Below are 56,191 nucleotides of genomic sequence, written 5' to 3'. Positions count from 1 at the left end.
GCCGCCCACGCGCGTGCATCGGTGTCCACGCGCCAGCCGTTGCCAAGGCGGCGAATGGTTCGTGCCGCACAGCCGAATTCCGGCCGCAACTCGAAATGCGCGGCGTAACTTTCCAGATAAGCGACTACTTGCGCGCGCGCGGGATAGCGTGGGTAGTCGCGCGGCATCGGTAAACCGGGCAGCCCCGAGTGGCTGCGGTCCGTATGCAGATGCAGGCGATCGTAGTGTCGCCGCCAGACCGCTCCCACGGTGTCGGCTTTCTCCAGGATGGTTGCGCGCAGGCCTTGTCGGCTCAGCATCGCCGCGCAAGCCAGGCCTGCGGGACCTGCGCCGATCACCACGGCGTCCGTGTCGCTCATGACGTGAACCTCATCCTGTGCGGTGTGGCGGATTATGGCCGTCTTTATCGCGAGAGGCGGCGAGGTGGCATGCGTTTGCACTTGCGCCCCCGGATTTCGCCGGCTATGCATGCGGCTCCGGCATAGGGGAAGCATCATGGTGCGCCAAGGCACTTCGGGGGTGGGGCTGTTTCTGCTGCTGACGTTTGCGCTGAGCAGCGTGTTCTACGCGCTGATCATCGCTACAGGGCATCTGGGCGGCGCGAAAGGCATGTACGTGACCGGCCTGATGTGGTGCCCCGGTGTCGCTGCGCTGCTCACCTGTCGCCTGCGCGGCGAAGGGCCGGCGCGATTGGGATGGCGCTGGGGTGAGTGGCGTTGGCCGTGGCTGGCTTACGTGGTACCGCTCGGTTACGCCGCGGTGGCCTACGTGATCATCTGGAGCACTGGGCTTGGCGGCTTCGGTAACACCGAGTTCGTGTCGTCGATGGGTAAGGCGCTGGGTTGGGCCAGTGTGCCGGTGTGGCTGAACACAGTGGGATATTTTGTGTTGCTGGGCACGGCCGGCATGGTGCGCAGCATGTCTACCGCGCTGGGAGAGGAGATTGGCTGGCGTGGCTTCCTGGCCCCCGCGCTGGTGGCGCGGCTCGGCTTCACCGGTGGCGCACTAGCGACCGGAGCCATCTGGGGTGTGTGGCATTTGCCGATCCTGTTGTTCGCCGACTACAACGCCGGCACGCCGTGGTGGTTCGCCATGTCGTGCTTCATGGTGTTGGTGCTGAGCAGCAGCATGATGATGACCTGGCTTCGCCTGCGCTCGGGCAGTCTGTGGCCAGCGGTAGTCATGCACGCGAGCCACAACCTCTTCATCCAGTCCTTCTTCACGCCGATCACCGAAAGTCGCGGTGCGATCACACCCTATGCCATCGACGAATTTGGTTTCGTGGTGCCGCTGGCGATGGCGGTCGTAGCGGTGATGTTCTGGCTGAAGCGGGATGCCGCAGACAAGGACGGAGCGATGGTGCTGGGCTGAGACATGCCCGCGCCGCAGCTTTTCCCCACATCCATGCTCACCCCACCGACCATCCGATGACTGCTTTATTACTGTTGTTCGTCTGCCTCTTGCTTGGAATGTTGGTGCGGCGCTTCGCATCTCCTCCGGCGGGGACGGTGCATGGCATCAACTGGTGGGTGATCAACATAGCGTTGCCTGCGCTGGTGCTAGAGCAGATTCCCAAGGTCAGGATGGATCCGCAGTTGTGGTTTCCCGTTGCTGCAATGTGGATAACCTTCTTCGGCGCATGGGCACTGTTTGCACTGCTTGGACGCCGTTTGAACTGGTCGCGCGGCCGGATCGGTGCGCTGACCGTAGTCTGCGGCCTGGGCAATACCTCGTTCATGGGGTATCCCATGATGCAGGCCTTGCACGGCAAGGATGGTTTGGCGCTGGCCGTGGTGGCCGATCAGCTCGGCTGTTTTCCGCTGCTGGCCTCAGCCGGCATCGTGGTGGCTTCGCTGTATGCCGGGCGGGAACCGCAACCGCGCGCCATCGTGAAGCGCATTCTGACCTTTCCCGCGTTTGTTGCCCTGGTACTCGGCGGCATCGCTGGACTGCTTGGAGGATGGCCGCGCTTGGCCGAGGACGTACTCGATCCGATCGGTGCCACGCTGACGCCGCTGGCCCTGTTCTCAGTGGGCCTGCAGTTCAAGTTCCATCTCGGCGAACGCCAGGCGATTGCGCTGGGGCTTGGCCTGGGCTGGAAACTCGTATTAGCGCCGCTGCTGTGTCTGGCTCTGGGCATTGCAACCGGTATCGGCGGGCTGGTGTTGACCGTGGGTGTCTTGCAAGCGGCGATGGCGCCGATGATTTCGGCGGCGATCCTGGCCGATGAATACGGCCTGGAACCGCCGCTGGCGAATACCGTGCTAGGTGCCGGGATCGTGCTGTCGTTGTTGACTGTGCCGCTGGGCAACATCCTGCTCGGATCTGGAAGCGGCTGACGAACGCAGATATTCCAGGAGTGCGCGGTGCCATTTGGTGGCGCCGCGCGAAGATGCTCATCAGCGCCGGTACCTGACATAAGCCCGCTTGGCCAGGTACAGCAAGTGGCCGGTAAGGCCGCGATCCTGCGCTTTGCGCAATGCGGTGTTCTCGCCGTACAGCATGCTGATATGGCCGTCCCGTGCCTCCAGCAGCTGCTTGATATTCGCCACATCGTTGCGCGAGAGCGTATGTCCTTCCTGGATATGTTCGGGTAGCTGCCGGTTAACGTAGAACGTGGTGTGGCGTGCTGCGGTTTCCTCCGCAGGGCGGTCCTTGGTGTAGAAGTAGAGTGCAATCGATCGACGCGACAGGTCCTGTTGCTCCGCAGGCAGGCGGATTTGGTCAAACGCGTGCCAGGACTTCTCGGAAGTCTCGAAGATGACGCACCGGTTATAGGAGGGGCCGATCGAACGTGACGGCCGCGGATCCACGTGCGGATCGCGGAACAGTTCAAGGCAGCCGCCCCACTGATCGGCCCACCCGGGATTGAGGTAGATGATCAGGTTCAACCGTCGATGCCAGCGCTCGCTGGGGTGGTAGTTGAAGTCGACGTGCGGGTCGAGCGCCATGCCGTTGCGGTTCTCGTGCGTTCCGCCGCCGAGATACCACGGGTCATAGATCAGTCCATCGATGCCGGTCAGTGCGCCTACGGCCTTCAGAAATTCCGGACTCTTGATGGCATCGTCCAGTTGTTCATAGGCCGGGCCGAGCTGGCGTACCTTGTCCACCGTCGATTTGCCACCCAGCTCGCCGCTATCACCGACGGTATTGCCGCGCTCGAAAGCCGGGAACGTGTCGAGCAGCGCCTGCGCAAATGCCGGCGTCAGGAAATTGTCGATGGCCAGGTGAGGGAAGGGCGTCGCCGAGACAAACTCATTCTGGTAGTCGGATGCCTGCTCCAGAACGGCGGGATTGATGATGGAGACTCCTGAAGAGCGCTGCATGAATCGAGGGCATCCTGCGTGGGTTGGCGGCGAATTGTAGCGGCAGATTTCAATGCCGGTATGGGCTATTCGTCGGTATGGCAGAGGTGGCTCTGCGTCCGCGCCCCGGAGGTAATCGCGGCCCCGGTGTCGGCCCTGCCGGGTCCGGTATGGCTAAGTATTAGGGGGTGATATCCAGCCGTGCCGCACGCGCCTGGATCGCGGTTTTCGCTTCTTTGAGGTCACAGCCTGTCCGCTGTCGATAGAGCTTGATCGCTTCGATCGTCTGCCTTGAGCGTAGGGCGGCGTCTATCTCGCTGTCGCTGATGTCCCGTCGTGGCGCGGCGTGAGTATCGGTGCGCCGGTAAATCATTCGCGCCAGTAGAAATCCGGCCGCAAAGGCGAGTACAGGCCATGCCCATGGATAAGTGGTGAGATCCATCATGAGTGTCTCCTCAACAAGACTTGGTGCTGGTGGATAATACGCGCATGCCATCCCCGCACACCCCCGATGTGAGCGAGGTCCGCGCCGATATCTGGCTGTGGGCCGCACGCTTCTTCAAGACCCGCAGCCTCGCCAAGCAGGCTATCGACGGCGGCAAGATCGACGTGAATGGAGCTGGCTGCAAGCCGGCCAAGGCACTGCGTGTCGGTGACATGCTGAAGATCACGCGTGGGGAGGAGCGTCTGGAAGTCGAGGTGCTCACGCTGTCCGAGCGGCGCGGGCCGGCGAGCGTGGCGCAAACGCTCTATCGCGAGACCGAGGTCAGCCGAGGGGCGCGCGAAGCGGCCCGTGAGCAGCGCCGCCTCATCGGTGCGAACGCACCCGCGCGGCGTCCGGACAAGCAGGATCGAAGGGAATTGCGGCGTTTGAAGGACTCCAGTTGAGCAACGCTTCGCAGTTTGCCGCGACAATCTAGGGGAGCATCAGCACATAAGAAGCGGTAACACGATGTACCGCCTGTGCAAGCGCACCTGGGGAGTACGCCATGACTGGAATGGGTTTCTTGAAACGCCTGCTCGGCGGCTCGAGTGTGCAAGAGCACGCTGCTGTGGCGCACAAGCTGCAAGCACCGGAAGGCACGCGAGTGCTGATGGTCGACGACTCACCCACCTTGCTGGCCGTGCTGGGAAAGATGCTGGACCAGGAAGGCTATGCGCCGATCAAGGCAGCCGACGGGGAAACTGCGCTGGAGTTGGCTCGCGAGGAGCAGCCATCGCTGATCTTCCTGGACATTGTGCTGCCGGGCATCAACGGCTTCGCGGTATTGCGTGCGCTGCGCCACGATCCGGCGACGCGGGATATCCCGATCGTGATGATCAGCGGCAATCAGCAGGCGACGGAACAGTTCTATGTTCAGCGCTTTGGCGCGGACGATTTCATCAAGAAGCCGTTCGGCCGCGCGGAAGTCACCGCCTGCGTCCACAAGCTGGTGCTATCGGGGAGGTTGGCCGCGCGGGATATCGTGCGGCCAGTCGCCATGCCGGTACCGGAGGAGATCGTCGTGCAGGAAGCGATTGCCAGTATCGCTGCCTGAAGGCTCCCGCGAGGTCATCGGGAGCGGTCTCCGCCACGACGCCGGCGGCCTGGTTGGCGGGCCGCCGGCGTTTTCTTGTCTAAAGCTAAAGATCAGCGCTTGATGCCAAGCGCTTTGGCCAGGTCCGCCGCATAGGCCTGGCCGAACTTGAGGGCCATGCCTGCTGGCGGCAAATCGTATGATTCCAGACGGAAGCGCCGCAGCGCGGGAAACGCTGCGGCGCTTTTTTTGTTCCCTTATCGGGAACGGGATCACGCCAGTTCGAAGCGATCCAGGTTCATCACTTTGTTCCAAACCGCCACAAAATCGCGGACGAATTTCGTCTGTGCGTCGGAGCTTCCATACACTTCCGCCAGGGCGCGAAGCTGGGAGTTCGAACCGAAGACGAGGTCGGCGCGTGTGCCGGTCCATTTCAATTCACCGGTTTTGCGGTCGCGTGCCTCGAACACGTCCTGGGCAGCCGAGGTGGCTTTCCATTCCGTGCCCATGTCGAGCAGGTTCACGAAGAAGTCGTTGGTCAGCGTCTCCGGCCGCTGGGTGAAGACGCCGTGCCGAGTGTGGCCGACGTTGGTGTTGAGTACACGCATACCGCCGACCAACACGGTCATCTCGGGTGCGCTCAGCGTGAGCAACTGCGCCTTGTCGACCAGCAATACTTCGGCCGGCACGCTGTACTTGCCCTTGTGGTAGTTGCGGAAGCCATCGGCCACCGGTTCGAGAACGGCAAAGGATTCCGCGTCGGTCTGCACTTGCGACGCATCCATCCGGCCCGGCGCGAAGGGCACCGTCACGTTGACGCCAGCCTTCTTGGCAGCCTGTTCGACGCCTGCGCAACCGCCAAGCACGATCAGGTCGGCGAGCGAGACCTTCTTGCCGTCGGACTGCGCACTGTTGAAGGCTTGCTGGATACCTTCGAGCGCTTTCAGCACCTTCGCCAATGGCTCCGGCTGGTTGGCTTCCCAGTTCTTTTGTGGGGCGAGGCGGATACGGGCTCCGTTCGCGCCGCCGCGCTTGTCGGAGCCGCGGAACGTAGATGCCGACGCCCAGGCGGTTGAAACCAGCTCCGATACGGACAGGCCAGAGGCCAGGATCTTGTCCTTGAGCGCGGCGGCGTCCTGTTCGTTGATCAGCTTGTGATCGACGGCGGGAATCGGGTCCTGCCAGATCAGCTCTTCGGCAGGAACCTCCGGGCCGAGATATCGCGCTCGCGGCCCCATGTCACGGTGAGTCAGCTTGAACCACGCGCGGGCGAAGGCGTTGGCGAGTTGGTCCGGGTGCTCGTGGAAACGCCTGGAGATCTTTTCGTAGGCAGGGTCGAGGCGCAGGGAGAGGTCGGTAGTCAGCATCGACGGAGCGCGATGCTTCGACGGGTCCTGCGGATCCGGAATCGTGCCGGCGCCGGCATCGCCTTTGGGCTTCCATTGATGCGCACCGGCCGGGCTCTTGGTCAGTTCCCACTCATAGCCGAACAGATTGTCGAAGAATCCGTTGCCCCACTTGGTCGGCGTGCTTGTCCAGGTGACTTCCAGGCCGCTGGTGATGGCGTCGCGGCCTTTGCCGGTGCCATAGCTGCTCTTCCAGCCCAGGCCCATTTCTTCGAGACCGGCTGCTTCCGGCTCAGCACCTACGTGGGACGCGGGGCCGGCGCCGTGGGTCTTGCCGAAGGTGTGGCCGCCGGCGATCAGGGCGACGGTTTCCTCGTCATCCATGGCCATGCGCGCGAATGTCTCGCGAATATCCTTGGCCGCCGCGAGTGGGTCAGGCTTGCCCTCCGGACCTTCCGGGTTCACGTAGATCAAGCCCATCTGCACGGCAGCGAGCGGATTGGCGAGATCGCGCTCGCCGGAGTAGCGCTTGTTGCCGCCCAGCCAAGTTGTTTCGGAACCCCAGTAGACGTCTTCTTCCGGCTCCCATACGTCTTCGCGTCCTCCGCCAAAGCCGAAGGTCTTGAATCCCATCGATTCCAGTGCGACGTTGCCAGCCAGAATCATCAGGTCGGCCCAGGAAATATTCCTGCCGTACTTCTGCTTGATCGGCCAGAGTAGCCGGCGCGCCTTATCCAGATTGCCGTTGTCCGGCCAGCTGTTGAGCGGAGCGAATCGCTGCTGCCCGGCACCGGCTCCGCCGCGGCCGTCGCCGGTGCGATAGGTGCCGGCGCTGTGCCAGGCCATACGGATGAACAAGGGGCCGTAGTGGCCGAAGTCCGCCGGCCACCAGTCCTGCGAGTCGGTCATCAATGCGCGCAGATCCTGCTTCACTGCCTCGAGATCGAGGCTCTTGAACGCCTTCGCGTAGTCGAAATCTCTGTCCATGGGATCGGACAGCGAAGAGTGTTGATGAAGAATCTTCAGATTCAGCTGGTTCGGCCACCAGTCACTGTTCGTCGTACCACTGCTGCCGGCGGAGTGATGAAAGGGGCACTTCGATTCGCTGGGAGTCGTTGCGTTGCGATCTTGATTCATGGAGAAATTCCTTTCTGGTCGGAGTGGCTGGCGTCTGCTGGCTGACGGCTCAAATCTACGCAGATGGACTTCTTAGGTGAATTCGATTGTTTTGATTCCAACCATAGCCTATGGCTATGAAGAAGGACGTTGGCTTGGCAATTTTTGAGGTTGCTACAACACCTGGCGTGGCATTTCTGTGATCCGAAAGATGGACGACTCTAATGCTCCCCGGCTCCGATCAGTTCCAGCGCCATCGCGCGAGCCGCGAGCCGCACTTCGTCGCCGAATGCCGGGTCGTCGACGGTGCGCGCCAGCACCATGCCGCCTACGCAGAGTGCGGCCATCGCGAGTCCGCGTTGCCGCCGGTCGGCACCATCCGGCAGCGACATGCCCTCCGCGAGAAGGCCGGCCATGCGCTCCAGCAGATCCCGGTACGCCTGCTTGACCCGCGGGCTCGCGCGGGCGGTGTCGGAGGGCAGGGCGATCATCGGGCAGTGGCCTTCGATGTCTTCCAGGTGCGCGTTAGACAGATAGGCGTTTACCAGTTGCCGCGCATGCGTGGCGCCGCAGTCGCCGTTGTCGAAATCGAATTCTTTCCAGCGTTGCGCGGGGTTGAAGTTCTGATAGGCCGCAATGGCCTCGGCGAACAGTTCTTCCTTGGCCTTGAAGTGGTTGTAGAAGCCACCGCGCGTCAGCCCCGCGCGCTGCATGATTTCGTCGATGGAAACCTCGGCGAAACCGCGGCGATTGAACAGCTCGCGAGCGCATTCGACGATGCGTTCGCGCGTCTTCTGTTTATGCTCGGTGGAGTAGGGCATGGCGGTGGACCCCGGGGCGGGCGGAGACGGCAAAAGCCTACTCCGGTGCCTGAATATGTTCTTGAACATATGTTGTTCTTTGCCAGACTGCCGGGCATTCCCCACCCTGGCTAGGAGGCAGTGAGATGAAGCTGTACTACGCAGAGACAATGAACCCGCGCAAAGCCTGTGCCGTCGCGAAATACCTGGGCTTGCCGATGGAATACATCCGGATCGATCTGAGCAAGGGCGAGCAACTCAAGCCCGAATTTCTGGCTGAAAACCCCAATGGGAAAGTGCCGCTGCTGGTAGATGGCGATCTGCGGCTGTGGGAGAGCACGGCGATCATGGCGCATCTGGCGGTGAAGGCCGGTTCGGACCTGTGGCCGGGCGAACCGGAGCGGCAGGTGGAAGTGCTGCGCTGGCTGTCCTGGGATATCTCCCACTTCTCGCGCCACGGCGGCACGTTGTATTTCGAGAATCGCATCAAGTCATTCCTCGGCCTGGGCGAGCCCAACCCCGCCGCGGTCGAAGAGGCGGCCAAGTTCTACAAGCGCTTCGCTGCTGTACTCGATGCGCATCTTGCCAACCGCACCTATCTAGTTGGCGATCGCCTGAGCATCGCGGACTTCGGCGCCGGCACGCTGTTGCCGTGGGCCAAGGAATCGCATCTGCCGCTTGAAGGATTCAGCAACATTGCGCGCTGGCATGAGCGCTTGATGGAGATTCCGGCGTGGCGTGATCCGTTCCCGGAGCCGATGCCGAAGGCGGCGTAATGTTTGGGTGATCCGGAAGGGAGTGGTTGTCGCGAGGAGGTATTCCTCGCGACAGGCATCGATTAGTCAGCTCAGAGCAGTGTCTTGAGCCGGTAGACCACTTCCAGCGCTTCGCGTGGCGTCAGAGCATCCGGGTCCACCGCCTCTAGCGCACGTTCCGCAGCAGAGGGCGCTGGTGGTGCGAACAAACCCAGTTGCGGCGAGTGGTCCATCTTCGGCGCCGCCGCCGAGGCTTGCTGATGCATGCCGCGTTCGAGCTCGGTCAGCGTGCGCCGTGCATCGGCGATCACCGACTTGGGCAAGCCAGCCAGCGCAGCCACTTGCAGACCGAAGCTGCGGTTGGCGGGGCCTTCTTTCACTGCATGCATGAACACCAACTGGTCGCCGTATTCGACGGCATCCAGATGCACGTTGGCAATGGTCGGGTATTCGTTGGCCAGCTCGGTCAGTTCGAAGTAGTGCGTGGCGAACAGCGTGTAGGCGCGGCTACTTGCGGCCAGATGGACCGCGGCGGCGCGCGCGAGCGCCAGGCCGTCGTAGGTGCTGGTGCCGCGGCCGACCTCATCCATCAGCACCAGGCTGAACTCGGTGGCGTTGTGCAGGATGTTGGCGGTCTCGCTCATCTCCACCATGAAAGTGGATTGGCCGCGCGACAGGTCGTCGCCCGCGCCGATGCGGGTGAAGATGCGATCGATCGGGCCGATCTCCGCACGGCTCGCCGGCACGTAGCTGCCGATATGCGCGAGTAGCACGATCAGCGCGTTCTGGCGCATGTAGGTGGATTTACCGCCCATGTTCGGGCCGGTGATCACCAGCATGCGGCGCGCATCGTCGAGCTTTACGTCGTTGGGCTCGAACGGCTCGGCACGGACTTTCTCCACCACCGGGTGGCGGCCGCGTTCGATGGTGATGCCGGTTTCGTCGCTCAGTACTGGTTCGCTCCAGTCGAGTGCGACGGCGCGTTCGGCCAGGGTGGTGAGCACATCCAGTTCGGCCATCGCGGTGGCTGCGGCTTTCAGCGCTTCGAGCTTTTCGGTGAGCGTGTCGAGCAAGGCTTCGTACAGAGCACGCTCGCGCATCAGCGAGCGCTCCTTGGCGGAGAGTACCTTGTCTTCGAAGGTTTTCAGTTCTTCGGTGATGTAGCGCTCGGCATTCTTGGTAGTCTGGCGGCGCGTGTAGTGCGTGGGCGCCTTATCCGCCTGGCCCTTACTGATTTCGATGTAATAGCCATGCACGCGGTTGTAGCCGACCTTGAGCGTGCTGATGCCGCTGGCGGCCTTCTCGCGCTCTTCCATTTCGACCAGGTACTGGTCGGCATGCGTAGCGAGGCGGCGCAGTTCATCCAGCTCGGCATCGTAACCATCGGCGACAACGCCCCCGTCGCGTTGTAGCACTGGCGGCTGTGGCACGATGGCGCGGACAAGCAGGGCCGCGTTGTCAGCGTGGTCACCGATGCGTTCGACCAGGGCATGCAGCAAGGGACTATCGAGTGTGGCGATCTCTTCGCGCAGAGCAGGTGCGGCGGCAAGGCCGTCGCGCAGGGTCGACAAGTCGCGTGGGCGCGCCGAGCGCAGAGCGACGCGCGCCAGGATGCGTTCCAGGTCGCCGATGCCGCGCAGTTGTTCGCGCAGGCCTTCGTAGCGGCGGCTGTCGATCAGCGCGCCGATGGCCTGGTGCCGATAACGCAGCAGTTCACGCGAACGCAGCGGGCGATTCAACCAACGGCGCAGCAGGCGCGCGCCCATAGGTGTCACGCTTTCGTCGAGCACGCCTAGCAGTGTGTGCTCGGTGCGGCCGCTGGGGTGCGTATCCAGTTCCAGGTTGCGGCGCGTGGCGGCATCCAATGCGATGGTTTCGCTGGCACTTTCCACTGCCATGCCCGACAGATGTGGCAGCGCGCTCTTCTGGGTTTCTTCGACATAGCCAAGCAGGCAGCCGGCCGCGGCGATTGCCAGCGGCAGACTTTCCACGCCGAAGCCGCCGAGATCGCGCGTGCCGAAGAAACGGTTCAATTCGCGGCGCGCGGCGTCGCTGTCGAAATGCCATGGTTGCCGCTTACGCAGGCCGGGCAGGGTGCTGACCAGGCGAGGCCAGGCGATACTTTCGTCGACGAGGGTTTCCGCCGGTTGCAGGCGAGCCAGTTCAGCAGCGAGCGCCTCGGCGCTGGGCACTTCGCTCAACAGGAAGCGACCGCTGGCAAGGTCTACCCATGCGAGGCCATAAGCGCCCTGCGGACCGGCCGCGATGGAGAGCAGCAGATTGTCACGGCGTTCTTCCAACAGGGCGGCATCGGTCACCGTGCCCGGGGTGACGATGCGCACCACCTTGCGTTCCACGATGCCCTTGGCCAGTGCCGGGTCGCCGATCTGCTCGCAGAGGGCGACCGATTCGCCTAGTCGCACTAGGCGGGCCAGATAATTTTCAACAGCGTGATAGGGCACCCCGGCCATCGGGATCGGCTGTCCGGCCGACTGACCACGCTGGGTCAGCGTAATGTCAAGCAATCGCGATGCCTTGCGGGCGTCATCGTAAAAGAGCTCGTAGAAGTCGCCCATGCGGAAGAACAACAGCACTTCCGGATGCTCGGCCTTAGCCGACAGGTATTGGCGCATCAACGGAGTGTGCAGAGAAAGATCGTCAGCAGTCATGCAGTCAAGTCTTGGCCTTGCGGCATTTAAGGGGTAGAACGGGCAGCTTCGCGCACTGGCGCGCCGCGATGTTCGAGGGCGGGAGTCTCGCATGGAGTTGTTGTCTGTTCCTACCGATGCCGAGCTGCTGACGCTCGCCGGCGAGGTCGCCGAGGCCGTGCAGGCGGCCAAGCTGATGCTGGTGACGGCCGAGTCGTGCACCGGTGGCTGGATCGCCAAGGCCTTGACCGATCTGGCCGGCAGCTCGGCATGGTTCGATGCTGGCGTGGTCACTTATAGCTACGAGGCGAAAGAAGCCTTGCTCGGCGTCAATCCGCGTACGCTGGAACAGACCGGCGCCGTCAGCGAGGAAACCGTGCTGGAAATGGTCTCCGGCGCGCTGGCGCGCTTTGGTGCCGGCGTCGCGGTGGCGGTGACCGGTATCGCCGGCCCCAGCGGCGGCACGCCGGACAAGCCGGTCGGCACCGTGTGGATCGGCTGGAAGCGGCGCGGCGGCTACGCGCATGCGCGGCAGTTCCATTTCGACGGCGACCGGGAAGCGATCCGACGCCAGACCGTGGCCGCGGCGCTCGTCGGCGTGCGGAAAGCGCTGACGGAGTAGCTGCCTTTCGCCACAAGACGGGCTTGACCGTTGTGGGATACTGACCCATCTATCTGATCGCAGTCCCTGAGACGGGGCCGGCGCATCATGCTCGCCACACGACAGCTAGCCATACCCAACCCTTACAGCAATCGGGATACAAGACGATGGATGACAACAAGCGCAAGGCGCTCGCCTCCGCCCTCGGCCAGATCGAAAAGCAATTCGGCAAGGGCGCGGTCATGCGCATGGGCGATCGCACTGACGACGTCATCGACACCGTGTCCACGGGTTCGTTGGGTCTGGATATCGCTCTGGGCGTCGGCGGCCTGCCGCGTGGCCGCGTGGTCGAGATCTACGGTCCGGAATCCTCGGGCAAAACCACGCTGACCCTGCAGGTGATCGCCAGCTGCCAGAAGAACGGCGGCACGGCGGCCTTCGTCGACGCCGAGCACGCGCTGGATCCGGGCTACGCCGCAAAATTGGGCGTCAACGTGGACGATCTGCTGGTCTCGCAGCCGGACACCGGTGAGCAGGCGCTGGAAATTGCCGACATGCTGGTGCGCTCCGGCGCGGTGGACGTGGTGGTGGTCGACTCGGTCGCCGCGCTTACGCCCAAGGCCGAAATCGAAGGCGAGATGGGCGACTCCCACGTCGGCCTGCACGCCCGCCTGATGAGCCAGGCGCTGCGCAAGCTCACCGCCAACATCAAGAAGTCGAACTGCCTGGTGATCTTCATCAACCAGATCCGTATGAAGATCGGCGTGATGTTCGGCAGCCCCGAGACCACCACCGGCGGCAACGCGCTGAAGTTCTACGCCTCGGTGCGCCTGGATATCCGCCGCATCGGCGCGGTGAAGAAGGGCGAGGAAGTGATCGGCTCCGAGACCCGCGTCAAGGTGGTCAAGAACAAAGTGGCGCCGCCGTTCCGCCAGGCCGAATTCGAGATTCTCTACGGCGAAGGTACCTCGCGCGAAGGCGAGATCATCGAGCTGGGCGTGGCGCAGAACCTGATCGACAAGTCCGGCGCCTGGTACAGCTACAAGGGCGACCGCATCGGCCAGGGCAAAGAGAACGTCCGTCAGTTCCTGCGCGACAATCCGGCCATCGGCAACGAGATCGACAAGGAGTTGCGTGCGCGACTGCTGGTGAGTGCAGGCGCCGGCAAGGCAACGCCGGCCTCCGAGGAAGCGCTCGAGGAAGCCTGAGTTTTTCGGGTTAAGCGCACTGCGTCCTCCCCTGGTGTACGGGGGAGGGCTGGGGAAAGTAGATCCCCGTACGTATTTCCAAGACGGCCTTGCACATGAGCCGTAATCGCGACAAGTCCGAAGACAAACCCAAGCGCAGCGCCTATGACAAGGCGCTGGGCTTGCTTGCGCGTCGCGAGCACTCGCGCAGAGAGCTCCAGCTGAAGCTGCGCCAGGGCGGTTACGTGGGCGACGAAGCCAGCAGCGCGCTCGACCGTCTGGGCGAGCAGAATTACCAGGACGACGACCGTTTCGGAGAAATGCTGGTGCGCAGTCGTGCCAGCCAGGGCTATGGCCCGTTGCGCCTGCGTGCTGAGCTGAAGAGTCACGGTCTGTCCGACGCGCGCATCCGTCAGTTGCTGGATGAAGCCGATGTGGACTGGGTCGCGTCCGCGGTTACCCAGTTGCGCCGCCGCTATGGCGCCAAGGCCGTGACGGATCCCGCCGAACGGGTCCGCCGGGCGCAATTTCTCTTGCGCCGAGGCTTTCCCGCCGCCACAGTAAGAGATCTTACCCACGCCGAAGTGGACGAGTTGGCCGACGAAAGCGACTGATCGTGCCAACACGGCCGTGGCGTGGCCTACGCATACGCAGCTTGCCGCCACGAACCGATGAAAACCGCCGAAATCCGCTCCGCTTTCCTCGAATACTTCCGCTCCAAGGATCACACCATCGTGCCCTCCAGCTCACTGGTGCCGGCCAGTGATCCCACCCTGCTGTTCACCAACTCGGGGATGGTGCCGTTCAAGAACGTGTTCCTGGGCAGCGAAAAGCTTCCCTACGTGCGTGCAGCCGACGTGCAACGCTGCCTGCGTGCGGGCGGTAAGCACAACGATCTGGATTCGGTGGGCTATACCGCGCGTCACCACACCTTCTTCGAGATGCTGGGCAACTGGTCGTTCGGCGACTACTTCAAGCGCGATGCCATTCGTTACGCGTGGGAGCTGCTGACCGGGGTCTTTAAGCTGTCCAAGGAGAAGCTGTGGGTCACCGTCTATCACACCGACGATGAGGCCTACGGCATCTGGCACGACGAAATGGGCGTGCCGGCCGAGCGCATCATCCGCATCGGCGACAACAAGGGCGCTCCATACGCTTCCGACAATTTCTGGCAGATGGCCGACACCGGTCCCTGCGGCCCCTGCACCGAAATTTTCTACGACCATGGCGAAGAGATCGCCGGCGGTCCACCCGGCTCGCCCGATGAAGATGGCGACCGCTATATCGAGATCTGGAACCTGGTGTTCATGCAGTTCGACCGCGCGCCTGACGGCACGCTGTCGCCGCTGCCGGCGCCGTGCGTGGATACCGGCATGGGCCTGGAGCGCCTGGCCGCCGTGCTGCAGCACGTGCACTCGAATTACGAGATCGATCTGTTCGCGCACCTGATCAAGGTGGCGGGACAGCTCACCAAGACGCCGGATCTCGGCAACAAGTCGTTGCGTGTGATCGCCGACCATATCCGCGCCTGTTCCTTCCTGATCGTCGATGGCGTGCTGCCGTCGAATGAAGGCCGCGGCTATGTGCTGCGCCGGATCATTCGCCGCGCCTTGCGCCACGGCTGGATGCTCGGCGTGCGCGGTGACTTTTTCTGGAAGATGGTGCAGCCGCTGGTCGAGGAGATGGGTACGGCTTATCCCGAGCTGGCGGCCAAACAGGCGTTTGTTGAGGACGCGCTGCGAATGGAAGAACAGCGTTTCGGCGAGACGCTGGAGCACGGCATGCGCTTGTTTGACGAAGTGGCGGCCAAGTCGGGCAAGATCGTCCCGGGCGAAGACGCATTCCGTCTGTACGACACCTACGGCTTCCCTGTCGACCTGACCGCCGACATCGCACGTGAGCGCGGACTCAGCGTGGACATGGCCGGCTTCGAACAGGCCATGGAGCAGCAGCGCGAACGCGCCCGTGCCGCCAGCCGCTTCGAGGCCAAGGGCCTGATGCCGGCTGAGCTGGCCAGCCAGCTCAAGCCCACCGAATTCCTCGGTTACGAAGCGATCTCGGCCAAGGGCAGCAAGGTGGTTGGCATCGTGCGCGCCGGCAAGCAGATCGATCAGCTTGCCGAAGGCGAAGAGGGTCTCGTCATTCTGGACCGCACGCCGTTCTATGCCGAATCCGGTGGCCAGGTTGGCGATACCGGCACCCTGGCAAATGGCGCTGGCCGCTTCGAGGTGGTCGACACGCTCAAGATGGGCGGGGTGTTCTTCGGGCACGCCGGCCGCTGGCACGGCCCGCGGCCGCTGCGTACCGGCGACACTCTGGATGCCCTGGTCGATGGCGCGCGCCGTCAGGCCATCGTGCTCAACCATTCGGCCACCCATCTGCTGCACGCTGCCTTGCGCAAAGTACTGGGCGAGCATGTGACGCAGAAGGGTTCGCTGGTGGCGCCGGAGCGCCTGCGCTTCGACTTCTCCCACTTCAAGCCGGTGAGCCGCGAGGAACTCGCGCGCATCGAGGATCTGGTGAATGCCGAGGTGCGCCGCAATGCGCAGGCCGAAGTGCATCAAATGGGTTACAACGAAGCGATCGACTTCGGCGCTATGGCGCTGTTCGGCGAAAAGTACGGCGACGAAGTGCGTGTGCTGAAGATGGGCGAGTTCTCCACCGAGCTATGCGGTGGTACACACGTCGGCCGCACCGGTGACATAGGTCTGTTCAAGATCGTCAGTGAGGCCGGTGTAGCTTCCGGTGTGCGCCGCATTGAAGCAGTGACCGGTTCCGGCGCGCTGAGCTACGTGGCGAACGAAGAGCAGCGCCTGGGAGAGCTTTCGCAGCTGCTCTCCACCAGTGGCGACGACGTGGTGGAAAAGCTGCGGCAATTACTGGACAAGCAGAAGAAGCTTGAACGCGAGCTGGAATCCCTGCGCGCCAAGGCCGCTGGTTCGGCCACGGCCGATCTGGCGTCCTCTGCACATGAGGTGGATGGCATCAAGGTGGTGGCTGCCCGTCTGGAAGGCCTCGACGCCAAGGCCTTGCGCGATAGCGTCGACCAGCTCAAACAGCAGCTAGCCGACTGTGTGGTGCTGCTGGCTGGCGCGGCCGACGGTCGCGTGTCTCTGGTAGCCGGTGTGCACGGCAAGGCGCTGGGCCGCGTCAAGGCCGGCGACGTTGTCGCCCACATCGCCAGCCAGATCGACGGCAAGGGCGGCGGACGCCCCGACATGGCCCAGGGCGGCGGTGCCGATGCGGCGCAGCTTCCGGCGCTGCTGGCCGCGTTGCCGGGTTGGATCGGCGGCCGTCTGGCCAGCTAAAACCAAGGTGAATGAGCCCCGCACGGCTGGCTGAGCGCATTGCGCAGTGCGCGGGCGCTCGGCTAGTATCGGACGAATGTCGGCTACGCTCGTTGCGGGCGTAGTCAGGCCAAGGAACCTTCCGGGACCTTGCAGTTGAGCCGGGGAAGGCGGTAGGGCCTTCGATGGACAGTTCGTCGAACTACAGATGGTGTAGCTCAGGGGTGAGGTTTCATCATCTGCTGGCCTGTGACCACATAGCTTTCATGGAGTGGCAAACATGTTGATTCTGACCCGCAGGGTCGGTGAAACCCTGATGATCGGCGACGAGGTGACCGTCACCGTCCTGGGCGTGAAGGGCAACCAGGTGCGTATCGGCATCAATGCACCGAAAAACGTAGCCGTGCATCGCGAAGAGATCTATCAGCGGATCAAGAACGAGCACGAACCGGATGGCGGTACTTCCGGCGGCTCGGGCGATCACTGACAGGCAAAAGACTTTACGAGAGTCGCGCCGGTCAGTATCCTTGCCGGCTCCGCAGCGATGCGGCATAAAAAACGGAGAGATGCCCGAGAGGCCGAAGGGGCTCCCCTGCTAAGGGAGTATAGGGTCAAAAGCCTTATCGAGGGTTCGAATCCCTCTCTCTCCGCCAGATACGCAAAACGCCCCTTCGGGGCGTTTTGCGTATCTGGCGGAGAGAGAGGTGTGGACGAAACCTCCGTTCGACAAATTTGCCGGGAGCAAATTTGGACGGCCGAAGGCCGGCCCCGAAGCGCGCCAGCGCGTAGGGGTTCGCCCCATGGATGGGGCGAACCCCTACGCGCTGGCGCGCTAACGCGCACTCCATCGAAATCATGAGTGTTTTGCGTATTTGTCGGAGAAGGAAGTGCGGACGAAACTTCCGGTAACCCGGAACTCCTGTGCGTCTGAAACCAGGAAGGTTTCGCGCACCAACTTAGGCGTTCTCGGTCTGCGCCGGAGCGATGCGCGCGCTTAGCGAGTCAGCGGCGAAGACACGCCTGAAATATCTCTCGCCGCGTGAACTCAGCCCACCGCCAACCCGCGCAACTCCACCCCATCCGGCGTCACCTTCAACACCGACCCGTGCTCATACCAATCCCCGAGCACGATGCGCTCCGCCGGTTGACCACCCAGTTCGAGGCGATGCACCGCAGGCCGATGCGTATGCCCATGGATCAAGCGGGTCACGCTCGCCTTGTCCATCGTCTCCGCCATAGCGCCGGCATTCACATCCATGATGGTTTCCATGGTGCTGCCGGTATGCGCGCGGCTGTCCTCTCGCGCCTTGGCGGCAAATGCGCGGCGGGCCTCGAGCGGCATGGCGAGGATCTGCGCTTTCCATTCCGGCGTGCGCACCTGCTTGCGCACTGCCTGGTAGGCAACGTCATCGGTGCACAGCACGTCGCCGTGCATGAGCAAGGTGGGGCGGTCGTACAGGGTGTGCACGGTTCCGTCATCCAGCAGAGTGAAACCGGCGCGGCGGGCAAAGTCCTCGCCGAGCAGGAAGTCGCGGTTGCCGACCATGAAGTACACCGGCACGCCCGCGTCGCGCAGCTCTTTGGTGGCGTGCGCGATGCGTTGTGGCAGTTCGGCATCGTCGTCGTCGCCGATCCAGGCTTCGACCAGATCGCCGAGAATGTAGAGCGCATCCGCTTGACGGGCTTCATCGCTGGCGAGGTAGTCCTCGAACAGCTGGGTGATTTGCGGGCGGCTGGCGTCGAGATGCAGGTCGGCGATGAACAGGGTGTGCATCGGAGCGGTCAACCCTTGGCCTTGCTGTGCTTCTTCTCTGGCTTGGCTGCCGGCGCGGGAGCGATCGATGCGGGAGCGGGTGCGGGTGCGGCGGCACTGGCGGCGGAAGCAGGTGCTTCTTCGCCAACGACGTTGGCGACATTGATGACTACCAGCGGATTTGGGACATCGTTGGCGAACGGGCCAAGGCCACGCGTAGGCAGCGCGGCGATCTTGTCGATCACGTCCATGCCCTTCACCACTTTGCCGAATACGGCGAAGCCCCAGGTCAGGCCGCTCTGATTGCCGACATAGTCGAGGCGGCGGTTGTCGACCAGGTTGAAGAAGAACTGCGAGGTGCCGGAGTTTGGATCGGCGCCACGCGCCACGGCGATGGTGCCGCGCAGGTTTGACAGGCCATTGTCCGCTTCACTGGGCACGGCCGAGCGCGTGCGTTTGGGCTGTAGGTCGCGGGTGTAGAGGCCACCCTGGATCATGTAGCCGGCGATTACCCGGTGCAGCGCCGTGCCGTTGTAGTAGCCGTCGCGCACGTACTGCAGGAAGTTGGCGACGCTTTTGGGTGCCTTGTCGGGATACAGCTCCAGGGTGATATCGCCCATCGAGGTATGCATGACCACCTGGGGATGGGTCTGCGCAGCAGTGGCTGCGGCGGCCGGTTTGGCGGCTTGCGCAGCGAGCGTGAACGGCAAGATCAGCAGCAGGGCGGTGAGCAGGAATCGTGGCATGGCGGTTTGGGCGGCATCGGGCATCCGGGCATCATACGCGGCGGGCGTGAGGCTTGGCTTAAAGCGCCACGTACTCACACGCCGGAGAGGTTAAGGCTCAAGCCCAATTCGGACATCGGGGCCTGCTCCTGTTCGAGATCGGCTTCGGTCAAGGGATGCTGCTCCAGCCAATTGCGTGGCAGGGCCAGGCGCAGGCGCTGCGCAGTGGCGGCCAGGCGCATCTGCGGCAACGATTCGGCGCGGCGGGCGCGGCGGAACAGCACGGCCAGGCGGAGCAGGGCGGTGATCTGGCGGGCCAGGGTGCGATAGCGCTGCGGCAGTGCCGAGAACTGCGCCTTGTCCGGCTTACGGCGGTGCGACTCCACGATGGCGGCCAGCAATTGCTGCTCCTGCCGCGAGAAGCCGGCGAGGTCCGCATGGCGCAGGATGTACGCGCCGTGATGGTGATGCTGGCTATGCGCAATGGCCAGGCCGATCTCGTGGACACGCGACACCCACGACAGCCACTCGCGTGCTTCGCCATCTAGCTTCCAGGACTTGGCGACCTGGTCGAACAGCATGAGAGCGGTGGACTCGACACGGCGCGCCTGCGCGCGATCGACGCCATAGCGGGAGGCCAGCGCATCGATGCTGGCGGTACGCGGGTCGGTGCCGCCGGCGCGGCCAAGCAGGTCCCACAGCAGGCCTTCGCGCATCGAGCTTTCGCACACGCGTAGCCGCTCGATCCCCAGCGCTTCGAAAGCTGCCTCGAAGATCACCACGCCGCCGGCGATCACAGGCGCGCGGTCGTCGGCGAGACCGGGGAGCTTGAGTGCGCCGATCTGGCCTTGTTCGATCAGCGCATCGCGCAGTGCACCTAGCGAGGCCAGGGTGACGCCATGGTCGGAAAGCTTCATCGCCTGCACCACCGAGCCAATCGCCTTGGCCGTGCCGGAGGAGCCGAACGCATCCACCCAACCCGCCTCGCGGTAATCCTCAGCAAACTGTTGCAGCAACACGCCAATCTCGCTGCGGGCGCGCTGCCAGCGCTTGCGGTTGAGCTTGCCGCCGGGGAAGAAGCGCAGCGTGGAGGCGATACAGCCGGCTTGCACGCTTTCGGTATGCATCGGAGCCAGGCCACGGCCGATGATGAACTCGGTGCTGCCGCCACCCACATCGATCACCAGGCGGTTCTCACGCGAGGCTGGCAGGTCGTGCGAGGCGCCAAGGAAGATCAGACGGCCTTCCTCACGACCCGAGACGATTTCCACTGGATGCCCCAGTGCGGTTTCGGCGGCGGTGAGGAACGATTGCGGTGAAGCGAGGCGGCGCACGGTATTGGTCGCTACCGCACGCACGCGTGCTGAGGGAACGCCGGCAATACGCTGACCGAAGCGGGCCAGACAGTTCAAGGCGCGGGCGCGATGTTCCGCATCCAGGGTACCGTCGGCGCGCAGACCCGCGGCCATGCGTACGGTCTCACGCAAACGATCGATCACCCGCGGCTCACCGTGCTCCACCCGCGCCACCACCATGTGGTAGCTGTTGGAACCCATGTCCACGGCGGCGATCAGTTCGCCGTCCTTGATCTGAATCGGATCGCCTTGGCTCATGCGGGGACTCGTTTCGTGCAATGAGACGGGATTCTCGCACGCACCGAACCGGATGCGTCAGTCCAGCGCTTCAGGCAACAGTAGGACTTAGCTTGTCCAGCAAGAATTGCTGTGCTTCGTGCGGCGCGGCTCCGTCCGGCTGGGCCCGGACGTAATGGCCGTCGCTTTGCAGCAGCCACGCCTGGGTATTGTCTTCCAGGTAGTTGACCAGGGCTTCGTCGTAGACGCGTTGCGCAAGAGTGGGGTCGAGGATGGGGAAGGCCACCTCGATGCGCCGCATCAGGTTGCGCTCCATCCAGTCGGCGCTGGCGCAATAGGTTTCCGGCGTGCCGTCGTTGGCAAACCAGTACACGCGGCTGTGTTCCAGAAAACGCCCGACGATGGAGCGCACGCGGATGCGTTCGGAAATGCCTGGCAAACCGGGGCGCAACGTGCAGGCGCCGCGCACGATCAGGTCGATTTCCACCCCGGCCTGCGAGGCGCGATAAAGCGCTTCGATCACATGCGCTTCGTTCAAAGCATTGAGTTTGGCGACAATACGCGCCGGCCGTCCGGCCAATGCATGCGATGTCTCGCGCTCGATCTTGGCGACCACGCTCTTGTACAGGGTGAACGGCGAATGCAGCAGGCGCTTGAGCTGGATCATCGGCCCCAGGCCGGATAACTGCTGGAAGACCTTGTGCAGGTCTTCGCCGATTTCCGTATTGGCAGTCATCAGGCCGATATCGGTATAGGCGCGGCTGTTGGCCTGATGGTAGTTGCCGGTGGACAGGTGCACGTAGCGGCGCAGCAGCTCGCCCTCGCGGCGCACGATCAGCAGCATCTTGGCGTGGGTCTTGTAGCCCACCACGCCGTACACCACTTGCACACCGGCTTCCTGCAGACGCGTGGCGAGGCGGATATTGGCTTCCTCGTCGAAACGCGCGCGCAGCTCGATCACTACGGTCACGTCCTTGCCGTTGCGCGCGGCTTCCACCAGCAGATCGACCAGCGGCGTATCCACGCCGGCACGGTACAGAGTCTGCTTGATCGCCAGCACGTTGGCGTCCTGCGCCGCCTGGCGCAGCAGATCCACCACGGTGGCGAAGGATTCGTAGGGGTGATGCAGCAGCACGTCGCGTTCGCGCAGCACTTCGAACTTGCATTTGCTAGTGTCGAAGGCCTTGGTCAGTTGCGGGGTGAAACGCGGGAACTTCAGCTCGGGCCGGTCCAGTCCATCGTAGATAGTGCCGGCGCGGATGATGTTTACCGGACCGTTGCAGCGATAGACGTCGCTCTCTTCCAGTTCGAAATTGGCGATCAGCATGGACGCGATAGCCTTCGGGCAATCGGCGCCGATCTCCAGCCGCACCGGGCGCGCATAACCGCGACCCAGCAATTCCTCGCTGAGTGCACGGGCGAGGTTGTCCACCTCGGCCTCTTCCACCATCAGCTCGCTGTTGCGGGTGACGCGGAACTGGTACGAACCGGCCACCTTGAAGCCGGGGAACATCTGGTCAACGAAACCCTGCAGCAGCTCGGCGAGAAAGACGTAGTGATCGCCGGGGCCGCAAACCTCATCAGGCAGACGGATGATGCGCGGCAGTGAGCGTGGTGCGCGTACCAGGGCCATGTGGCCTTCGCGTCCGAACGCATCGCGGCCCTTTAACACTACGGCGAGGTTGAGGGTCTTGTTGAGGATGCGCGGAAACGGATGCGCCGGGTCCAGCCCCAGCGGCGACAGCACCGGCAACACCTCGTTCTCGAAATAGCCCTGCAGCCAGCGGCGCTGGCGATCGTCCCAGCGGTCGCGTGTAAGGAAATGGATGTTCTCGAGGCCCAGCGCCGGCTTCAGTTCGTCTTGCCAGGTGGCGTATTGCTCCGAGACCAGATTCAGCACGCGCTTGCGGATACGCGACAACAGTTCGCCGGAAGCCAGGCCGTCCGGCCCGGGGGCAGCCGAGCCGAAGCTGTGGTGATGCTTGAGCATGGCCACGCGCACTTCGAAGAACTCGTCGAGGTTGTTGGCGACGATGCTCAGGTAGCGCAGCCGTTCCAGCAGGGGCACGCGCGTATCGCGCGCCTGGGCGAGTACGCGGAAGTTGAACTCGAGGGCGGCCAGTTCGCGGCTCAGGTACAGCTCGGGGGCGGCACGGTCGATCACGGGAGACGGTGTGGAAGGTTTACGGCGCATCGGACCATTCTGGCGGATGGCGCCCGCAAGCACATGCGGCACTGCCGCGTACTGTGATGAGCGGCTCGGCGGCTGTTCATCCGGGCCGCGGGTGCGCTCCTACATGTCGTCCTGGGTACCCGGCTTGAGCAGACGTTCGTGACCGAAACAGCAGGAGAAGGTGGAGCCCTGGCCGGGTTCGCTTTCGATCTCCAGCCGTGCCTGATGCAGGTTCAGCACGTGCTTGACGATGGACAGGCCCAGGCCGGTGCCGCCGCTGTCACGCGAGCGACTGGAGGAGACGCGATAGAAACGTTCGGTCAGTCGCGCCAGATGAGTAGCCGGGATACCGAAGCCGGTATCGGTCACCGAATACGTGGCGCCTTCCGGTGTGCGCCTCCAGCGAATCGTGATGTTGCCGCCGGTGGGCGTATAGCGCACGGCATTGCTGACCAGGTTGGACAGCGCGCTGTGCAGATCCTTGGGCGAGCCGAGTAGGTCGGCTTCGGCGGTGGACTCTACCGTGATGTGGTGGCGGCCTTGGCTAAGCGCTTCGGCTTCCTTGCGGATGGTGGCCAATAGCGGCGTCATGGATACGCGCTCGTCGGTCACGTGTTCCTGCGTTTCCAGGCGTGACAGCGTTAGCAGGTCTTCCACGATCTGCCCCATGCGCTTCGATTGCGCGCGCATCTCGCCCAGTACCGGCGCCAGCTCCGGCACATCTTCCGGATCGATCAATTCGAGATAGCCGTGAATCACCGTGAGCGGTGTGCGCAATTCGTGCGACACATTGGCGACGAAATCGCGGCGGATCTGTTCAAGCCGGGTCAGATGGCTGATGTCTCGGGCCAGCAGCAAGCGTTGGCGACGGCCGAAGGGCAGCAAAGTGACATTGATGTGGCGGGCCGGATGCCCCGGTGCCACCACGTCATTGAGCGGTTCGTGCGCACCATCCTGCAGCCAGCCGGCCAGTTCGGTGGTGCCCATACGCTCGTGCAGATGGATGCCACGATCCTGCGGGCGGCGCAGGCCAAGCAGGTCTTCGGCGGCGTGGTTGAACCAACGGACGTGCTGCTCGTTATCGAGCAACACGACGGCGTCGGGCAGACTGCCGGCGGCGCTGCGCAGATCGCGCAAACTGGATGCAATGCGACGGGAACGCGTCATGAAGCGGTCATGCTGAAGGGAGCTGATAGTGGGGTTTGACGGCATGATGTGCCGTGTTACATGACGGATTCGAGTCAGCAGCAAGACGATTTCCGCGATAGCGACAAGCGCCACGCCCATAGCGATGTGGCCATCCACGAACCAGCCCAGCAGTCCGCCCGCAAGCAGGCCGGCCGCGAGTGCGGCCGGCAGTTTCCAGGAGCGGTCGAAGAACTGGAGCATCGGGAGTCAGCCATGGCGCCGAAACGGCGAGCAAGCATATCGGCAAACGCTGCCGGCCCCGCAAACCGACGATCAGACGCTGGCCGAAAACCGGTAACCGGCACCACGTACGGTCTGCACCATCTCGTCCAGCTTCCACGGTTCCAGCGTCTTGCGCAGGCGGCGGATATGCACGTCGACGGTGCGTTCCTCCACGTACACGCTGCCGCCCCATACATGGTCGAGCAGTTGCGCGCGCGAATAAACGCGTTCCGGATGAGTCATGAAGAAATACAGCAGGCGGTATTCGGTGGGGCCGATCGGCACCGCGTCTTCGCCGGCGAACACACGATGGGCAGGGCCATCGATGCGCAGGCCGCCGAGTTCGACCATGCCCGAGCCGTCGTCACCCTGGCTGCGTCGCAGCACCGCCTTGATGCGGGCGACCAGCTCACGAGTGGAGAACGGCTTGACGACGTAATCGTCGACACCGGCTTCAAGGCCGTTGACGCGATCCATTTCCTCGCCACGCGCGGTGAGCATGATGATCGGGATTTCCCGGCTCAGCTCCTCTTTGCGCAGGCGGCGGGCCAGTTCGAGGCCGCTGGTGCCGGGCAGCATCCAGTCCAGCAGAATCAGGTCGGGGACCTGCTCGGCGATGGATATCTGGGCGGCTCGTGCATCGGCAGCGTGGGCCGCGTCCATGCCGGCTTTGCGCAAGGCAAAGGCGACCATGTCGCGGATCGATGCTTCATCTTCAACGATCAGAATGCGCTTATGCACGCGATGTGGTCCGCTTGGGGTGGCCTATGACGCAATTATTGCAGCGGTCCAATGTTACGTCGCGATGACATTTCACAGGGGCGATACGAAATATCGCCTCGAATGGCACAAATAATCGGGAAAGCTGCCTAATCTGAACCGCCCATGGCGTTGAAACAGAGCCGCCCGGCGCAGTTGCCGGCGGGTTTCTGCAGCTGTTGGGAGCGGCCTTCGGGGTTGTCTTCGGTCTGTACGCGGCGTTTGCGCAGCTCCATCACCAGTGGGGTGAGGTCGCTGATGCGGGCCTGGATACGGGCACGGGCGTAGTAATCCAGGTCAGGCCGCTTGAGCAGGCGCTTGAGCTGCTCCATGGCGTCGAACGGGCGGCCGGAGAGGTAACTGGCATCGGCATAGGCCTCCCCGGCGTGCACCGGGTCACCGGCCTTGTCGCTTGCGCGGGCATAGCTGCGGTAGAGCTCCGGCTCTTCGGCGTTGTCCAGCATCGGGCGCAACATATTGGCCGCCTGGCCGGCGTCAGCGGCGGTGCCGCCCTCGGTGAGCGCGCGCGCATAGCCCAAAGCGATGGCGCGATTGTGTGGCGACTGGTGGTTGAGCTCGGCATACATGGGAAGCGCCTCGCCACGGTGACCAGCCTGGAAGGTGGCATCGGCCTGGGCGATCTGTAGCACCTGGCTGTCGGGATAGCTCTTCAGCAATGGCCGCAGCTCGTCGACGGCCTTGGCGGCACGGCCGCTGCGGAGTAGCGCCAGCGCATAACCGTAGCGGGTCGCGGGCGTATCGAAACCGTGCTGCCTTTCGAGATTGGAGGCGTAGTACGTGCTCAGCTGCAGGGCGTCTCCGGACAGCACCCGTACCCGCTCGCGCATCAGCCCATAGGTGTCGAGGCCACCCTTGCCGCTACGGGTATTGACGAGCGCCGTGGGGTCTTTCACATAGGCGATCGGTGCGGTGCTCTTTTCCCACTGGTTCTTGACCAGCGTAGGCGCGGCGGGGCGCTGCTTCTGTTCCGCCAGCAGCGTTCCGGCGCGTGATTTGGCGTCACTGATGCGCGACAGCGTCACCGGGTGGGTCTGCAGCAGTTCGGGTACGTCGCGATCACCACCGGAACCGGCGCGCAAGGTGTCCTGCATGCGCTCGAAGAAGGTGGCCATGGCGGTTGGATCGAAGCCGGCATTGGCGAGGGTCTGAATGCCGGCACGGTCAGCTTCGACCTCGTCCTTGCGGGTGAAGTTGATCTGCCGCTGCAGCATCAGGCCCTGGCCGCCCATCAGCACCGCGCCGGCAGCATCGCCTGCATGCGCGCCGGCACCAGCGGCGATGGCACCGAGCAATACCAGGGCCATCAGCGGCGCATCTTTTTTCGAGGCCTCGAAGGCGCGCTGCAAATGGTTCTGCGTGATGTGGCCGATTTCATGCGCGATGACGCCGGCCAATTCGCTTTCGCTGTTGGTGATGTCGATAAGACCGGAGTTCACCGCGATATAGCCGCCGGGTGCGGCGAAAGCGTTGATCACCGAGTCCTTCACGATGAAGAACGAGAAATGATCCTTGGGTTTGTCGCTGCTGGCGACCAGGCGGTAGCCCAGGTCGTTGATGTAGTCGTCCAGCATGGCGTCGTCCACCACCATGTCCATGGAGCGCATCTGGCGCAGCATGGCGGCGCCGTAGTCCTGGGCCTCCTGGGGCGAGACCAGGGCGTTGGCGGAACTGCCCAGATCAGGCAGGCGCACGCTGCTGTCCTGCGCGCCGGCCGCAAAGGCCAGGCTGGCGCAGATCAGGGTGGTCAGGAGGCGGGGGGCGAGGGTGCGTGGTGCCATGCGCATAGGTGAGTGACAATATCACTTGTGACCGCTATTCAGCGGTGTCGGTTCATCGAGGTATCGGCTTGTTTTTGGGGCATTTGCCCTCAGTTTGCCGGCCATGGTCGTTTTTTATTTCGGAGTGTCGTCGTGCCCAAGATCGAGGTCTATTCCACCGCCGTATGTCCTTACTGCGTCTCCGCCAAAAACCTGCTGAAGTCGAAAGGGCTGGAGTGGAGCGAGGTGCGTATCGACACCGACCCCGCGCAGCGCGAACTGATGCTGGCGCGCAGCGGCGGCCGCCGTACGGTGCCGCAGATCTTCATCAACGACCAGCATGTGGGTGGCTTTGACGATCTCGTCGCCGCCGATCGCAGCGGCAAGCTGGCCGAGCTGCTGGGCAGCGCCGCATGAGCGCCGACAAGGGCAAAGACCGCATCGCCGAATTCACCGCATTCCGCCAGCGCATGAATGAGCGGATTCTGGCTGAAGACAATCAGGTCGTGCGCCGCTTCTTTGCGCTGGACACTCAGACCTACAAGCCCGGCGCGCTGGATGTGAAGACCAAGGAGCTGTTGGGTCTGGTCGCCTCCATGGTGCTGCGCTGCGACGATTGCATCAGCTACCACGTGGCCCAGTGCAAGGAAGCCGGCGTAACCCGCGAAGAGTTCTTCGAGACCTTCAGTGTGGGCCTGGTGGTGGGCGGTTCCATCGTGATCCCGCACCTGCGCCGCGCCGTGGATTTCCTGGACCAGCTGGAGTCGGGCGAACCGGCCGCGGCCGAAGGCTGCGACAGCCATAGCTAAGGCAGGCGCGGGCCGGTGACTGCCGGCCCGCCGTGCGAGGTTATGCAACGCTCCATGCGAGTATTTGCAACGCTTCGCGCGGGTTCCGTACTGGCCGCTTCACGCGCCATCGGGGATAATTGAAAGGATTTATGGTCCGGCACCCCCGCGTCGGGCTGTTCGATTCTTTCCTCCAAGGAGTTCCCCCATGAGCAAGACCATCGCCGTAATCCCTGGTGACGGTATCGGTCCGGAGATCATGAACGCCACGCTGCGCGTGCTTGATGCGCTGGACTGCGGCCTGTCCTACGAGTTCGTCGATGCCGGCATGGTGGCGCTCGAAAAGCATGGCGACCTGCTGCCGCAGGCGACGCTGGACACCATCGCCAAGCACAAGATCGCGCTCAAGGGCCCGCTGACCACGCCGATCGGCGGTGGCTTCACTTCGATCAACGTCACCCTGCGCCGCCACTTCGATCTGTACGCGAACGTGCGTCCGGCGATCAGCTTCCCCGGTACCAAGGCACGCTTCGAGAACATCGACATCATCACGGTGCGCGAGAACACCGAGGGTGCCTATCTGTCGGAAGGCCAGACGCTGTCCGAAGATGGTGAAGTCGCCACCTCGATCGTGCGCAACACGCGCAAGGGCAGCACCCGCATCGTGCGCTATGCCTTTGAGATGGCGGTGAAGAAGGGCCGCAAGAAGATCACGGCCGTGCACAAGGCCAACATCATGAAGACAAGCTCGGGCCTGTTCCTCAACATCGCCCGCGAAGTGGCCAAGGAATACCCGCAGATCGAGTTCAACGAGATGATCGTGGACAACACCTGCATGCAGCTGGTGATGAGGCCCGAGCAGTTCGATGTGATCGTTACCACCAACCTGTTCGGCGACATCCTCTCCGACCTGTGCGCTGGCCTGGTTGGCGGCCTGGGCCTGGCCCCGGGCGACAACATTGGCGAGAGCGCGGCGATCTTCGAGGCGGTGCACGGCTCGGCGCCGGATATCGCCGGCAAGGGCGTCGCCAATCCCTGCGCGCTGCTGCTGGCCGCTGCCGACATGCTCGACCACCTCGGCATGGTGGAGAAGGGCAACAAAGTGCGTCAGGCGATCCGCGACACCATGGCGAACGACCGCGACAGCGTGACGCCGGACCTTGGTGGCAAGGGCAGCACCGCCACGTTTGGTGACGCTATCGTCAAGCGCGTCAAAGCCTGATCGGCGTTCCATTGCCAAACGAAAAGCCGCGGCATGTCCGCGGCTTTTTTTGTTTTCTGGATCGGTGCCGGGTGGGTCGCTAGGATCAGCGGTCAAACCTTTCCTGTCTCCGGTCGATCGCGCGCATGACGTTCTGGGTTTTTCTCTACCTTGCTGCCGCTTTGCAGGCCGCCTTGCTGGCGCTGGCGTTGTGGCGTCGGCCGGTCAACCGCGATGCCAACCGGCTGCTCGCGGTGTGGGTGGCGTTGACCGGCGCCGATTTAGCCGTGAAGGCGATCTACTGGCATCTGCTGTCGCCGGAATGGTTTCGCGCTTATCGCTTCGTGGCGTTATTTCCATTCCTCTACGGCAGCCTGTTCTTTCTCTACGTGCGTGCACTGACGCAGGCACGCCGGTTCCGGTGGCGCGACACGGTGCACTTGCTTGGCTTTGGCGTGATGGTGGCGCTCAACGGCTATGTGTGGGTGATGGATCACGCGCAGTTGCAGGCGTTGTCCGCGCGGTGGATTGCGGGCGAGAAGTCGGTCGGGGCGTGGTTCGACATTCCCCTGTTTATCTACAGTCTTTCCTACGTGGTGGCGGCGCTGCTGTCGGTACACCGTTATCGGCGCCGCCTGCGCGAGCGACGCTCCGATGCCGACCGCATGTCACTGCGCTGGATCGATGCGATGGCGGGGTGCCAGATCGTGATCTGGTTCATCGCCATCGTGCAGGCGGTGGTGAGCCTGCCCATCGTCAACTACGGCTTGTTGTTTGGCGCGGTGGCGGCATGGGTGTGCGTGGTGGGCTGGTTCAGTCTTGGCCAGCCACCGGTCATCGCCGAGCCCGAACCTACGCCGGTGGTCGACGAAGTCGACGCAGTGGCCCTAAGTTCCGCTCAGGACGATGCCCGCTTCACGGCGGTGGAGGCGCGGCTCGCGCAATTGATGGATGGGACAGATGCGCTGTACTTCGAACCCGCTCTGACCATCGGGCAGGTCGCCAAGCGCAGCGGCTATCCCGAATACCTGGTGTCGGCCGTGATCAACCGCCGCCTCGGCGGCAGTTTCTGGGATTACATCAACCGCCTGCGGATCGAGGCGGCGCGCGTCCGTCTGGCCGATACCAACGACACACGCACCATCCTAGATATCGCCTACGCCTGCGGCTTCACGTCGAAGTCGACCTTCAACGCCGCTTTCAAAAAGCAGGTGGGCGAGACGCCAAGTGCCTATCGCAAGGTCACTACGACGGTTGGCGGTGCAGCGCCTTGATGATGTCCGCGATCACATCGCCGATGCCGGTACTGTTCGAAAGCGTGATGCCCATGCGCACCACCACCAGCCGTTCCGACGGCACGATCACCACGTACTGCCCGAACGCGCCGCGCGCGTAGAACATATCCTTCGGCAGCTGTGGCATGCCCCAGGGCGCATCCCATACCGGCACGCTGCCTTCGTTCACCAGGTTGGTCCAGAAGCCGGCGCCGTAGCCGGTCTTGAGTGTCTGTGAGTGGCTGTAGTCCACCCAGCCTTGCGGCAGGATGCGTCGTCCGTCGATCACGCCATCGTCAAGATAGAGCTCACCAAAGCGGGCAAAATCTCTCGCGGAGGCATAGACGTTGCTCGATCCCACTGGCGTGCCTGTCGCATCGGTTTCGATCACCACGCTGCGCATCCCCAGCGGTTCGAACAGTTCGTGGCGTGCGAAGCGCTCGGTATCGACCGCGCTGCCGCCGGCCGCATCGCGGATCATGCGCGACAGCAACACATAGCTCAGGTTGCTATAGCCCCAGACTGTGCCCGGAGGATGGGCGAGTGGCGTTCGCGCGGCGTAGCCAGCCATGTCGCGTTCCAGGAACAGCATGCGCGTCATCGGGCTGAGCGGGCCGTCGGTGTTCTCGGTTTCGTCGAATGGCAGCCCGCTGTCCATGCGCAGCAGATGATCGACTGTGATGGCGCGGCGCGGGTCAGCCGGTGCACGCCAGTCGGCGATGGGGGCGGTTTGATCCAGCGTTAGCTTGCCCTCCCGCACCAGTACACCGACCAGTGCGTTGACCACCGACTTGGTCAGCGAGTGAGCGTAGATCGGCGTGTCCGGCCCGTAGCCGGGCGCGTAACGCTCGGCGATCAGCTTGCCGTCGTGCAGCACTACCATCGCCTTTGTCAGCCTTGGGTGGGCCGGGTTGGGCTCGGCGAAGGCGCGATCGAGCGCCTGACGGATGGCCGGGTCGGCCGGTTCGACCGGCGTCTGTGGGTAGGGGCTGGCGATGGGGGACGGCTCAAAACCGGCAGCTTCGGGCACCGGGCCGTCGCCATGGACGAGCAGGCAGCCCAGGCCAGGGCGGAATACGGCGCGGGCGGCAAAGCCGCCGAGCAAGGATGTGCGTACCTCGCGCTGGGCGCGATCCACGGTGTAGTGGATCGCCCAGCCGACGCTGCTCATCAGGGGCCGCTGTTCTTCGTTGAACATCTGGTTCGGGTCGAGCCCGGCGACGAATGCTGTCGCGCACAGGGATCGGCTGACCGAGCCGGTGGCGGTGTAGAGCAGGTCTTTGCCCGCCGTGTTGATGTAGACGACCGCGATCAGGACGATCGCCAGCACGGTGGCGAGGGTGATTTTCAGGATGCGCAAAGCCATGGTATCCGCCGGGTTCCAGTGAGTCGGGGTGGCCAGCTTGGGGTGCGAAGGGCCCGTCCATCGTCCGATCCGGCGGAATCGTACGGTGCAAAAACGGCGTACTGGTGCGATTCGCCCGATTCGGACGTCGCTAGGGGCGGTAGATCGCGCGCCCTCCCAAGGTGAAACCCTCTCCCGTCGGGAGAGGGTTTGGTTGAAGCAGGCGTTCCGGGGCTGGTGAACCCCTCGAGGCTCAGGCCGCGGTCTTATACATCCCCGGCCGATAGCTGCCCGCCTCGGTGCGCGCGGCGGCATTGATCCGGTTCCAGCTGTTGATCATGGTCACTAGCAGGGTCAGGTTGACCAGTTCGTTTTCATCGAACTGGGCGCGGGCCTGTTCGTACAAGGCGTCCGGCACCGCGTCGTGCGGATCGAGGTGAGTCAGCGCTTCGCACCAAGCCAGCGCGGCGCGCTCGCGTTCGTTGTACAGCGACACTTCGCGCCAGGCCGGCAGCAGGTACAGGCGCTGCTCGGTCTCGCCGGCGGCACGCGCATCCTTGCTGTGCATGTCGAGGCAGTAGGCGCAGCCGTTGAGCTGGGATGCGCGCATCAGCACCAACTCGGTCAGGGAGTTCTCCAGGCCGCTGGCGCGGATGTTGTTGCCGAGCGCGAACAGCGGCTGGAGGGCGTTGTAGTGCTTCTGGATGGCAAAACGGGACATGGGAGGCTCCTAGTAGAAAGCGGCCGGTATTGGCCGTTCAATGCAAGGACGCAGCACCCATCGATTTCGTGACAGCCTCGATGCGGGCCAGTTTGTCCGGATGCCGGATGGCGCGGATTTCAGTGATGCGATCGTTCTCGCATTCCACCCACATCACCGAGGTCAACTTGCCTTCGCTCCACAGGAACAGTGCAGGCTCGCCGTTGAGCGTGCCCAATACGCGCTGCTGCGGAATGTCCGCACCGTTGAGGGCGATCTGCAGGTACAGGCGGGCGAGACGGTCGGCGCCATGCAGCGGACGGAGCGTGGCTCTCACCACGCCGCCACCGTCGGAAAGATGCACCGCGTCCTCGGCGAACAGCGCGCGCAGTGAATCCAGTGAGGGCTGCTCCAGTGCCGCGACAAAGCGTTGCAGCATGCGCTGCTGCATCGCCGGATTGACCTGAAAGCGCGGGCGTCCGTCGCGTAGGCGCGTCTTGGCGCGATGCACACGCTGGCGGCAGGCCTCCTCGTTGATGCCCAGGATGGCGGCGGTCTCCGCGTGGCTGTAATCGAATACCTCCTTGAGCAGGAAGGCGGCGCGCTCCTCCGCGCTCAGCCGCTCGAGCAGCAGCAGGAAGGACAGGCTCAAGGTCTCGGCACGCTCGACGTGGTCCGAAGGCGCCTCCTCTTCGGTGGGCTCCAGCGGTTCGGGCAGCCACGGACCGGTGTAGTGCTCGCGCTCGGTCTTGGCGCGGCGAAGGCGATCCAGGGCGAGGCGGGTGGTGACGGTGACCAGCCAGGCCTCTGGATTGTCCAGCTTGGCGGTGTCTTGCTCATGCCAGCGCAGCCAGGTGTCGTGCAGCACGTCTTCCGCGTCGGCCGGCCGGCCCAGCATACGGTAGGCGAGGCCGAACAGGCGCTGGCGATGCTGCTGGAAGAGAGCGGTTTGTGCGTCCATCGGAGGCTCCTGGGCGGGGATAACGCCAGGACGTATCAAGCACCCGAAATGTGACTGGGCCTAACGAAAGAACGGATACGGCGCCAGGAACACCAGCCAGATCATCAGCACGATGCCGATGTATTTCAGGACGCGGAACAGTTTGGGATGCTTCTTTTTGAACGCGCGGCTGCGATCGCGGCTGCGCTGGTTCAAGGCGAATATGCGGTTGACGAAGCCGGTCTTCTCCTCCGGCGACTCGGTGTTCGGCGAGGCGGTGATCTTGCCCATAAAAGCCCCCACTCGATGGTTGATCGCGTTCATCCAACGCGTGCGCAGCGGACGCTCAACGTCGGCGAACAGGATCACGCGGGTCTGGTCGGTGCGGTTCTCCGCCCAGTGCACATAGGTTTCGTCAAACACCACGTCCTTGCCATCGCCCCAGTAATGCATTTCGCCATCGACGAAGATGCGGCAGTCCTCGGAGTTCGGCGTGATCAGGCCCAGGTGATAGCGCAGCGAACCGGCGAACGGATCGCGATGCGGATTAAGTTTGCTGCCCGGCGGCAGCAGCGCAAACATCGCCGCCTTCACGCTGGGAATGGCGTTGAGCAGCTTCACGGTTTGCGGGCACAGCGTCTCGGCGGAAGCCAGCGGTTCGCCGTACCACTTGAGATAGAAGCGCTTCCAGCCCTGCTTGAAGAAGCTGTTGAAGCTCGCGTCGTTGTGCTTTTCCGCCGCGCGGATAAAGCCTTCGTCAAACAGATGCAGCGCTTCTTCGCGGATCGCCTGCCAGTTCGCCTGCAGCAGATCGAGTTGCGGGAAGCCGCGCCGGTCAAGAATCGGGCGCGCGGGTACGGCCGAGAAGGCGTACATCAGCAAATTGTACGGCGCGAAAATCGCCGAGTGATCCACCAGCTGCCGGTCGAAGCGCAACCGGGCGCGCCCGCGCAGATGCACCACCAGTACGCAAAGAGCGAACAGTGCGAAGAGGGTCAGCAGGATCAGGCGCGGGGCAAGAATCATGTGGGACTAGGCGCTCAATGAAATCGGCGGCCATTCTACCCCCTGGCCGGCGGGCTCAATGCCTCAGCACATGAACCTCGCCGCCGCCGGGACGGTAGCTTTGCGCCAGGGCGCGATGGACATAATCCGCCGCGCGGCGCACAGCCACGCGCAGCGAGACGCCTTTTGCCAATTCGGCGGCGATGGCCGAGGCCAGTGTGCAGCCGGTGCCGTGGCCTTCCACGCGCAGACGCGGATGACGCAGCTCCAATACGCCTCGCTCGTCGTAGAGGCGATCGATCACCTCGCTGCCCTTGGCGTGGCCGCCCTTCAGCAGGACGGCGCCTGCGCCCAGTTCGAGCAGGTCTTCGCCGGCCTGGGCAAAGTCATTGGCGCTGCGGATTGGTCGGCCCAGCAACGCCTCGGCCTCCGGCAGATTGGGGGTAATGAGATCGGCGAGCGGTATCAGTTGATCGACCATCGCGCCGATCGCGTCTTCAGTCAGCAGCCGCGAGCCACTAGTGGCGATCATCACCGGATCCACCACCAGCCAGGCCGGCTTGCGCAGGCGCATCTCGCGCGCGATCAGGCGCGTGATGGCGGCATTGCCGAGCATGCCGGTCTTTACCGCGGCGATGGGGAAATCATCGAACACCGCAGCCAGCTGGCTGCGGATATGAGCGAGCGGTACGGGATGCACTGCGGTGACGCCGCGGGTGTTTTGCGACGTGATCGCGGCAATCACCGAAAGACCATGCACGCCACGCGCATGGAAGGCCTTCAGGTCGGCCTGGATGCCGGCACCACCGCCGGAGTCGGAGCCGGCGATGGTGAGGGCAATAGGAGGAGTGTTGTTTTTCGACACGTAGTTCTGGTCCGGCATTCCGGCTGGCGCCGGAATGCCGATTCTCTCAGGTTAAAACGCTTACAGCGCTTCCGACGCGAAGTCCGCCAGCCGGGACCGTTCGCCGCGCCGCAGGGTGATGTGCGCCGAGTGCTCCCAGTTCTTGAACCGGTCCACCGCGTAAGTGAGGCCGGAGGTGGTTTCGGTGAGGTAGGGCGTGTCGATCTGTTCCACGTTGCCCAGGCAGACGATCTTGGTGCCGGGACCAGCGCGGGTTATCAGGGTTTTCATCTGTTTCGGCGTCAGGTTCTGCGCCTCGTCGATGATCAGGTAGCGCGACAGGAAGGTGCGCCCGCGCATGAAGTTGAGCGAGCGGATTTTGATGCGCGATGCGAGCAGGTCGTTGGTGGCCTGGCGGCCCCAGCTACCACCTTCCTCGGGGTTGGCGAGTACTTCGAGGTTGTCGGTGAGTGCGCCCATCCACGGCGTCATCTTTTCTTCCTCGGTGCCGGGGAGGAAACCGATGTCTTCGCCGACCGATACCGTGGCGCGGGTCATGATGATTTCGCGGTAGCGCTGCTGATCCATCACCTGCGCCAGGCCGGCGGCGAGCGCCAGCAAGGTTTTACCGGTGCCGGCGGTGCCGAGCAGGGTGACGAAATCCACGTCCGGATCCATCAGCACGTTGAGCGCGAAGTTCTGTTCGCGATTGCGCGCGGCGATGCCCCAGACGCTATGGTTGGAGTGGCTGTGGTCGTCGAGCAGCACCAGTGTGGCCTGCACTTCGTCCACATGCAGCACACGCAGCTCGACGCTGTTTTCACCGGGCAGGAACAGGCACTGGTTGGGATGCCAGTCTTCGTCGTCGTGGCGATTGAGTTTGTAGAAGGTGCGGCCGCGTTCATTCCACGACTGCACTTCCGGGTGGCGATCCCAGAAACTCTCCGACAGCTCGGTGGAGCCGGTGTAGAGCAGGGCGAAGTCATCAAGCGCGCGATCGTTCTCGTAGTCCTCCGCATCGATGCCGTAGATCTTGGCCTTGATGCGCAGGTTGATGTCCTTGGTAACCAGGATCACCGCACGATCCGGATTCTGGTCGCGCAGTTCGATCACCGACGACAGGATCAGGTTGTCCGCTTTGCCGTGGCCATTCGTTGTGCGCTGCTGGAAGTACAGCCGCCCCACGGCGCCGCCGCGTTTCAGCTTGATGCCCTGCGGACTGGTCAGTTCCAGGCCGTTGCTGATGCCGTGGCCGTTGCCTTGCTCGATCAGTTCATTGAGGAAGCGGCTGACCTGGCGGCCGTTGCGCGAGACTTCCGACGCGCCTTTCTTCTTTTCGTCCAGCTCCTCCAGCACCGTCATGGGAATGAAGACGTCGTGTTCCTCGAAGCGGAACAGCGAGGTCGGATCGTGCAACAGAACATTGGTATCGAGAGCGTAAATGCGCTTGCTTCCGGTCATACGGAAGGGGCCTCGCTGGCTGGCTGGTGGATGAAACGCGGCATGGGGTATGCCGTGGGCTTCCGGTCTCCAGGACCGGAGTGCAAACGTCCTGCGCGATGGCGAGCCATCGCGGAAGGACGAATGAAGCGGGCAGGGCTCACTTGGCGGGAATAGCGTCTAGCACGGCCTGGGCGTGGCCCGGGACTTTCACGTTGCGCCATTCCTGTACCAGCCGCCCGTCGGGATCAATGAGGAAGGTACTTCGTACGACACCCATGTGACGTTTTCCATACAGCACCTTCTCGTGAATCACGTCGAAGGCCTGGCACCAGGTTTCGTCGGGGTCGGAAACCAGCGGAAACGGCAGTTCCTGCTTGGTGGTGAAGTTGGCGTGCGATTTCACTGAGTCGCGCGAGACACCGACGATCTCGGCATGTCGCTTGCGGAACTTCGGGTACAGGTCGCGGAAGTCCTTTGCTTCGTTAGTGCAACCTGGCGTGCTGTCCTTGGGATAGAAGTACACCACCACCCACTGGCCCTTGAGGCTGTCGAGCTTCAGCTCGCTACCGTCTCCGGTAAGGCCTTTGAGCTTGGGGGCTTTCTTGCCGACTTCGGGCATGGTCTCTCCTGCGGAACCGTGGTCGGTTCCGACTTGATGTCATCGGGGAAGGGAAACAAGGCGCCGGCGGACGGCGCGGAAATGACGAGGGCGGCGCGTCGTGCGATGGTCGTCGCTCGAACGGCAAGCTGCATGCGCGCGGGTCCTCCGGTGTTGCCTCGGAGCCAAGACTAGCGCTTGCGGCGACGGATAACAGCCCTTGCAAGGGCTGTGCGGGCTGGGCATGCTGGGCGTCCGTCGCGGAATCGCCGAAAACGCGGTTTTTCGGTCCCGACGAAGCCGGTTTCAGAACTTCACTGGATCCATGATGGCATCCAGGTTGAGGCCATCGCAGAATTCGAGGAAGTCGTCGCGCAAGGCGGCGATATGCGTGTCTGCGGGAATGCCCACCGTGATCTGCGCCTGGAACATCGCCGCGCCGGTCTGCATGGCCTGGTAGCGCATTGAGCTGAGCTGTTCCACCGCGATCTCGTGGCGATCGAAGAAGTCGATGATCTTCACCAGGATGCCCGGGCGATCGGCGGAAATGACTTCCACCAGATAAGGCAGCAGGCGCGAAGCCTGTTCACGCGAATCGGTGCGGTAGTGAACCAGGTGCAGGTCTTCCTCGCGGGCCAGTTTGGCCAGCGAAGATTCCAGCTTGGCGACCGCGTCCCACGCGCCGGTGGCCAGCAACGTCAGGGACGTGTCCGGGCCGATGGTGGCGACGCGCGCATCGGCCAGATTGCAGCCAGCGTCCGCGATGCGCCGGGCCAGGCTCAGCAAGGGCGTGCGGGGAGATGGCGTCAGCGTCTGGATCAGCAGCTGGTTGTCGTTGCCGGTACGCACGGAAGAACGGTTCAAGAGAATGGGCCTGTGGCGAGCCTCGCGCCGCACAGGAAGGCGGCGGGCGTCCAGGCAGCTTACTTGTGGCCCCCGCGAACCCGCAAGTAATATGCAGGGCTGGGCTTTAGGCCGGAGCATGTACTTGAATATTCGTGGAAGCATCTGCGCGCTGGTAACACCGTTCAAGGCGGATGGCGCGCTCGATCTGGATGCCTTCGGGCGCCTGCTCGATTATCAGATCGCTGGCGGGACCCAGGCTGTCGTAGTCGCCGGCTCGACCGGCGAGGCGCATATGCTCGAGCATGACGAGTACGACCGCCTGCTCGCTTTCGCCGTAGAAAGAGTAGCCAAACGCATCCCGGTCATCGCCGGCACGGGCGAGGCCGCCACGGCCAAGACCGTGGCCCTGACCCGCCGTGCCCGCGCGCTCGGCGCCGATGCAGCGCTGGTCGTGGCCCCGTATTACGTGCGCCCGACCCAGGAAGGCCTGCGCCGCCATTATCTGGAAGTGGCCGAGCAGGGCGGCTTGCCGGTACTGCTCTACAACGTGCCGACCCGCACCGCATGCGACTTGCTGCCGGAGACGGTGGCCGCGCTACGCGAGCATTCGGCCATCGTGGGCATCAAGGAGGCGATCGGCAGCGACGAGCGCATTCATGCCCTCGCGGAACTTGTGCGCCCGGATTTCGTCTACCTGTCCGGTGACGACGGCACTGCCGGCAAGGCCATGTTGGCCGGTGCGGCCGGTACCATCTCGGTGGTGGCCAATCTTGCGCCCAAGGCTTTCCGCGCGCTGTGCGACGCGGCGACCAGTGGCGACAAGGCGGCCACGGCGCACAGCGACCAGGCGCTTGCTCCGCTGGTACAGGCGCTCAACTGCGCGCCGAACCCGATTGCGGTGAAAGCCGGCTTGCCGGCGCTGGGTTTGGGGACGGCTGCACTACGCTTACCCTTGGTTGAACTGCAGGAAGGCCCCGATCGCGCTCGCATCACTGATACGCTGGCGGGTCTGGCATCCTTGGCAAACGCGGCCTGAAGCGGCCGCCCGATATCTCTACGGAATCTCACTTCAATGAAGAAATCCCCGCTCGTCGTTGCCCTGCCGGTCCTGGCCCTTTCCGCCTTGTTGCTTTCCGGTTGCGGCATGTTCCGTTCGCAGAAGGCGTGGGAAGCCGCCAAGCAGGAGTCGCCGCTGGAGATCCCGCCGGGCCTTGATACACCGTCGACCAGTGCTGCGCTGGTGATTCCGGAGCCCGGTGCCAATAACCCGACCACCAACGGCGCCACCGCGCGCGTGGGCAAAGGCGGCAGCGTGATCGCTGATGGCTTCGTGCTGTCGGATAACGTGGACAACACTTACCGCCGCGTCGGCCAGGCGCTGGAGCAGGGCGATATCGGCCAGGTGATCGCGCATGACGATGCGGCGCATACCTACACGCTCAGCGTGGTCGCTTCGGCGGTGAAGGCCAGCAAACCGGGTCTGTTCAGCCGCGTGTTCGGCGGCGGCAAGAAGGATGCGCCGGCGGCGAGTTCGGCATCGGCGCCGGGTGCGTCGGCTCATCAGGTGCAGGTGACCATCGGCAACAGTGGCCAGAACGCGAGCGAAGTGCGCGCGCAGGGCGACTCCGCTGCGGTGGCCAAGGTGGTCGACACGTTGAAGTCGCGTCTCGGCGGCTAAGCATCGAGCTTCAAACCCAAATAAAACGCCGCCCGATGGGCGGCGTTTTTATAGATGATCTGGTGAAACTCAGCGCTTCAGGTGTTCGAGCTTGCCCGGCTTGTTTTCCCAGTCCTTCGCGTCGGGCAGGCCGTCCTTGCGCTCGGTGATCACCGGCCAGTCTTTGGCGAGTTCGGCGTTCAACGCCACGAAGCTTTCCTGCCCGGCGGGCACGTCGTCTTCGGGGTAGATCGCGTTGATCGGGCACTCCGGCTCGCACAAGGTGCAGTCGATGCACTCGTCCGGATTGATCACCAGGAAGTTCGGGCCTTCGTGAAAAGCATCGACCGGGCAGACTTCAACGCAGTCGGTGTACTTGCACTTGATGCAGTTGTCGGTGACGACAAAGGTCATGCTGTCGCGCGCCTTAAATGCCGGAAGGCCTGTTCAGGCCGGGGAAGTGGCGCTCCCTACGAGGTTCGAACTCGTGTTCCCGCCTTGAGAGGGCGGTGTCCTAGGCCACTAGACGAAGGGAGCGAAAAGCACCGGAGCGCGCTAGTATAGCGGAATTGTCTCGGGCGGCAATGCCTCCGAAACGACGGATTCATGCCTGCGGGCCGTACGCAGCCATCGACCATTTCAGGGTCGGGTGCCTGCGGGCCACGACCTCCCGGCGCCCTCTGGCTGCAAGGATTCAAACCGCTTGAACTTGAAAGCAAGGAACGACGCCACGCCATCGCTGCGCATCATTCCGCGCGAGCAGCACGTGATATCGCGCAAGAACATCAGCAAGGCCGCATTGCGCGTGCTGTACCGCCTCAACGAAGCCGGCTACACGGCCTATCTGGTCGGCGGCGCCGTGCGCGATCTGCTGCTGGGTGGGCATCCCAAGGATTTTGACGTCGCCACCAGCGCCACGCCGGAAGAGGTGAAGAAGCTTTTCCGCAACTGTCGCCTGATCGGCCGCCGTTTCCGCCTGGCCCATGTGGTGTACGGGCAGGAGATCATCGAGGTCGCTACGTTCCGCGGCACCGGTGAGGACGACGGCGACGGCGACCGGCACATCGTGGACGGACGCATCGTGCGCGACAACGTGTGGGGCACCATCGAAGAAGATGCCATCCGCCGCGACTTCCGCGTCAATGCGCTGTATTACGACATCAGTGATTTCTCGGTGCGCGACTATGTAGGCGGCATGCAGGACGTGGAAGACCGCGTGCTGCACCTGATCGGGGATCCGGCCACGCGTTACCGCGAAGATCCCGTACGCATGCTGCGCGCCGCGCGCCTTGCCGCAAAGCTCAACTTTCGTATCGACGCCGCCGCCGCGGCGCCGTTCGAAGAGTTGGGGCCGCTGCTGCTGGATGCGGCGCCGGCGCGCCTGTTCGACGAGTCGCTGAAGATGTTCCTTAGCGGGCATGGCTTGAAGAGCTTCCATATGCTCGAGCAGTGCGGTCTGCTCAAGTTTCTGTTCCCGGCCACGGCGCGTGCGCTCAAGCGCGGCGACCATGCGCTGCGCACGCTGATCGAACAGGGACTCGCCAATACCGATGCGCGCGTGGTTGAGGGCAAGTCGGTCACCCCGGCGTTTCTGTTCGCCGTGTTGCTATGGGGTGAGGTGCGCGATCTGGCCCACGCCTGGATGGTGAAGGGTGTGGAGGACAGCGTCGCCTGGACGCGTGCCGCTACGCATGTGGTGGCGGAGCAATGCCAGCGCGTGGCGATCCCGCGCCGCTTCACCATCACCATGGAAGAAATCTGGTCGCTGCAACCGCGTTTCGAACAGGTGCAGCGCAAGCGGGTCTTCCGTTTGATGACGCATCCACGCTTTCGTGCTGCGTTCGATTTCCTGCTGCTGCGTGCCGCCGAGTCGCCGGCGATCCACGAGCTGGGCGAATGGTGGGCGCATGCGCAGCAGTTGCCGCACGAAACGCTGGCCGCGGCGCTATCCGGTTCGGGCGCTGTGCCTGAGGCGCCGGTGGCGACTTCGGCGAGCGCGGCACCGCGCAAGCGTCGTCGACGCCGCAAACCGAACGGCAAATCGGGCGCCGCGTGACCACAGCCTACATTGCGCTGGGCAGCAACCTCGGTGATTCGCGTCAGTACCTGCGGGATGCCATCGAAGCACTCGCACGTCTGCCGGATACGCAGGTGATGGCTTGTTCCCGCTTCTATCGCACGCCGCCGTGGGGCGTGCTGGAGCAACCACCCTTCATCAACGCCGCAGTGCAGATCGATACTGCGATGAACGCGGATGCTTTGCTGCAGTCTTTGCTGGCGATCGAGCGCGCCGCCGGCCGCGTTCGTGATGGCGAGCGCTGGGGGCCACGTACGCTGGATCTCGATCTACTGCACATGGAAGGCGTGCAATGGCGCGATGCGCAGCTGACGCTACCGCATCCGCGCATCGCCGAGCGTGCTTTTGTCCTGTTGCCACTGCATGATCTTGCGCCCGATCTGACGATTCCAGGCCAGGGTCGTGTGACTGAGCTGCTGGCCGCGCTGGATCACAGCGAATGCGAAACGCTGCCTTGAGCCTCTCGTGTCGCGCAACGGATAATCACCGTCTGCTCTTTCCGTAAGGAATCCCCGTGTACGTGCAGAACGCCAATGCTCCCGCCCGTAAGCCCGTCACCGTGCCGGGTCTGCGCGCCATGAAGGCGGAAGGCCGTCGCATCGTGATGCTCACGGCGTATGACTACAGTTTTGCCTGGCAGTTGGACGCTGCGGGTGTCGATATCGCTCTCGTGGGCGATTCGCTGGGCATGGTGGTGCAGGGACATAGCAGCACGCTGCCGGTGACGCTGGATCACATGGTCTATCACACGGCTGCGGTGGCGCGCGGTTTGTCGGCGTCGCTGCTGGTGACCGATCTGCCGTTCATGAGTGATCGCGACGTGCCGCACGCCCTTGAGGCTGGCGCGCGCCTGGTGGGCGAAGGCGGGGCGGCCATGGTCAAGATCGAGGGCGCGTCGCCGCATATCCTCGATGTGATTCATGCGTTGACCGAACGGGTCATTCCGGTTTGCGCCCACCTCGGCCTGACGCCGCAGTCGGTGCACAAGTTCGGCGGCTTCCGTATCCAGGGCCGTGAGCAGGAAGCGGCCGAGCGCCTGCTGGTGGAGGCGAAGGCCGTCGAGGCCGCGGGAGCTGATCTGCTCGTACTGGAGGGTATTCCCACTTCGCTCGGCGAGCGCATCACCAAGGCTGTCGGCATTCCGACCATTGGTATCGGCGCCGGCCCGCATTGCGACGGCCAGGTGCTGGTATTGCAGGACATGCTAGGCATTACCCCGGGCAAGCGCCCCAAGTTCAGCAAGGATTTTCTCGCAGGACGCGACTCTGTCGCGGCGGCCATTGCCGCCTACGCCGAGGACGTGCGCAGTGGTGCATTCCCGGCTCCCGAACACTGCTTCAGCTGAGACGAGATTCCATGCAGACCGTGCAAGATGCAGCGGCGTTACGCGCCGTGATTCGCGGCTGGCGTTCCCAGGGCCAGACGGTGGGCTTCGTGCCGACCATGGGCAACCTGCACGCCGGTCACCATTCGCTGATCAAGCTGGCGCGCGCCCGCGCCGACCGCGTGGTGGCGAGCGTGTTCGTCAATCCGACGCAATTCGGGCCAAACGAGGATTTCGAACGCTACCCGCGCACGATGAGCCAGGATCAGGCCGGGCTGGCCGAGCAGGATTGCGACCTGCTATTTGCACCCGAAGTTGCCACCATGTACCCCTTCGGCGCGGTCAATAGCGTGTCGCTGCACGTACCGCAGCTGACCGAAATGCTGGAGGGCGCGCACCGTCCCGGCCATTTCGACGGTGTCGCCACGGTGGTATGCAAGCTGTTCAATCTGGTGCAACCGGATGTGGCGGTGTTTGGACAGAAGGACTTCCAGCAGCTCAAGGTGATCGAGCGCATGGTGCGCGACCTGTCGCTGCCGGTGAAGGTGATCGGTGCGGCGACCTTGCGTGCCGATGACGGTCTCGCCCTGAGCTCGCGCAATCAATATCTGTCGGTGGCCGAACGGGCGCTGGCGCCCCAGATCTACGCCACCCTGCAGCAAATGCGCGAGCTGGTGGCCAAAGGCCATGCCTGGCGCGTGGTGGAGCAGGCGGCCGCCTCCAAGCTGGCCCGCGCCGGGTTCGAACCCGACTACACCGCCATCCGCCGTGCCGAAGACCTGTCCGAGCCGGCCGATGGCGATCAGGATGGCCTGGTGGCGCTGATCGCCTCCCGCCTGGGCAGTACCAGGCTGATCGACAACTTGCCCTTCGACTGATCCGGCCCCATGTCCGCCGCACCGGCGGGCCCGATTGCGGGCACCCCGTCGGCGGCTCGATAATTACCTACTACGCAGAATCCCCTCTGCCGCTATTTCTGTTGGAAGTAACGCCATGAATCTGAACATGCTCAAGGCCAAGATCCACCGTGCCACGGTGACCCACGCCGAGCTGCACTATGAAGGCTCGATCGCGATAGATGGCCTGTTGCTCGATGCTTCCGGCATCCGTGAGTACGAGCAGATCCATGCCTGGAACATCAACAACGGCAAGCGCTTTGTCACGTACGCGCTGCGTGCCGAGGAAGGCTCCGGCATCATCTCGGTGAACGGCAGCGCCGCCCACCGTGCGCAGCCGGGCGACCTGATCATCATCGCCGCCTTCGCCCAGCTCTCCGAGGCTGAGGTGGAGCAGTTCCAGCCCACGCTCGTATATGTCGATGCCGACAACCGCATCTCGCATACCAATCGCTCGATTCCGAAGCAGATGGCGGCGGCCTGAGGCAGCCTTGGGCGCGGGATGAGTAGCGGGGCGCATTCCTTTTGGATCGTGCTACTCATCCACGGAATCTCGCTCTAAGATCGGGGTTCCGTTCCGCTACGCACGAGTGCCCATGTCGCCCCAGCGCAGTCCGTCCTTCCTGGCCGAACACGTCGAACGTCTTTCGCGCATACATCTGCGCGATTTGCTGAGGGATACGGGTCGGGGCGAACAGCTTCGCCATCGGGTAGGGCCGATCCTGCTCGATCTCAGCCGGCAGAAACTGGACGCGCGCGCGCTTGAAGCGCTGGGCGCGCATGTCGAAGCCAGCGACTGGCAGGCGGCACGCGATGCGATGTTCGCCGGCGAACCGATCAACACCTCCGAGCATCGCGCCGTACTGCATACAGCACTGCGCGCGGGTGGTTCGCATCTGCCGTCCATGGCTCCGCGCGAAGCACGTCAGGAAATCGAGCAGACCCTGCAGCGCATCGAGCGCCTGATTCAGGCGATTGAGCGCGGCGAGGCGGCCAGCATGGGCCTGCCCACCACCATTACCGACGTGGTCAATATTGGCATCGGCGGATCGGACCTCGGTCCGCGACTCGCCGTGCGTGCATTGGCGCCGTTTCATGTGCCACACATGCGCAGCCACTTCCTCACCAATGTGGATGGCCAGGCTGCGCATGAGCTGATGCGTCAGTTGGATCCCAAGCGCACGCTGGTAATCGTGGTCTCCAAGACCTTCACCACGCAGGAGACACTGCTGAACGGCAACGTCCTGCGCGACTGGATCGTGCGTGCGTACGAGGGCGATACGGGAGCGGCGACCCGTCACTTCATCGCGGTCAGCGCCAATACCGCTGAAGCGGAACGCTGGGGTGTGCCGGTGTCGAACGTGTATCCCATGTGGGACTTCGTTGGCGGCCGTTTCTCGCTGTGGTCCGCGGTGGGGTTGTCGCTGGCGCTGGCGATCGGCATGGAGCATTTCCGTGCCTTGCTGGCGGGTGCGGCACGCATCGACGATCACTTCCGCACGGCACCCTGGCAAGAGAATCTGCCAGTGCTGCTAAGCCTGGTCGAATACTGGAACCGCAACGGACTCGGCGCTACCAGCCGCGCCGTCGTGCCCTATGCGGACCTGCTCGGCGATCTCACCTCCTACCTACAGCAGCTGGAGATGGAGAGCCTCGGCAAGCAAGTGACATCGCAGGGACAGCCGGTGACGCAATCCACCTCGGCCGTGGTGTGGGGCAGCGTGGGTACGAATGCGCAGCACGCGTATTTTCAGGCGCTGCATCAGGGCACGGATGTGGTGCCGCTGGAATTCATTGGCGTGGTGCGGCCGGCGCATACGCTGCGCAGCAACCACGACGCCTTGCTGTCGAACCTGTTGGCTCAGGCGGCCGCGCTGGCGCTGGGTAAAACTTTCGACGAGGCACTAGCCGAAGTGAAAAGCGGTGACGAGGCCGCCCGCCGCGTGCTGGCCGCACAGCGCTCGTTCCCGGGCGATCGTCCGAGCACGATGATCCTGCTGGATTCGCTAACGCCTGAAAGCCTCGGCGCGTTGATCGCCTTGTACGAGCACAAGGTATTCATGCTCGGCCATCTGTGGGATATCAACGCGTTCGACCAGTGGGGCGTGGAGCTTGGCAAGGTCATCGCGCGGCAGATCCTGCCGGCATTGGACGGACAGATCGACGACCTGACCGATTTCGATTCGGCCACCCGTGCATCGATCGAGGCTATCCAGGAACGCCGCGAAGGCTAGGGTGCTTGCCGTATGTGCGCGATGGGTCTTGTGACACCCCCGTTCGCGTACAGGGTGCGCTCCTACAAAAATATGTCGTGCTGCTTGAGTGCCCAGATCACGTGTTCACGCACGATTTCCGATGAATCGGTTGCACGAGCCTGCAAAGCGGCTATCACTTCCTCTGACCTGGGCGCATTGCCAAGCCCCACGGCGATATTGCGCAGCCAACCTTCATAGCCGGTACGGCGGATCGCCATGCCTTCGGTGCGCTTGAGGAATTCCTCTTCGCTCCAGCCGAACAGCTCCACTAGCTTGGCGCCGTCGAGGCTATGGCGTGGGGCGAAGTCCGGTTCGGCGGCATCCTGCGCGAATTTATTCCACGGGCAGATCAGTTGGCAGTCGTCGCAACCGAAGATGCGGTTGCCCATCGGCGCGCGCAGTTCTTCCGGAATGCTGCCTTTCAGCTCGATGGTCAGATAGGAAATGCAGCGCCGCGCATCCAGCCGGTACGGTGCAACGATGGCCTGCGTGGGGCAGATATCGATGCAGCGCCGACAGCTGCCGCAATGCGCGCTGGCGGGTAAATCCACGGGTAGAGGCAGATCGGTGTAAAGCTCGCCGAGGAAGAAGTAGGAACCCGCGCGACGGTTGATCAGGACCGTGTGCTTGCCGATCCAGCCGAGGCCGGCGTTGCGCCCCAGCGCCTTCTCCAACACTGGCGCGGAATCGACATAGGCGCGGTAACCGAAGTCGCCGATGGCATCGTGGATGTGCTCCGCCAGTTTCTGCAGGCGATTACGCATCAGCTTGTGATAGTCACGGCCTAACGCGTAGCGCGCCACATAGGCTGCGCTAGGGTCGTTGATGACGTCCCACGCGTTGCGCGTGCCGGGTGGGATGTAATCCATGCGCACCGAGATCACACGCAGCGTGCCGGGCTCCAGTTCGGCGGGACGGCTGCGCTTGGTGCCGTGGCGCGCCATGTATTCCATCTCGCCGTGATGGCCATCATCGAGCCAGCGCTGGAGATGAAGCTCGTCCTCGCTCAGCTCGGTGTTGGCGATACCCGCATCGGCGAAGCCCAGCTCACGCGCCCAGCGCTTGATGTCGCTGGCGAGCGCGGAGTAGTCGCGGGACGGTGGGGCAAGAGAAGACATGCGCCTATTGTAGGCGCTCGTATCCGCGATACCGCAGGCAGCTCCCCCTATAATCCCGCTTCATGACTTCGCGCCCACACAGCCACGATCTGTACACCGTCGACCAAGTGCGAGCGCTGGACCGTCGCGCCGTCGAGGTGCTCGGTATCCTCGGTATCGAACTGATGCAGCGCGCTGCTGCTGCGGGTTTCGCCTGCCTGCGGCGTCGGTGGCCCTCTGCACGGCGCATCGGGGTGTATTGCGGCCCGGGCAACAACGGCGGCGATGGTTTCCTGTTGGCGGCTATGGCGCTCGATGCAGGCTGGCAGGTGGACTTGTATGCACTAAGCAACGAGATGCGCGGCGATGCGGCCAGCGCGCGCCAGCGCTTTGAGCAAGCCGGTGGTGAGCTGCGTCGATGGAACGGGGCGATGGCTATACCCGACGTCGACGTGCATGTGGATGCGCTGTACGGCACCGGTTTGACGCGCCCCCCCGAGGAGCCGGTAGCCCAACTGATCGCGCAACTCAACGCCAGCGGAAAACCATTGCTAGCGTTGGACGTGCCCTCTGGTCTGAATGCGGATACGGGGCAATGTCCCGGCCTTGCCATCGAAGCGGACGCCACCGTCACTTTCATTGCTGCCAAGCGCGGGCTGTATACCGGTCGTGCATCGGGACAGGTGGGCGAGGTGGAGCTGGACCTGTTGGATCTGCCCGAGATGCTGTGGGAAGGGATGCCACCCGATGCCACGCTGTTGCAAGTCCAGGCGTTGCCGCCGCGTTCCCGTCATGCGCACAAAGGCGACAACGGCCATGTGCTGGCGATCGGTGGAGACAGCGGTACGGCGGGTGCCATTCGGCTATGCGGAGAGGCTGCGCTGCGGGCTGGCGCCGGCTTAGTCAGCGTCGCTACCCGCGAATCGAATCTGGTGGCACTGAACAGTGCTCGCCCCGAGCTCATGGCGCACGCGGTGGACGGGCCACAGGCCCTTGAGCCCTTGCTGGATCGCGCCGATGTACTCGCCGTAGGACCTGGGCTGGGGCAGGCTGCCTGGGGTCATGCGCTATGGCTGACCGCACTGGAGGCGGGCAAGCCACTGGTACTGGATGCCGATGGCCTGAACCTGCTGGCGCGCGAGCCACGCCGTTTTTCCCAAGTTGCCGTATTGACGCCGCATCCGGGTGAAGCGGCGCGTCTGCTTCAGTGCACGATTCCCGACATCGAGGCGGATCGCTTTGCTGCCGTGCGGGCGTTGGCGATTCAGTATCACGCCGTCGTGGTATTGAAGGGCGCGGGCAGTCTGATGGCTGATCCGGATGGACGTCTAGCCGTCTGTCCATGGGGTAACCCTGGTATGGCCACGGGAGGCATGGGCGATCTGCTCACCGGTGTGATCGCGGCATTGCTTGGGCAGGGCTGTACGCCTTGGCAGGCGGCATGTCTTGGTGTGGGTCTGCATGCACGCGCCGGTGATGCTGCGGCGGCGTTTGGCGAACGTGGTCTGATGGCCAGTGATCTCTTGTTGCCATTGCGCCGCCTGCTCAATGGACTGGATGCATGAGCCATCACTGGGAACTCCCCGAAGAAGCCGCCACCAGTGCGCTCGCGGCACAGTTGGCCGCAGTGCTGGACGGAGGGCAGGTGATCTATCTGCACGGAGACCTTGGCGCGGGCAAGACCAGCTTTGCCCGTGCGCTGCTGCGCGCCCTTGGCGTCGGCGAGCGGATCAAAAGTCCCACCTACAGTCTGGTGGAGTCCTATCTCGCCGGTGACCGTGCGGCATGGCATCTCGACCTCTACCGCATTGCTGACCCTGGTGAGCTGGAATGGCTGGGGCTGGATGCACTGTCCGATCCGCAGGCAGTGGTGCTGGTGGAATGGCCGGAGCGCGGGGCGGGCGCGTTGCCGGCTGCCGATCTCATCGTGGACCTGGCTTATGCCGGGCTGGGCCGCCAAGCCACGATCACGGCGCGCTCGTCACGTGGCTCAAGCACCTTGTCGCGCTTGACGGGCAAGGCTGCTCAAACGGCCTTCCAAGCCTAAGTATCGATCCCTCCTGAGATTTTTTCTCTTGCCGGTGTGGCTGTAGAAGCCTTCCGATTGCGTGGCTTGCGGCCGATAGCTGGACCCAGCCTGACGAAACGGCTGCAGGTTATGGATATTCAAGGGAAAAGCACTTGCATTCAGGAAAGTGCTGCGCTTCAATGCCGCCCCATGAGGGGACATCCGATTCGATTCCGTTCGTTTTCCTGCCTGGCCGTACTGGTCATGGCACCTTTGTGCGCCGTAAACGCCGCTGACGTGAAGTCGGCCCGCGTCTGGGCCGGGCTGGAATACACCCGTCTGGTGCTCGATGTTTCCGGTCCGCTGGAATACAAGGTCCGCCAGGACGGCACCCAGGTCGTGATTGATCTGGATCGCAGTGCGCTGGCTGGCGACTTTGCCGCACCGGGCAAGCAAGGGCTCTACAAGGGTCTGGAAAGCAGCCAGCAAGGCGGCCGCCTGCAACTGGTTGCCAAGGTCGACGCGGCGACTCATTACAAGAGCTTCCTGCTCAAGCCGGCAGCCGATTACGGCTATCGCCTGGTGGTCGATGTCTATCCCGGTGGTGGCAGTTCTCCCGCCGCCAGCGTCGCCAGCCGCGATGCGGACGACGATGACGCGGCACCGGCAGCCCCCGCTCCCGCCCCCGCAATGGCCGCTGCGCCGGTGCCGGTGACGATCAAGACCCCGGCGGCGCCGACCAAGAACAGCATCAAGAGCACGCAGAGCGGCATGGCATCCACGCGCCAGGCTGCGGCGCTGCTCAACGGTGAGCGCAAAGTAGTGGTGGCGGTCGACGCCGGCCACGGCGGCGACGATCCCGGTGCGCACGGTCCGGGCGGCACGCTGGAAAAGAACGTGACGCTGGCAGTAGCCCGCGAGCTGGCCGAACAGATCAACAAGCAGCCCGGCATGAAGGCCGTGCTGACCCGCAGCGCGGATTTCTTCATTCCGCTGAAGCAGCGCTACCAGATTGCGCGTCAGAACAACGCTGATCTGTTCGTGTCGATCCACGCCGATGCGTTCGTGAATGGCGATGCCAAGGGCTCGTCGGTATGGGTGTTGTCGCCGCGCGGCAAGACCAGCGAGGCGGCGCGCTGGCTGGCCGATCGCGAAAACCGCGCCGACCTGATCGGCGGCGTATCGCTGGACGACAAGGACGACAGCCTGGCTGCCGTGTTGCTCGATCTGCAGCAGGGCTATGCAATGCAGGCCAGCGAATCCGTGGCCGGCAATGTGCTCAAGGCGCTGGGTAACCTGGGTCCCACCCATCGCGGCTATGTCGAGCGCGCCAACTTCGTGGTGCTGCGTTCGCCTGACGTGCCATCGATCCTGGTCGAAACCGCCTTCATCAGCAATCCGACGGAAGAGCGCAAGTTGCGTGACCCGTCGCATCAGTCGCGTCTCGCCGAGGCCGTGATGGGTGGCGTGCGCAACTATTTCGAATCCACGCCGCCGCCGGGCACCTGGTATGCCGCGCAGGCCGCGCGCCGCAATGGCACTGCCGTCGCTTCGTCCAAGAGCGACGATGACAACGGCGATACGTCGGCTGCTGCGACCAAGGCCGTGGCGCAGGCCATGACCTCCTCATCCAAGGCATCGCCGTCCACTGCAACGGTACGGGCGGACGCTGATGTGCGCGATCTGCATCGCGTGACGCGCGGCGAAAGCCTGCGCAGCATTGCCCGCCAGTACGGCGTGAGCGTGAATGCACTTAAGTCCGCCAACCGGATCAATGCCGACGCCGTGCATGCCGGTATGGTGTTGACCATTCCGGCTGGCTGATCGCGTTCATCCACCGCGTTACGCAAGCGCCACCCTGGGGTGGCGCTTTTGCTTTCGCCCCTCGGGCACAAGTCTTAAGCTTGGCGGATGTCGACCATTCGCCCGCTTCCCCCTGAACTTATCAATCAGATTGCCGCCGGTGAGGTGATTGAACGGCCTTCCTCCGTGGTCAAGGAGCTGGTCGAGAACAGTCTGGACGCCGGAGCCACTCGCGTTGAAGTGGATATCGAGCAGGGCGGGTCACGCCTGATTCGTGTGCGCGACGACGGCGGCGGCATCGCACCGGACGAATTGCAGCTCGCGGTAGCCTCACATGCCACCAGCAAGATCGGCAGCTTTGACGATCTTGAGCATGTCGCCAGCATGGGTTTCCGTGGCGAGGCGCTGGCCTCGGTGTCGTCGGTGGCGCGCTTCGCGCTGACCTCGCGCGCCCGCGGGCACGACACGGCCTTCCGCATCGAAGTGGATGGCGGCAAGGTGCAGGCGGCACGCCCCGCGCAGCATCCGCAAGGCTCCAGCGTGGAAGTGCGCGACTTGTTCTACAACGTGCCGGCGCGCCGCAAATTTCTCCGTGCCGAACGCACGGAATTTGCGCATATCGATGACCTGTTGAAGTCGCTTGCGTTGGCTCGCGGCTCGGTGGAGTTCCGTCTCACTCACAATGGCAAGCCGGTGCGCATTCTCAAGGCGGCGCGCGACGAGGTCGCCGCGCTGCAGCGTGTTGCAGAGGTGCTGGGCGAAGATTTCCCGGCACAAAGCCTGCGTATCGATCACGCCGTGGCAGGCCTGCATTTATCGGGCTGGGTCGGTTTGCCGACTGCTTCGCGCTCGCAGGCGGACTCACAATATTTCTACGTCAACGGCCGACTGGTGCGCGATCGCATCGTGGCACATGCCGTGCGGCAGGCGTATGCCGACGTGCTGTTCCATGGCCGACATCCGGCCTTTGTGCTGTACCTCGAACTGGATCCGGCGGGCGTGGATGTGAATGTGCATCCCGCCAAGCATGAAGTGCGCTTCCGTGAGCAGCGTCTGGTGCACGATTTCCTGTTCCGCACGCTACACGAGGCATTGGCGCAAACGCGAGCAGGGCAGGTGGGCTTGCCCGCGGCGCACGAAACTGGCGTGCCAATGCCGTCACCCGCGATGTATACCGCTGCTTCGCCCACATCCACGCCGGCGTGGTCGGGGCAATTCAGCCAGAGCCGGTTGAGCTTGGGCGTGCGCGACGAGCCACTGTCTGACTATGCGGCCTTGCTGGGCGAGTCGCGCCAGACCGCATCGGAATCGACTGCATCGGCGCTGGTCTACGCCGCCAACTCACCGATGCCGCCGGCGCAGGACGACGAGGCGCCACCGTTGGGTTTCGCCATCGCGCAGCTCAAGAGCATCTACATCCTGGCGGAGAATGTGCACGGTCTGGTGCTGGTCGACATGCATGCGGCACACGAGCGCATCACCTACGAAAAGCTCAAGGCGGGCCGCGCCTGCAGCAATCTTCGTTCGCAGATGATGCTGGTGCCCCTCAATGTGGCAGTGAGCGCGAAAGAGGCTGCTGCTGCGGAAGAGCACGCGGATGCGTTGGCGGAATGGGGATTGGAGCTGTCGCGCAGCGGCCCGTCCGGCGTGGTCGTGCGGCGTATCCCCGCTTTGCTGGAAGGTGCCGACGTCGCGCAGCTGTGTCGCGACGTGCTGGCCGAGCTCGCGCTGCACGGTAGTTCGCGCCGCCTGCAGGAGCTTGAAAATGAGCTGCTGTCGACCATGGCCTGTCACGGCTCGGTGCGCGCCGGCCGTCGCCTGACGGTGCCGGAGATGAACGCCTTGCTGCGCGAGATGGAGGCCACCGAGCGCTCCGGCCAGTGCAACCATGGCCGCCCCACCTGGACTCAGCTCAGTCTTGGAGAACTGGATAAATTGTTTCTGCGCGGGAGTTGAGCTATGTCCCGCGCTTGCAGCCCCGGCAAATAGACGTCCATACTCGAACCCAGTCTCCTGACGGGTCCATGCCATGTTGCGTCGCGCCGCCCTTGTTGTTGCCTTGAGCCTTGGAGTTGTCGCCGTGCAAGCCGAAACCAGCCACGCCTCCGCGCCTGGCCACTATTCGCAGGAAATCCAGCAGTGGCGCGACAAGCGCACCGCCAATCTCACCGCACCCTCCGGCTGGCTGAGCCTGATCGGGCTGGAGTGGCTGAACGAGGGTGATAACCGAGTTGGCAGTGCTGCCGACAACGACATCGTGCTCAAGGCTGGCCCCGCACATTTGGGTGTGGTGCAGTTGGGCAAGGATGGCGCGGTACATATCAAGCTCGCTGCTGACAGCGGCGCGACGGTCGACGGCAAGCCGCTGCCTGAGGCAACCCTGATCGACGATCAGCATGCCGGCCAAGCCACGCCGACCACGGTTGCGTTCGGCACGGCCAATTTTTATGTGATTGATCGTGACGGCCGTAAGGGGCTGCGCGTCAAAGATAGCGCGGCGGAGACGCGCGCGAACTTTCTCGGTATCGACTACTTCCCGATCGACCCTTCATGGCGCGTCGTTGCCGATTGGGTGCCGTTCGATCCGCCTCAGAAGCTGGAGATCGGCTCGGTGATCGGCACCATCGACAAGGTCGACGTGCCGGGCAAGGCTGTATTCAAACGCGACGGCCATACCTTCGAGTTGCTGCCGTACCAGGAAGAGCCGGGTGGCGAGCTGTTCTTCGTGCTGGCCGACCGTACCTCGGGTAAAGAAACCTACGGTGCTGCGCGCTTCCTCTATGCCGCCCTGCCGAAGGATGGCAAGGTCGTGCTCGACTTCAACAAGGCCTACAACCCGCCTTGCGCGTTCACGGCCTTTGCGACGTGTCCGCTGGCGCCGCCGGAAAACCGGCTGGATGTGGCGATCACCGCCGGCGAAAAGAAGTATCGCGGCGAGCATCACTGAGCGTGGCTGCTGCAGCGATTTCTTTCGCAGCCTTGTCCTCATCGGTACGGATAGACATGCGACGTTCGATGCTGCGCTTCACCTGCTGTACCGTCTTCGCTGCTTTGTCGTTTGCTGCGTTGCCATTCATTCCGGTACATGCCGCGGAAGTGGGTGGTGATTACGCGAAACAGGTCGCATCGGCGCGCGCTGCACGAGTTGAGGCGCTGCAGCGTCCAGACGGCTACCTCAGCCTGGTCGGCTCCTGCTGGCTGGAGCCCGGTGACAATACGGTCGGTGCTGCGGCGGACAATCATTTCCCTGTGCCTGGCGCGCCGGCGCACCTGGGGGTGCTGCATCTCGCCGCCGATGGCACGGTGAGCTTGCGAACCGTAGATGGCGTGACCGTCACGGTCGACGGCAAGTCGGCGACGGCGAGTCCGATGTCGACGCAGGGGGCGCAGGAGAAGCACACGCCGACCCGCGCCTATTTCGGTCCCGAGCGCTACCTCTACGTGGTCGAGACTGGCGCGCGGCGCGGCTTGCGGGTGAAGGACAACGCGGCGCCGTTACGCACGCATTTCCCCGGCTTCAACTACTTCCCGGTCGATCCGTCATGGAAGATCGAGGCGCAGTGGCAGCCGTTCGAGACGCCGCACACGCTCAAGCTGGTCAACGTCGCCGGCGCGGAAAGCGACGAGCCGGTGGCAGGGCAGGCGGTATTCGAGCGCGATGGCAAGCGTTACACGCTGATTCCGATGGAAGAGGACGGCCGCCTGTTCTTCGTCCTCAGCGATCGCACTGCCGGCAAGCTCACCTACGGCGGCGCGCGCTTCCTTTACGCTGCCATGCCGAAGGACGGCAAGGTCGTGCTCGACTTCAACCTGGCGGAGAACCCACCCTGCGCGATCACACCGCACGTGGTCTGTCCGCTGGCGCCGCCGGAGAACCGACTGGGCGTGGCCATCACGGCGGGTGAGAAGAAATTCGAGGGTGCGGGACACTAGCCACGGCTAGTGTCACACCCTCGTTTGTCGCGCATTACCTGCCTTTGAATTCGGCTTTGCGCTTTTCCAGGAACGCCGTGGTGCCTTCGTGCATATCCTCGGTGGAGAAGGCGAGGGCGAAGGCCTGGGTCTCGAACTCCAGGCCCTGGTCGATGCTGGTTTCGCCACCTTGCAGGACGGCGTCCAGAATGCCCGCGGCAGCCAGCGGCGCAGCAGCGGCCAACTGGTCGGCCAGCGCGTTCACCGCCTCGTCGAGCGCCTCGGGCGCGGTAACCCGCGTTACCACACCGAGTTCGTAGGCACGCTGGGCGTTGATCGGCGTGCCGGTCAGGCACAGCTCCAGCGCGGCGCCGCGACCGGCCAGACGCAACAAGCGCTGGGTGCCGCCGAAGCCGGGGATCAGGCCGAGATTGATTTCCGGTTGGCCAAATTTGGCCTTTTCGCTGGCTACGCGTAGATGACAGGCCATGGCCAGTTCCATGCCGCCGCCAAGAGCGAAGCCCTGGATGCGCGCGATCACCGGCTTGCCCAGCCGCTCGATCGAGCTCATCAGGCGCTGGCCGGCGCGGGAGAAGCCCTGGGCCTGCACCGGGGTGTAGCCGTTCATCTCGCTGATGTCGGCGCCGGCTACGAAGGCCTTTTCGCCGGCACCGGCCAGCACCACCACGCGCACGGCGTCGTCTTGCGCAGCCTGGGCGAAGGCCAGGGTCAGTTCGTTGAGGGTGTCGCGATTCAGTGCATTGAGTTTGTCCGGGCGATTCACCGTGATGGTGCGCACCGCCCCGCGGTTGCCGATTTCCAGATTGCGATAGGCCATGACAAGTTCCAGCGGATCGAAACCGCGGATAGTAGCAGCGGGAACCTTTGAGGCCTGGCACGTTCTTAGCCAGGATAAGCCGGTGCGACCGGTACCGCTGCACGCCGCCGTCAAACCACTTAGGATGTGCCGGCTCGCGCACTGCGATGGAGGAATGGCATGACACGACTGCGTTGGTTGGCCCTGGGCATGATGGTGCTCGGTACGGCGGCCACGCATGCGCAGAGTCGCGACACGACGTCCGATGCGCAGGCGACCAAGCTGGACAAGAACAAGCTGTCCTACGCGATCGGCTACCAGATCGGTAGCCAGTTCGCCAACGGTGATCCCGATGTGGACATCGTCACCATGCAGCGCGCGATCCAGGACGCCTACGGCAAGCGTCGCCCGGCTGTACCCATGCAGGACATGCACGAACAGTTGCGCCGGCTCGACAAACGCATGCACGACAAGGCGGTGTCCGAATTCCAGCGCGTGGCTGCGGCCAACGCGACCAAGAGCACGGACTACCTGGCCCGCAATCGCCAGAAGCCCGGCGTGGTGCAACTGCCGTCCGGCATCCAGTACCAGGTGCTCAAGCAGGGCGAC

General features: G+C 63.7%; 53 protein-coding genes and 2 tRNA genes (2 of these 55 cut by a window edge). 30 read left to right on the top strand and 25 right to left on the bottom strand.

All coding sequences use genetic code 11. From position 1 onward, the window contains the following. A protein-coding gene (locus BM338_RS07680; protein WP_255367231.1) for a flavin-containing monooxygenase crosses the window boundary here: on the bottom strand, positions 1 to 470 show its 5' end (the start). The gene continues 787 nt to the left of window position 1, outside the view; the window shows 470 of its 1,257 coding nt (coding positions 1-470); it begins with the start codon at positions 468 to 470; its stop codon lies beyond the left edge, outside the window. A 25-nt stretch (positions 471 to 495) separates the two neighbouring features. On the opposite strand from BM338_RS07680, the gene BM338_RS07675 reads away from it, so the two are divergent. Both BM338_RS07675 and BM338_RS07670 read left to right on the top strand, forming a co-directional pair. Further along, positions 496 to 1,371: a CPBP family intramembrane glutamic endopeptidase gene (locus BM338_RS07675; protein WP_177229269.1), complete on the top strand. Its 876-nt coding sequence runs from the start codon at positions 496 to 498 to the stop codon at positions 1,369 to 1,371. A 56-nt stretch (positions 1,372 to 1,427) separates the two neighbouring features. Beyond that, complete coding sequence (locus BM338_RS07670) at positions 1,428 to 2,339, top strand: AEC family transporter (RefSeq protein ID WP_090450304.1); 912 nt, start codon at positions 1,428 to 1,430, stop codon at positions 2,337 to 2,339. 60 nt (positions 2,340 to 2,399) lie between these two features. Here the strand turns inward: BM338_RS07670 and BM338_RS07665 are convergent, their stop codons facing one another. Together BM338_RS07665 and BM338_RS07660 are read right to left on the bottom strand one after the other, a co-directional pair. Continuing rightward, the gene (locus BM338_RS07665) at positions 2,400 to 3,326 is read right to left on the bottom strand and encodes a 2OG-Fe(II) oxygenase (protein WP_090450303.1); all 927 of its coding nucleotides are present in this window, start codon (positions 3,324 to 3,326) and stop codon (positions 2,400 to 2,402) included. Positions 3,327 to 3,486: 160 nt separating this feature from the next. Then, positions 3,487 to 3,750 (bottom strand): hypothetical protein, encoded by a 264-nt coding sequence (locus BM338_RS07660; RefSeq protein WP_090450302.1) that lies wholly within the window; start codon positions 3,748 to 3,750, stop codon positions 3,487 to 3,489. Between the two features lie 44 nt (positions 3,751 to 3,794). Here BM338_RS07660 and BM338_RS07655 point away from each other — a divergent pair, with 44 nt between their 5' ends. Both BM338_RS07655 and BM338_RS07650 read left to right on the top strand, forming a co-directional pair. Beyond that, positions 3,795 to 4,193 carry an RNA-binding S4 domain-containing protein gene (locus BM338_RS07655; RefSeq protein WP_090451206.1) on the top strand — a complete coding sequence of 133 codons (399 nt, stop codon included), beginning with the start codon at positions 3,795 to 3,797 and terminating at the stop codon, positions 4,191 to 4,193. A 101-nt stretch (positions 4,194 to 4,294) separates the two neighbouring features. Beyond that, a complete protein-coding gene (locus BM338_RS07650) occupies positions 4,295 to 4,843 on the top strand; it encodes a response regulator (RefSeq protein ID WP_090450301.1) in 549 nt (182 codons plus the stop codon). 251 nt (positions 4,844 to 5,094) lie between these two features. Here BM338_RS07650 and katG read toward each other — a convergent pair whose 3' ends face one another. Next, positions 5,095 to 7,305, bottom strand: coding sequence for a catalase/peroxidase HPI (gene katG, locus BM338_RS07645; protein WP_090450300.1), 2,211 nt, complete (start codon positions 7,303 to 7,305; stop codon positions 5,095 to 5,097). 200 nt (positions 7,306 to 7,505) lie between these two features. Beyond that, complete coding sequence (locus tag BM338_RS07640) at positions 7,506 to 8,105, bottom strand: TetR/AcrR family transcriptional regulator (protein ID WP_090450299.1); 600 nt, start codon at positions 8,103 to 8,105, stop codon at positions 7,506 to 7,508. 125 nt (positions 8,106 to 8,230) lie between these two features. Here BM338_RS07640 and BM338_RS07635 point away from each other — a divergent pair, with 125 nt between their 5' ends. Beyond that, entirely contained in the window at positions 8,231 to 8,860 is a 630-nt protein-coding gene (locus tag BM338_RS07635; protein ID WP_090450298.1) for a glutathione S-transferase family protein, read from the top strand. Between the two features lie 71 nt (positions 8,861 to 8,931). On the opposite strand, the gene mutS is transcribed toward BM338_RS07635, so the two are convergent. Beyond that, entirely contained in the window at positions 8,932 to 11,508 is a 2,577-nt protein-coding gene (mutS, locus tag BM338_RS07630) for a DNA mismatch repair protein MutS (protein WP_090450297.1), read from the bottom strand. A 91-nt stretch (positions 11,509 to 11,599) separates the two neighbouring features. Between mutS and BM338_RS07625 the strand changes: the two genes are divergently transcribed. The 6 genes from BM338_RS07625 to BM338_RS07600 all read left to right on the top strand — a co-directional run bounded on the left by BM338_RS07625 (position 11,600) and on the right by BM338_RS07600 (position 17,215). After that, entirely contained in the window at positions 11,600 to 12,109 is a 510-nt protein-coding gene (locus BM338_RS07625) for a CinA family protein (RefSeq protein ID WP_090450296.1), read from the top strand. 146 nt (positions 12,110 to 12,255) lie between these two features. Next, positions 12,256 to 13,296 carry a recombinase RecA gene (gene recA / locus BM338_RS07620; RefSeq protein ID WP_090450295.1) on the top strand — a complete coding sequence of 347 codons (1,041 nt, stop codon included), beginning with the start codon at positions 12,256 to 12,258 and terminating at the stop codon, positions 13,294 to 13,296. A gap of 95 nt (positions 13,297 to 13,391) precedes the next feature. After that, positions 13,392 to 13,889 carry a regulatory protein RecX gene (locus tag BM338_RS07615; protein WP_090450294.1) on the top strand — a complete coding sequence of 166 codons (498 nt, stop codon included), beginning with the start codon at positions 13,392 to 13,394 and terminating at the stop codon, positions 13,887 to 13,889. A 57-nt stretch (positions 13,890 to 13,946) separates the two neighbouring features. After that, entirely contained in the window at positions 13,947 to 16,583 is a 2,637-nt protein-coding gene (gene alaS, locus BM338_RS07610; protein ID WP_090450293.1) for an alanine--tRNA ligase, read from the top strand. Between the two features lie 259 nt (positions 16,584 to 16,842). Beyond that, the gene (gene csrA, locus BM338_RS07605; protein WP_090450292.1) at positions 16,843 to 17,049 is read left to right on the top strand and encodes a carbon storage regulator CsrA; all 207 of its coding nucleotides are present in this window, start codon (positions 16,843 to 16,845) and stop codon (positions 17,047 to 17,049) included. Between the two features lie 73 nt (positions 17,050 to 17,122). Next, positions 17,123 to 17,215, top strand: a tRNA-Ser gene (locus tag BM338_RS07600). Positions 17,216 to 17,607: 392 nt separating this feature from the next. On the opposite strand, the gene BM338_RS07595 is transcribed toward BM338_RS07600, so the two are convergent. The 7 genes from BM338_RS07595 to BM338_RS07565 all read right to left on the bottom strand — a co-directional run bounded on the left by BM338_RS07595 (position 17,608) and on the right by BM338_RS07565 (position 26,779). Beyond that, the gene (locus BM338_RS07595; protein ID WP_090450291.1) at positions 17,608 to 18,336 is read right to left on the bottom strand and encodes a UDP-2,3-diacylglucosamine diphosphatase; all 729 of its coding nucleotides are present in this window, start codon (positions 18,334 to 18,336) and stop codon (positions 17,608 to 17,610) included. An 8-nt stretch (positions 18,337 to 18,344) separates the two neighbouring features. After that, on the bottom strand, positions 18,345 to 19,061 hold the full coding sequence (locus BM338_RS07590; protein ID WP_090451205.1) for a peptidylprolyl isomerase: 717 nt from the start codon (positions 19,059 to 19,061) through the stop codon (positions 18,345 to 18,347). 74 nt (positions 19,062 to 19,135) lie between these two features. Further along, entirely contained in the window at positions 19,136 to 20,653 is a 1,518-nt protein-coding gene (locus BM338_RS07585) for a Ppx/GppA phosphatase family protein (RefSeq protein ID WP_090450290.1), read from the bottom strand. Between the two features lie 70 nt (positions 20,654 to 20,723). Further along, on the bottom strand, positions 20,724 to 22,826 hold the full coding sequence (gene ppk1 / locus BM338_RS07580) for a polyphosphate kinase 1 (protein WP_090451204.1): 2,103 nt from the start codon (positions 22,824 to 22,826) through the stop codon (positions 20,724 to 20,726). A 99-nt stretch (positions 22,827 to 22,925) separates the two neighbouring features. After that, the gene (gene phoR, locus BM338_RS07575) at positions 22,926 to 24,194 is read right to left on the bottom strand and encodes a phosphate regulon sensor histidine kinase PhoR (protein ID WP_090450289.1); all 1,269 of its coding nucleotides are present in this window, start codon (positions 24,192 to 24,194) and stop codon (positions 22,926 to 22,928) included. 72 nt (positions 24,195 to 24,266) lie between these two features. Next, positions 24,267 to 24,956, bottom strand: coding sequence for a phosphate regulon transcriptional regulator PhoB (gene phoB, locus BM338_RS07570; protein ID WP_090450288.1), 690 nt, complete (start codon positions 24,954 to 24,956; stop codon positions 24,267 to 24,269). A gap of 128 nt (positions 24,957 to 25,084) precedes the next feature. Beyond that, positions 25,085 to 26,779, bottom strand: a complete 1,695-nt coding sequence (locus tag BM338_RS07565) for a M48 family metalloprotease (RefSeq protein ID WP_090450287.1) — start codon at positions 26,777 to 26,779, stop codon at positions 25,085 to 25,087. A gap of 126 nt (positions 26,780 to 26,905) precedes the next feature. On the opposite strand from BM338_RS07565, the gene grxC reads away from it, so the two are divergent. From grxC to BM338_RS07545, 4 genes are all read left to right on the top strand, one after another. Continuing rightward, positions 26,906 to 27,169: a glutaredoxin 3 gene (gene grxC / locus BM338_RS07560; protein ID WP_090450286.1), complete on the top strand. Its 264-nt coding sequence runs from the start codon at positions 26,906 to 26,908 to the stop codon at positions 27,167 to 27,169. Next, positions 27,166 to 27,561, top strand: coding sequence for a carboxymuconolactone decarboxylase family protein (locus BM338_RS07555; RefSeq protein ID WP_090450285.1), 396 nt, complete (start codon positions 27,166 to 27,168; stop codon positions 27,559 to 27,561). Before grxC ends, BM338_RS07555 begins: the two co-directional genes overlap by 4 nt. Positions 27,562 to 27,748: 187 nt before the next feature. Continuing rightward, on the top strand, positions 27,749 to 28,762 hold the full coding sequence (locus tag BM338_RS07550; protein ID WP_090450284.1) for an isocitrate dehydrogenase: 1,014 nt from the start codon (positions 27,749 to 27,751) through the stop codon (positions 28,760 to 28,762). A 125-nt stretch (positions 28,763 to 28,887) separates the two neighbouring features. Continuing rightward, positions 28,888 to 30,015, top strand: coding sequence for a helix-turn-helix domain-containing protein (locus BM338_RS07545; RefSeq protein ID WP_090450283.1), 1,128 nt, complete (start codon positions 28,888 to 28,890; stop codon positions 30,013 to 30,015). On the opposite strand, the gene BM338_RS07540 is transcribed toward BM338_RS07545, so the two are convergent. From BM338_RS07540 to BM338_RS07505, 8 genes are all read right to left on the bottom strand, one after another. Next, entirely contained in the window at positions 29,987 to 31,381 is a 1,395-nt protein-coding gene (locus tag BM338_RS07540; protein ID WP_090450282.1) for a serine hydrolase domain-containing protein, read from the bottom strand. The two genes, BM338_RS07545 and BM338_RS07540, sit on opposite strands and share 29 nt — an antisense overlap. A gap of 232 nt (positions 31,382 to 31,613) precedes the next feature. After that, on the bottom strand, positions 31,614 to 32,081 hold the full coding sequence (locus tag BM338_RS07535) for a carboxymuconolactone decarboxylase family protein (protein ID WP_090450281.1): 468 nt from the start codon (positions 32,079 to 32,081) through the stop codon (positions 31,614 to 31,616). 37 nt (positions 32,082 to 32,118) lie between these two features. Next, positions 32,119 to 33,021, bottom strand: coding sequence for an RNA polymerase sigma factor SigJ (sigJ, locus tag BM338_RS07530; protein ID WP_090450280.1), 903 nt, complete (start codon positions 33,019 to 33,021; stop codon positions 32,119 to 32,121). A 60-nt stretch (positions 33,022 to 33,081) separates the two neighbouring features. Beyond that, a complete protein-coding gene (locus BM338_RS07525; RefSeq protein WP_090450279.1) occupies positions 33,082 to 34,026 on the bottom strand; it encodes an aspartyl/asparaginyl beta-hydroxylase domain-containing protein in 945 nt (314 codons plus the stop codon). A 55-nt stretch (positions 34,027 to 34,081) separates the two neighbouring features. Then, positions 34,082 to 34,888, bottom strand: a complete 807-nt coding sequence (thiD, locus tag BM338_RS07520; protein WP_090450278.1) for a bifunctional hydroxymethylpyrimidine kinase/phosphomethylpyrimidine kinase — start codon at positions 34,886 to 34,888, stop codon at positions 34,082 to 34,084. A gap of 42 nt (positions 34,889 to 34,930) precedes the next feature. Further along, positions 34,931 to 36,310, bottom strand: coding sequence for a PhoH family protein (locus BM338_RS07515; protein WP_090450277.1), 1,380 nt, complete (start codon positions 36,308 to 36,310; stop codon positions 34,931 to 34,933). 139 nt (positions 36,311 to 36,449) lie between these two features. Then, positions 36,450 to 36,911 carry a peroxiredoxin gene (locus BM338_RS07510; protein WP_090450276.1) on the bottom strand — a complete coding sequence of 154 codons (462 nt, stop codon included), beginning with the start codon at positions 36,909 to 36,911 and terminating at the stop codon, positions 36,450 to 36,452. A 285-nt stretch (positions 36,912 to 37,196) separates the two neighbouring features. Next, the gene (locus tag BM338_RS07505) at positions 37,197 to 37,760 is read right to left on the bottom strand and encodes a glycine cleavage system transcriptional repressor (protein ID WP_255367286.1); all 564 of its coding nucleotides are present in this window, start codon (positions 37,758 to 37,760) and stop codon (positions 37,197 to 37,199) included. A gap of 118 nt (positions 37,761 to 37,878) precedes the next feature. Here BM338_RS07505 and dapA point away from each other — a divergent pair, with 118 nt between their 5' ends. After that, positions 37,879 to 38,772, top strand: coding sequence for a 4-hydroxy-tetrahydrodipicolinate synthase (gene dapA, locus BM338_RS07500; RefSeq protein ID WP_090451203.1), 894 nt, complete (start codon positions 37,879 to 37,881; stop codon positions 38,770 to 38,772). A gap of 36 nt (positions 38,773 to 38,808) precedes the next feature. Further along, complete coding sequence (locus tag BM338_RS07495) at positions 38,809 to 39,414, top strand: hypothetical protein (RefSeq protein ID WP_090450274.1); 606 nt, start codon at positions 38,809 to 38,811, stop codon at positions 39,412 to 39,414. 69 nt (positions 39,415 to 39,483) lie between these two features. Here BM338_RS07495 and fdxA read toward each other — a convergent pair whose 3' ends face one another. Both fdxA and BM338_RS07485 read right to left on the bottom strand, forming a co-directional pair. After that, the gene (fdxA, locus tag BM338_RS07490) at positions 39,484 to 39,807 is read right to left on the bottom strand and encodes a ferredoxin FdxA (protein ID WP_090450273.1); all 324 of its coding nucleotides are present in this window, start codon (positions 39,805 to 39,807) and stop codon (positions 39,484 to 39,486) included. 47 nt (positions 39,808 to 39,854) lie between these two features. Then, positions 39,855 to 39,930 (bottom strand) — tRNA-Glu (locus BM338_RS07485). A 166-nt stretch (positions 39,931 to 40,096) separates the two neighbouring features. On the opposite strand from BM338_RS07485, the gene pcnB reads away from it, so the two are divergent. The 6 genes from pcnB (at position 40,097) to pgi (ending at position 45,924) form a co-directional block, all read left to right on the top strand. Continuing rightward, positions 40,097 to 41,449, top strand: a complete 1,353-nt coding sequence (gene pcnB, locus BM338_RS07480; protein ID WP_090450272.1) for a polynucleotide adenylyltransferase PcnB — start codon at positions 40,097 to 40,099, stop codon at positions 41,447 to 41,449. Then, positions 41,446 to 41,928 (top strand): 2-amino-4-hydroxy-6-hydroxymethyldihydropteridine diphosphokinase, encoded by a 483-nt coding sequence (gene folK / locus BM338_RS07475; protein WP_090450271.1) that lies wholly within the window; start codon positions 41,446 to 41,448, stop codon positions 41,926 to 41,928. The genes pcnB and folK overlap by 4 nt, the downstream gene beginning before the upstream one ends. Before the next feature lie 56 nt (positions 41,929 to 41,984). Further along, positions 41,985 to 42,815: a 3-methyl-2-oxobutanoate hydroxymethyltransferase gene (gene panB, locus BM338_RS07470; protein WP_090450270.1), complete on the top strand. Its 831-nt coding sequence runs from the start codon at positions 41,985 to 41,987 to the stop codon at positions 42,813 to 42,815. A gap of 11 nt (positions 42,816 to 42,826) precedes the next feature. Further along, on the top strand, positions 42,827 to 43,672 hold the full coding sequence (gene panC / locus BM338_RS07465; RefSeq protein WP_090450269.1) for a pantoate--beta-alanine ligase: 846 nt from the start codon (positions 42,827 to 42,829) through the stop codon (positions 43,670 to 43,672). A gap of 115 nt (positions 43,673 to 43,787) precedes the next feature. Beyond that, on the top strand, positions 43,788 to 44,174 hold the full coding sequence (gene panD / locus BM338_RS07460) for an aspartate 1-decarboxylase (RefSeq protein WP_090450268.1): 387 nt from the start codon (positions 43,788 to 43,790) through the stop codon (positions 44,172 to 44,174). 112 nt (positions 44,175 to 44,286) lie between these two features. Beyond that, on the top strand, positions 44,287 to 45,924 hold the full coding sequence (gene pgi, locus BM338_RS07455; RefSeq protein ID WP_090450267.1) for a glucose-6-phosphate isomerase: 1,638 nt from the start codon (positions 44,287 to 44,289) through the stop codon (positions 45,922 to 45,924). A gap of 62 nt (positions 45,925 to 45,986) precedes the next feature. On the opposite strand, the gene queG is transcribed toward pgi, so the two are convergent. Then, positions 45,987 to 47,063 (bottom strand): tRNA epoxyqueuosine(34) reductase QueG, encoded by a 1,077-nt coding sequence (gene queG / locus BM338_RS07450; RefSeq protein WP_090450266.1) that lies wholly within the window; start codon positions 47,061 to 47,063, stop codon positions 45,987 to 45,989. A 62-nt stretch (positions 47,064 to 47,125) separates the two neighbouring features. Here queG and BM338_RS07445 point away from each other — a divergent pair, with 62 nt between their 5' ends. The 6 genes from BM338_RS07445 to BM338_RS07420 all read left to right on the top strand — a co-directional run bounded on the left by BM338_RS07445 (position 47,126) and on the right by BM338_RS07420 (position 54,786). Continuing rightward, positions 47,126 to 48,607 carry an NAD(P)H-hydrate dehydratase gene (locus BM338_RS07445; protein ID WP_090450265.1) on the top strand — a complete coding sequence of 494 codons (1,482 nt, stop codon included), beginning with the start codon at positions 47,126 to 47,128 and terminating at the stop codon, positions 48,605 to 48,607. Beyond that, complete coding sequence (gene tsaE / locus BM338_RS07440; RefSeq protein ID WP_090450264.1) at positions 48,604 to 49,089, top strand: tRNA (adenosine(37)-N6)-threonylcarbamoyltransferase complex ATPase subunit type 1 TsaE; 486 nt, start codon at positions 48,604 to 48,606, stop codon at positions 49,087 to 49,089. Before BM338_RS07445 ends, tsaE begins: the two co-directional genes overlap by 4 nt. A gap of 225 nt (positions 49,090 to 49,314) precedes the next feature. Further along, positions 49,315 to 50,874: an N-acetylmuramoyl-L-alanine amidase gene (locus BM338_RS07435; RefSeq protein ID WP_255367230.1), complete on the top strand. Its 1,560-nt coding sequence runs from the start codon at positions 49,315 to 49,317 to the stop codon at positions 50,872 to 50,874. 87 nt (positions 50,875 to 50,961) lie between these two features. Beyond that, on the top strand, positions 50,962 to 52,809 hold the full coding sequence (gene mutL, locus BM338_RS07430; RefSeq protein WP_090450262.1) for a DNA mismatch repair endonuclease MutL: 1,848 nt from the start codon (positions 50,962 to 50,964) through the stop codon (positions 52,807 to 52,809). 73 nt (positions 52,810 to 52,882) lie between these two features. Beyond that, a complete protein-coding gene (locus BM338_RS07425; protein ID WP_090450261.1) occupies positions 52,883 to 53,800 on the top strand; it encodes a DUF1684 domain-containing protein in 918 nt (305 codons plus the stop codon). Between the two features lie 56 nt (positions 53,801 to 53,856). Continuing rightward, positions 53,857 to 54,786 carry a DUF1684 domain-containing protein gene (locus tag BM338_RS07420; protein WP_255367229.1) on the top strand — a complete coding sequence of 310 codons (930 nt, stop codon included), beginning with the start codon at positions 53,857 to 53,859 and terminating at the stop codon, positions 54,784 to 54,786. A gap of 34 nt (positions 54,787 to 54,820) precedes the next feature. Here BM338_RS07420 and BM338_RS07415 read toward each other — a convergent pair whose 3' ends face one another. Next, the gene (locus tag BM338_RS07415; protein WP_090450260.1) at positions 54,821 to 55,603 is read right to left on the bottom strand and encodes an enoyl-CoA hydratase-related protein; all 783 of its coding nucleotides are present in this window, start codon (positions 55,601 to 55,603) and stop codon (positions 54,821 to 54,823) included. Positions 55,604 to 55,762: 159 nt separating this feature from the next. Here BM338_RS07415 and BM338_RS07410 point away from each other — a divergent pair, with 159 nt between their 5' ends. After that, positions 55,763 to 56,191 carry the 5' portion of a BamJ family beta-barrel-assembly machinery protein gene (locus tag BM338_RS07410; RefSeq protein ID WP_090450259.1) on the top strand. Its footprint extends 291 nt past the window's final position, so only the first 429 of its 720 coding nucleotides appear in the window; its start codon is at positions 55,763 to 55,765; its stop codon lies off the right edge, out of view.

The organism is Dyella sp. OK004, assembly GCF_900114495.1.
Classification (GTDB): Bacteria; Pseudomonadota; Gammaproteobacteria; order Xanthomonadales; family Rhodanobacteraceae; genus Dyella_D.
The sequence above is the reverse complement of the archived record's forward strand: the minus strand, read 5'-3'. Positions and strand labels throughout refer to the sequence as shown.

Bases quoted from the DNA above. Each gene is read 5' to 3' on its own strand.
- phoR (WP_090450289.1), bottom strand. From the start codon at position 24,194: ATGCTCCAGTTCTTCGACCGCTCCTGGAAACTGCCGGCCGCACTCGCG.
- BM338_RS07615 (WP_090450294.1), top strand. From the start codon at position 13,392: ATGAGCCGTAATCGCGACAAGTCCGAAGACAAACCCAAGCGCAGCGCC.
- BM338_RS07545 (WP_090450283.1), top strand. From the start codon at position 28,888: ATGACGTTCTGGGTTTTTCTCTACCTTGCTGCCGCTTTGCAGGCCGCC.
- BM338_RS07420 (WP_255367229.1), top strand. From the start codon at position 53,857: ATGCGACGTTCGATGCTGCGCTTCACCTGCTGTACCGTCTTCGCTGCT.
- katG (WP_090450300.1), bottom strand. From the start codon at position 7,305: ATGAATCAAGATCGCAACGCAACGACTCCCAGCGAATCGAAGTGCCCC.
- BM338_RS07535 (WP_090450281.1), bottom strand. From the start codon at position 32,081: ATGTCCCGTTTTGCCATCCAGAAGCACTACAACGCCCTCCAGCCGCTG.
- BM338_RS07585 (WP_090450290.1), bottom strand. From the start codon at position 20,653: ATGAGCCAAGGCGATCCGATTCAGATCAAGGACGGCGAACTGATCGCC.
- BM338_RS07590 (WP_090451205.1), bottom strand. From the start codon at position 19,061: ATGCCACGATTCCTGCTCACCGCCCTGCTGCTGATCTTGCCGTTCACG.
- BM338_RS07640 (WP_090450299.1), bottom strand. From the start codon at position 8,105: ATGCCCTACTCCACCGAGCATAAACAGAAGACGCGCGAACGCATCGTC.
- BM338_RS07415 (WP_090450260.1), bottom strand. From the start codon at position 55,603: ATGGCCTATCGCAATCTGGAAATCGGCAACCGCGGGGCGGTGCGCACC.
- tsaE (WP_090450264.1), top strand. From the start codon at position 48,604: ATGAGCCATCACTGGGAACTCCCCGAAGAAGCCGCCACCAGTGCGCTC.
- thiD (WP_090450278.1), bottom strand. From the start codon at position 34,888: ATGCCGGACCAGAACTACGTGTCGAAAAACAACACTCCTCCTATTGCC.
- fdxA (WP_090450273.1), bottom strand. From the start codon at position 39,807: ATGACCTTTGTCGTCACCGACAACTGCATCAAGTGCAAGTACACCGAC.
- BM338_RS07540 (WP_090450282.1), bottom strand. From the start codon at position 31,381: ATGGCTTTGCGCATCCTGAAAATCACCCTCGCCACCGTGCTGGCGATC.
- BM338_RS07665 (WP_090450303.1), bottom strand. From the start codon at position 3,326: ATGCAGCGCTCTTCAGGAGTCTCCATCATCAATCCCGCCGTTCTGGAG.
- BM338_RS07635 (WP_090450298.1), top strand. From the start codon at position 8,231: ATGAAGCTGTACTACGCAGAGACAATGAACCCGCGCAAAGCCTGTGCC.
- BM338_RS07655 (WP_090451206.1), top strand. From the start codon at position 3,795: ATGCCATCCCCGCACACCCCCGATGTGAGCGAGGTCCGCGCCGATATC.
- queG (WP_090450266.1), bottom strand. From the start codon at position 47,063: ATGTCTTCTCTTGCCCCACCGTCCCGCGACTACTCCGCGCTCGCCAGC.
- BM338_RS07550 (WP_090450284.1), top strand. From the start codon at position 27,749: ATGAGCAAGACCATCGCCGTAATCCCTGGTGACGGTATCGGTCCGGAG.
- BM338_RS07510 (WP_090450276.1), bottom strand. From the start codon at position 36,911: ATGCCCGAAGTCGGCAAGAAAGCCCCCAAGCTCAAAGGCCTTACCGGA.
- panD (WP_090450268.1), top strand. From the start codon at position 43,788: ATGAATCTGAACATGCTCAAGGCCAAGATCCACCGTGCCACGGTGACC.
- BM338_RS07565 (WP_090450287.1), bottom strand. From the start codon at position 26,779: ATGCGCATGGCACCACGCACCCTCGCCCCCCGCCTCCTGACCACCCTG.
- panC (WP_090450269.1), top strand. From the start codon at position 42,827: ATGCAGACCGTGCAAGATGCAGCGGCGTTACGCGCCGTGATTCGCGGC.
- BM338_RS07555 (WP_090450285.1), top strand. From the start codon at position 27,166: ATGAGCGCCGACAAGGGCAAAGACCGCATCGCCGAATTCACCGCATTC.
- BM338_RS07660 (WP_090450302.1), bottom strand. From the start codon at position 3,750: ATGATGGATCTCACCACTTATCCATGGGCATGGCCTGTACTCGCCTTT.
- alaS (WP_090450293.1), top strand. From the start codon at position 13,947: ATGAAAACCGCCGAAATCCGCTCCGCTTTCCTCGAATACTTCCGCTCC.
- BM338_RS07435 (WP_255367230.1), top strand. From the start codon at position 49,315: ATGGCACCTTTGTGCGCCGTAAACGCCGCTGACGTGAAGTCGGCCCGC.
- BM338_RS07425 (WP_090450261.1), top strand. From the start codon at position 52,883: ATGTTGCGTCGCGCCGCCCTTGTTGTTGCCTTGAGCCTTGGAGTTGTC.
- BM338_RS07675 (WP_177229269.1), top strand. From the start codon at position 496: ATGGTGCGCCAAGGCACTTCGGGGGTGGGGCTGTTTCTGCTGCTGACG.
- BM338_RS07650 (WP_090450301.1), top strand. From the start codon at position 4,295: ATGACTGGAATGGGTTTCTTGAAACGCCTGCTCGGCGGCTCGAGTGTG.
- BM338_RS07515 (WP_090450277.1), bottom strand. From the start codon at position 36,310: ATGACCGGAAGCAAGCGCATTTACGCTCTCGATACCAATGTTCTGTTG.
- BM338_RS07670 (WP_090450304.1), top strand. From the start codon at position 1,428: ATGACTGCTTTATTACTGTTGTTCGTCTGCCTCTTGCTTGGAATGTTG.
- csrA (WP_090450292.1), top strand. From the start codon at position 16,843: ATGTTGATTCTGACCCGCAGGGTCGGTGAAACCCTGATGATCGGCGAC.
- BM338_RS07445 (WP_090450265.1), top strand. From the start codon at position 47,126: ATGACTTCGCGCCCACACAGCCACGATCTGTACACCGTCGACCAAGTG.
- mutL (WP_090450262.1), top strand. From the start codon at position 50,962: ATGTCGACCATTCGCCCGCTTCCCCCTGAACTTATCAATCAGATTGCC.
- mutS (WP_090450297.1), bottom strand. From the start codon at position 11,508: ATGACTGCTGACGATCTTTCTCTGCACACTCCGTTGATGCGCCAATAC.
- ppk1 (WP_090451204.1), bottom strand. From the start codon at position 22,826: ATGCGCCGTAAACCTTCCACACCGTCTCCCGTGATCGACCGTGCCGCC.
- sigJ (WP_090450280.1), bottom strand. From the start codon at position 33,021: ATGGACGCACAAACCGCTCTCTTCCAGCAGCATCGCCAGCGCCTGTTC.
- BM338_RS07625 (WP_090450296.1), top strand. From the start codon at position 11,600: ATGGAGTTGTTGTCTGTTCCTACCGATGCCGAGCTGCTGACGCTCGCC.
- BM338_RS07495 (WP_090450274.1), top strand. From the start codon at position 38,809: ATGAAGAAATCCCCGCTCGTCGTTGCCCTGCCGGTCCTGGCCCTTTCC.
- recA (WP_090450295.1), top strand. From the start codon at position 12,256: ATGGATGACAACAAGCGCAAGGCGCTCGCCTCCGCCCTCGGCCAGATC.
- BM338_RS07525 (WP_090450279.1), bottom strand. From the start codon at position 34,026: ATGATTCTTGCCCCGCGCCTGATCCTGCTGACCCTCTTCGCACTGTTC.
- pgi (WP_090450267.1), top strand. From the start codon at position 44,287: ATGTCGCCCCAGCGCAGTCCGTCCTTCCTGGCCGAACACGTCGAACGT.
- BM338_RS07595 (WP_090450291.1), bottom strand. From the start codon at position 18,336: ATGCACACCCTGTTCATCGCCGACCTGCATCTCGACGCCAGCCGCCCG.